The 57,671-nt window shown below is 64.5% G+C and carries 42 protein-coding genes, 1 other RNA gene and 1 pseudogene (2 of these 44 cut by a window edge); 12 read left to right on the forward strand and 32 right to left on the reverse strand.

The annotated features are described in order from the left end of the window. The 15 genes from ftsZ to mraZ all read right to left on the reverse strand — a co-directional run. Positions 1 to 672, reverse strand: the 5' portion of a protein-coding gene (gene ftsZ / locus HWE04_RS11715; protein ID WP_006713164.1) for a cell division protein FtsZ. It extends 516 nt beyond the left edge of the window; only the first 672 of its 1,188 coding nucleotides appear in the window; the start codon lies at positions 670 to 672; its stop codon lies off the left edge, out of view. Between the two features lie 353 nt (positions 673 to 1,025). Then, complete coding sequence (gene ftsA, locus HWE04_RS11720) at positions 1,026 to 2,258, reverse strand: cell division protein FtsA (RefSeq protein WP_008334543.1); 1,233 nt, start codon at positions 2,256 to 2,258, stop codon at positions 1,026 to 1,028. A 10-nt stretch (positions 2,259 to 2,268) separates the two neighbouring features. Continuing rightward, complete coding sequence (locus HWE04_RS11725; protein WP_006713162.1) at positions 2,269 to 3,039, reverse strand: cell division protein FtsQ/DivIB; 771 nt, start codon at positions 3,037 to 3,039, stop codon at positions 2,269 to 2,271. A 30-nt stretch (positions 3,040 to 3,069) separates the two neighbouring features. Next, positions 3,070 to 4,074, reverse strand: coding sequence for a D-alanine--D-alanine ligase (locus HWE04_RS11730; RefSeq protein WP_234295268.1), 1,005 nt, complete (start codon positions 4,072 to 4,074; stop codon positions 3,070 to 3,072). Next, positions 4,071 to 5,498 (reverse strand): UDP-N-acetylmuramate--L-alanine ligase, encoded by a 1,428-nt coding sequence (murC, locus tag HWE04_RS11735; RefSeq protein WP_241812509.1) that lies wholly within the window; start codon positions 5,496 to 5,498, stop codon positions 4,071 to 4,073. The genes HWE04_RS11730 and murC overlap by 4 nt, the downstream gene beginning before the upstream one ends. Beyond that, entirely contained in the window at positions 5,495 to 6,577 is a 1,083-nt protein-coding gene (gene murG / locus HWE04_RS11740; RefSeq protein WP_241812510.1) for an undecaprenyldiphospho-muramoylpentapeptide beta-N-acetylglucosaminyltransferase, read from the reverse strand. The genes murC and murG overlap by 4 nt, the downstream gene beginning before the upstream one ends. Continuing rightward, complete coding sequence (gene ftsW / locus HWE04_RS11745; protein WP_006713154.1) at positions 6,574 to 7,839, reverse strand: putative lipid II flippase FtsW; 1,266 nt, start codon at positions 7,837 to 7,839, stop codon at positions 6,574 to 6,576. The genes murG and ftsW overlap by 4 nt, the downstream gene beginning before the upstream one ends. Further along, positions 7,836 to 9,977, reverse strand: coding sequence for a UDP-N-acetylmuramoyl-L-alanine--D-glutamate ligase (murD, locus tag HWE04_RS11750; RefSeq protein WP_241812511.1), 2,142 nt, complete (start codon positions 9,975 to 9,977; stop codon positions 7,836 to 7,838). Before murD ends, ftsW begins: the two co-directional genes overlap by 4 nt. A gap of 107 nt (positions 9,978 to 10,084) precedes the next feature. Continuing rightward, the gene (gene mraY / locus HWE04_RS11755) at positions 10,085 to 11,254 is read right to left on the reverse strand and encodes a phospho-N-acetylmuramoyl-pentapeptide-transferase (protein ID WP_006465517.1); all 1,170 of its coding nucleotides are present in this window, start codon (positions 11,252 to 11,254) and stop codon (positions 10,085 to 10,087) included. A gap of 1 nt (position 11,255) precedes the next feature. After that, the gene (locus HWE04_RS11760; RefSeq protein ID WP_241812512.1) at positions 11,256 to 12,698 is read right to left on the reverse strand and encodes a UDP-N-acetylmuramoyl-tripeptide--D-alanyl-D-alanine ligase; all 1,443 of its coding nucleotides are present in this window, start codon (positions 12,696 to 12,698) and stop codon (positions 11,256 to 11,258) included. Continuing rightward, positions 12,695 to 14,221, reverse strand: coding sequence for a UDP-N-acetylmuramoyl-L-alanyl-D-glutamate--2,6-diaminopimelate ligase (locus HWE04_RS11765; protein WP_241812513.1), 1,527 nt, complete (start codon positions 14,219 to 14,221; stop codon positions 12,695 to 12,697). The genes HWE04_RS11760 and HWE04_RS11765 overlap by 4 nt, the downstream gene beginning before the upstream one ends. Next, positions 14,221 to 15,999 (reverse strand): peptidoglycan D,D-transpeptidase FtsI family protein, encoded by a 1,779-nt coding sequence (locus HWE04_RS11770; protein ID WP_006465514.1) that lies wholly within the window; start codon positions 15,997 to 15,999, stop codon positions 14,221 to 14,223. Before HWE04_RS11770 ends, HWE04_RS11765 begins: the two co-directional genes overlap by 1 nt. Further along, entirely contained in the window at positions 15,996 to 16,268 is a 273-nt protein-coding gene (ftsL, locus tag HWE04_RS11775) for a cell division protein FtsL (protein ID WP_077235811.1), read from the reverse strand. The genes HWE04_RS11770 and ftsL overlap by 4 nt, the downstream gene beginning before the upstream one ends. After that, a complete protein-coding gene (gene rsmH, locus HWE04_RS11780) occupies positions 16,265 to 17,236 on the reverse strand; it encodes a 16S rRNA (cytosine(1402)-N(4))-methyltransferase RsmH (protein WP_006465512.1) in 972 nt (323 codons plus the stop codon). Before rsmH ends, ftsL begins: the two co-directional genes overlap by 4 nt. A 12-nt stretch (positions 17,237 to 17,248) precedes the next feature. Beyond that, the gene (gene mraZ / locus HWE04_RS11785; RefSeq protein WP_006465511.1) at positions 17,249 to 17,677 is read right to left on the reverse strand and encodes a division/cell wall cluster transcriptional repressor MraZ; all 429 of its coding nucleotides are present in this window, start codon (positions 17,675 to 17,677) and stop codon (positions 17,249 to 17,251) included. Positions 17,678 to 17,758: 81 nt separating this feature from the next. Here mraZ and HWE04_RS11790 point away from each other — a divergent pair, with 81 nt between their 5' ends. The 3 genes from HWE04_RS11790 to HWE04_RS11800 all read left to right on the forward strand — a co-directional run bounded on the left by HWE04_RS11790 (position 17,759) and on the right by HWE04_RS11800 (position 19,672). Beyond that, the gene (locus HWE04_RS11790; protein ID WP_168189756.1) at positions 17,759 to 17,923 is read left to right on the forward strand and encodes a hypothetical protein; all 165 of its coding nucleotides are present in this window, start codon (positions 17,759 to 17,761) and stop codon (positions 17,921 to 17,923) included. A gap of 641 nt (positions 17,924 to 18,564) precedes the next feature. Continuing rightward, complete coding sequence (locus tag HWE04_RS11795) at positions 18,565 to 18,849, forward strand: HU family DNA-binding protein (RefSeq protein WP_006465510.1); 285 nt, start codon at positions 18,565 to 18,567, stop codon at positions 18,847 to 18,849. A 343-nt stretch (positions 18,850 to 19,192) separates the two neighbouring features. After that, a complete protein-coding gene (locus HWE04_RS11800; protein WP_182993560.1) occupies positions 19,193 to 19,672 on the forward strand; it encodes a nuclear transport factor 2 family protein in 480 nt (159 codons plus the stop codon). Positions 19,673 to 19,705: 33 nt separating this feature from the next. Here the strand turns inward: HWE04_RS11800 and HWE04_RS11805 are convergent, their stop codons facing one another. Further along, entirely contained in the window at positions 19,706 to 20,866 is a 1,161-nt protein-coding gene (locus HWE04_RS11805) for an enoyl-CoA hydratase/isomerase family protein (RefSeq protein WP_241812514.1), read from the reverse strand. 69 nt (positions 20,867 to 20,935) lie between these two features. After that, positions 20,936 to 21,270: RNase P RNA component class A (gene rnpB, locus HWE04_RS11810), an RNA gene on the reverse strand. Between the two features lie 179 nt (positions 21,271 to 21,449). On the opposite strand from rnpB, the gene HWE04_RS11815 reads away from it, so the two are divergent. Both HWE04_RS11815 and HWE04_RS11820 read left to right on the forward strand, forming a co-directional pair. Continuing rightward, positions 21,450 to 22,724, forward strand: coding sequence for a D-amino acid dehydrogenase (locus tag HWE04_RS11815; protein WP_241812515.1), 1,275 nt, complete (start codon positions 21,450 to 21,452; stop codon positions 22,722 to 22,724). An 86-nt stretch (positions 22,725 to 22,810) separates the two neighbouring features. Then, entirely contained in the window at positions 22,811 to 23,563 is a 753-nt protein-coding gene (locus HWE04_RS11820; RefSeq protein WP_241812516.1) for an HpcH/HpaI aldolase family protein, read from the forward strand. Here the strand turns inward: HWE04_RS11820 and HWE04_RS11825 are convergent. From HWE04_RS11825 to HWE04_RS11835, 3 genes are all read right to left on the reverse strand, one after another. Next, positions 23,547 to 24,596: an aldo/keto reductase gene (locus tag HWE04_RS11825; protein WP_241812517.1), complete on the reverse strand. Its 1,050-nt coding sequence runs from the start codon at positions 24,594 to 24,596 to the stop codon at positions 23,547 to 23,549. The genes HWE04_RS11820 and HWE04_RS11825 overlap by 17 nt on opposite strands. 351 nt (positions 24,597 to 24,947) lie before the next feature. Next, the gene (locus tag HWE04_RS11830) at positions 24,948 to 25,976 is read right to left on the reverse strand and encodes an AraC family transcriptional regulator (RefSeq protein WP_077235816.1); all 1,029 of its coding nucleotides are present in this window, start codon (positions 25,974 to 25,976) and stop codon (positions 24,948 to 24,950) included. Between the two features lie 305 nt (positions 25,977 to 26,281). Beyond that, on the reverse strand, positions 26,282 to 27,295 hold the full coding sequence (locus tag HWE04_RS11835) for a LysR family transcriptional regulator (protein WP_006465501.1): 1,014 nt from the start codon (positions 27,293 to 27,295) through the stop codon (positions 26,282 to 26,284). Between the two features lie 429 nt (positions 27,296 to 27,724). On the opposite strand from HWE04_RS11835, the gene HWE04_RS11840 reads away from it, so the two are divergent. The 5 genes from HWE04_RS11840 (at position 27,725) to HWE04_RS11860 (ending at position 35,245) form a co-directional block, all read left to right on the forward strand. Continuing rightward, the gene (locus HWE04_RS11840) at positions 27,725 to 28,588 is read left to right on the forward strand and encodes an alpha/beta hydrolase (RefSeq protein ID WP_413628619.1); all 864 of its coding nucleotides are present in this window, start codon (positions 27,725 to 27,727) and stop codon (positions 28,586 to 28,588) included. A gap of 10 nt (positions 28,589 to 28,598) precedes the next feature. After that, positions 28,599 to 29,798 carry an efflux RND transporter periplasmic adaptor subunit gene (locus HWE04_RS11845; RefSeq protein WP_077235818.1) on the forward strand — a complete coding sequence of 400 codons (1,200 nt, stop codon included), beginning with the start codon at positions 28,599 to 28,601 and terminating at the stop codon, positions 29,796 to 29,798. Between the two features lie 101 nt (positions 29,799 to 29,899). Continuing rightward, complete coding sequence (locus HWE04_RS11850; RefSeq protein WP_006464058.1) at positions 29,900 to 33,124, forward strand: efflux RND transporter permease subunit; 3,225 nt, start codon at positions 29,900 to 29,902, stop codon at positions 33,122 to 33,124. A 33-nt stretch (positions 33,125 to 33,157) separates the two neighbouring features. Further along, positions 33,158 to 34,672, forward strand: a complete 1,515-nt coding sequence (locus HWE04_RS11855) for an efflux transporter outer membrane subunit (RefSeq protein ID WP_241812519.1) — start codon at positions 33,158 to 33,160, stop codon at positions 34,670 to 34,672. 69 nt (positions 34,673 to 34,741) lie between these two features. Beyond that, a complete protein-coding gene (locus HWE04_RS11860; RefSeq protein ID WP_102663268.1) occupies positions 34,742 to 35,245 on the forward strand; it encodes a DUF1993 domain-containing protein in 504 nt (167 codons plus the stop codon). A gap of 118 nt (positions 35,246 to 35,363) precedes the next feature. Here the strand turns inward: HWE04_RS11860 and HWE04_RS11865 are convergent, their stop codons facing one another. From HWE04_RS11865 to HWE04_RS11885, 5 genes are all read right to left on the reverse strand, one after another. Further along, positions 35,364 to 36,848, reverse strand: coding sequence for a SulP family inorganic anion transporter (locus HWE04_RS11865; RefSeq protein WP_241812520.1), 1,485 nt, complete (start codon positions 36,846 to 36,848; stop codon positions 35,364 to 35,366). Between the two features lie 90 nt (positions 36,849 to 36,938). Continuing rightward, a complete protein-coding gene (locus HWE04_RS11870) occupies positions 36,939 to 37,679 on the reverse strand; it encodes a response regulator transcription factor (RefSeq protein WP_006464062.1) in 741 nt (246 codons plus the stop codon). Continuing rightward, positions 37,676 to 39,745 (reverse strand): ATP-binding protein, encoded by a 2,070-nt coding sequence (locus tag HWE04_RS11875; RefSeq protein WP_241812521.1) that lies wholly within the window; start codon positions 39,743 to 39,745, stop codon positions 37,676 to 37,678. Before HWE04_RS11875 ends, HWE04_RS11870 begins: the two co-directional genes overlap by 4 nt. A gap of 8 nt (positions 39,746 to 39,753) precedes the next feature. After that, a complete protein-coding gene (locus HWE04_RS11880; RefSeq protein ID WP_274620111.1) occupies positions 39,754 to 41,358 on the reverse strand; it encodes a COG3904 family protein in 1,605 nt (534 codons plus the stop codon). A 76-nt stretch (positions 41,359 to 41,434) separates the two neighbouring features. Continuing rightward, positions 41,435 to 43,090 carry an HD family phosphohydrolase gene (locus tag HWE04_RS11885; RefSeq protein ID WP_006464065.1) on the reverse strand — a complete coding sequence of 552 codons (1,656 nt, stop codon included), beginning with the start codon at positions 43,088 to 43,090 and terminating at the stop codon, positions 41,435 to 41,437. A 479-nt stretch (positions 43,091 to 43,569) separates the two neighbouring features. On the opposite strand from HWE04_RS11885, the gene HWE04_RS11890 reads away from it, so the two are divergent. Beyond that, positions 43,570 to 44,343, forward strand: coding sequence for a 3',5'-cyclic-nucleotide phosphodiesterase (locus tag HWE04_RS11890; protein ID WP_241812523.1), 774 nt, complete (start codon positions 43,570 to 43,572; stop codon positions 44,341 to 44,343). A gap of 77 nt (positions 44,344 to 44,420) precedes the next feature. Here the strand turns inward: HWE04_RS11890 and HWE04_RS11895 are convergent, their stop codons facing one another. The 4 genes from HWE04_RS11895 to HWE04_RS11910 form a co-directional block, all read right to left on the reverse strand. After that, positions 44,421 to 45,200 carry a FecR family protein gene (locus tag HWE04_RS11895; protein WP_241812524.1) on the reverse strand — a complete coding sequence of 260 codons (780 nt, stop codon included), beginning with the start codon at positions 45,198 to 45,200 and terminating at the stop codon, positions 44,421 to 44,423. Between the two features lie 22 nt (positions 45,201 to 45,222). Then, positions 45,223 to 49,425 carry a beta strand repeat-containing protein gene (locus HWE04_RS11900; RefSeq protein WP_241812525.1) on the reverse strand — a complete coding sequence of 1,401 codons (4,203 nt, stop codon included), beginning with the start codon at positions 49,423 to 49,425 and terminating at the stop codon, positions 45,223 to 45,225. Position 49,426: 1 nt separating this feature from the next. After that, positions 49,427 to 51,076: a ShlB/FhaC/HecB family hemolysin secretion/activation protein gene (locus tag HWE04_RS11905; protein ID WP_446719228.1), complete on the reverse strand. Its 1,650-nt coding sequence runs from the start codon at positions 51,074 to 51,076 to the stop codon at positions 49,427 to 49,429. Positions 51,077 to 51,688: 612 nt separating this feature from the next. After that, a complete protein-coding gene (locus HWE04_RS11910) occupies positions 51,689 to 53,962 on the reverse strand; it encodes a CHASE2 domain-containing protein (RefSeq protein ID WP_241812527.1) in 2,274 nt (757 codons plus the stop codon). Positions 53,963 to 54,168: 206 nt separating this feature from the next. Between HWE04_RS11910 and HWE04_RS11915 the strand changes: the two genes are divergently transcribed. Then, on the forward strand, positions 54,169 to 55,011 hold the full coding sequence (locus tag HWE04_RS11915; RefSeq protein ID WP_241812528.1) for an aldo/keto reductase: 843 nt from the start codon (positions 54,169 to 54,171) through the stop codon (positions 55,009 to 55,011). An 18-nt stretch (positions 55,012 to 55,029) separates the two neighbouring features. Here HWE04_RS11915 and HWE04_RS11920 read toward each other — a convergent pair whose 3' ends face one another. The 3 genes and pseudogenes from HWE04_RS11920 to HWE04_RS11930 all read right to left on the reverse strand — a co-directional run. Next, positions 55,030 to 55,695: an aspartate/glutamate racemase family protein gene (locus tag HWE04_RS11920; RefSeq protein WP_241812529.1), complete on the reverse strand. Its 666-nt coding sequence runs from the start codon at positions 55,693 to 55,695 to the stop codon at positions 55,030 to 55,032. 22 nt (positions 55,696 to 55,717) lie between these two features. Further along, positions 55,718 to 57,166, reverse strand: coding sequence for an MFS transporter (locus tag HWE04_RS11925; protein ID WP_077235829.1), 1,449 nt, complete (start codon positions 57,164 to 57,166; stop codon positions 55,718 to 55,720). A 467-nt stretch (positions 57,167 to 57,633) separates the two neighbouring features. Further along, positions 57,634 to 57,671, reverse strand: a pseudogene (locus HWE04_RS11930) (MurR/RpiR family transcriptional regulator); its annotated part runs 178 nt beyond the window's last position; the annotation flags it as partial.

The raw sequence follows: 57,671 nt of genomic DNA on the forward strand, positions 1-57,671 counted from the left end.
ACCCATCATGGCCTTGCCCTGCTCGCCCATGATGGTCTTGACGTCGTTGAAGTCGACGTTGATGTGACCCGGGACATTGATGATCTCGGCGATACCGGCCACGGCGTTGTTGAGCACGTCGTCAGCATGGGACAGCCATTCGATCATGCTGTCGTCTTCGTAGATCTCTTCCAGCTTTTCATTGAGGATGATGATCAGCGAATCGACGTGCTGGGTCAGCTCTTCCAGACCGGCGTCGGCGATGTCCATGCACTTCTGGCCTTCGTAGGAGAACGGCTTGGAGACCACTGCCACGGTCAGCGCGCCCAGCGACTTGGCCACCTGCGCCACCACCGGTGCGGCACCCGTGCCGGTGCCGCCACCCATGCCGGCGGCGATGAAGACCATGTGCGCGCCGCGCAGGGAATCTTCGATGCGGGCACGGGTTTCCTCGGCCAGACGGCGACCGACGTCAGGCTGCATGCCGGCGCCCAGACCGGTATCACCGATCTGGATGACGTTATGCGCCTTGGATTGCTTGAGCGCCTGGGCATCCGTGTTGGCGGCGATGAACTCGACGCCAGAGACACCCTTGTTAATCATGTGCTGCACGGCATTGCCGCCAGCACCGCCAACGCCAACGACCTTGATGATCGTCCCCAGCGTCGCATTGTCGACCATATCGATTTCCATGATGACTCCTTTAAATATATGTGTCCTGCAGCTGGCAGTTGATAGGCATCACGCGGTGTGACGACTAGCAACTGATCACTGCTGTCTATATGTTCAATTCCCTGTTGTTGCTGCTGTAACTTTTGAAACCAATACTGCCGATGCCACGAATGCCACGAATGCTACGAATGCCACGAATGAATGTTGCGAGTCATGCCTGCTACCGCTATCCCAACAAAACCGTCCTGCCCATCTGCTGGCGTACCGTCCATGTCGACTGCCTGAACCCTACAGCCGTTACGCCAGCGCCCACCAATGTTTTTACATCCTGATGCATTCCACAGCCCGCCAATGTTGCTTGCGGGACGCGGTCCTCAGAAGTTGCCGAGGAACCATTCCTTCATGCGCTGCCAGACCGCCTTCACCGAGCCTTCCTGGCGGGTCACGATGTAGCCGCGCAGGTATTGCTTCTTGGCTTCCTGCAGCAGGCCCAGCACGGTCGAGTAGCGCGGGCTGCGCACCACGTCGGCCAGCTGGCCGCTGTATTCGGGCGTTCCCAGGCGGGCCGGCTTCAAGAAGATGTCTTCGGCCAGTTCGGTCATGCCCGGCATCATCGCCGAGCCACCGGTAAGGACGATGCCGGAGGACAGCACCTCTTCGTAACCCGATTCGCGCACCACCTGGTGCACCAGCGCGAACAGCTCTTCCACACGCGGCTCGATGACCGCCGCCAGCGCCTGACGCGACAGCGTGCGCGGATTGCGGTCGCCCAGGCCCGGCACTTCCAGGGTCTCGGTCGGATCCGCCAGGATCTGCTTGGCCACGCCATAACGCAGCTTGATCTCTTCGGCCTCCAGCGTCGGCGTGCGCAGGGCCATGGCGATGTCGTTGGTGATCTGGTCGCCGGCAATCGGAATCACCGCGGTGTGCCGGATCGCGCCTTCGGTGAACACCGCCACGTCGGTGGTGCCGCCGCCGATATCGACCAGCACCACACCCAGCTCGCGCTCGTCGGTGGTCAGCACCGAATCGGCCGAGGCCATCGGTTGCAGGATCAGGTCCGATACTTCCAGGCCGCAGCGGCGCACGCACTTGACGATGTTCTGGACGGCCGAGACGGCGCCGGTGACGATGTGAACCTTCACTTCCAGGCGGATGCCGCTCATGCCGATGGGCTCGCGCACATCTTCCTGGTTGTCGACGATGAATTCCTGCGGCACCGTGTGCAGCAATTGCTGGTCGGTCGGGATGTTGACCGCCTTGGCAGTCTCGATCACGCGGGAGACGTCGGCCGCCGTGACTTCCTTGTCCTTAATGGCCACCATACCGCTGGAGTTGAAGCTGCGGATGTGGCTGCCGGCAATGCCGGTATAGACATTGCGGATCTTGCAGTCGGCCATCAGCTCGGCCTCTTCCAGGGCGCGCTGGATGGATTCGACGGTGGCTTCGATATTGACCACCACCCCCTTCTTGAGCCCCTTGGATTCGGACTGGCCCAGCCCGATCACTTCGTGGCGGCCGTCGGGCAGCACCTCGGCCACCACCGCCACCACTTTCGAGGTGCCGATGTCCAGGCCGACGATCAGATTTTTTGCGTCTTTTGTCATAGCGTTCCGCTTATTTCTTTTTCCCGTTCATTGCCGCCAGCACCATGCCATCCGCCTTCAACGCCATCCCGTTGGGATAGCGCAAGTCGACACTTTCTATCTTGCCCTGCAATCTTTCCAGCAGTTGCGGATACACCGCCACCAGCCTTGCCACACGTTCCTTCAGGACCGCATCGCCCTGATCACGCCCCAGTTCGACCGTCATGCCGTTGTCCAGGCGCACCGTCCAGGCATAGCGATTGGACAGCACCAGCGACTCCGGCTCCAGCTTGATCGGTGCGAACCACTGGCGGAACAGCGCCAGCCGCGCCACTACCTGCTGCTCGCTGCCGGGCGGGCCATCGAATTCCAGCAGGTCACCGTCGTCCTCGGCCTCGGCCAGGTTGGCGGTAAACACATCGCCCTTCTGCGACAACAACTTGCCATCTTCACCCCAGGTGCCCAGGGCCTTGTGTTCCTCGATCTTCACCACCAGCCGGTCCGGCCATTCGCGCCGCACCATGGCCTTGCGCACCCAGGGCACGGCCTCGAAGGCCGCCCGCACCGCCGTCAGATCGGCGGTGAAGAAATTGCCATGGATGCGCGGCACCGCCGTCGCCCGCACCGTCAACGCATTGACCTTTTCCAGCGGCAACTCGCCGGCGGACTCGATACGTATCGTGTGCAGCGTGAACATCGGCCGCTGCGCCACCCACCACAAACCGGATGCCACCAGGGCCAGCAGCACCAGCGCAATGAGCGCACTGCTGATGGCGTTGAGCATCTTGACGTCCTGCCACATCGACGCGCGCGCTCCCTTAGACCCGAACCATCACGACTGGCCCGCCTGCGGCGTCCAGTCCTTGGAAGGCGTCATGTCCAGCGCCGCCATCTGCAGGATTTCGCAACACAGGTCCTCATAGCTCATGCCCACCGCCTTGGCCGCCATCGGCACCAGCGAATGACCGGTCATGCCGGGCGAGGTGTTGATTTCCAGCAGATAGGGTTCGGCCTTGCCATCGGTCTCGCGCAACATGAAATCGACCCGGCTCCAGCCACGGCAACCCAGCGCATTGAAAGCCTGTACCGCCAGATCACGCAGATGGCGCGTCAGTTCCTCGTCAAGCGGGGCCGGACACAAATATTTCGTGTCATCGGTGAAATACTTGTTCTGGTAATCATAGTTACCCTCCGGCGCACGGATCTCGATGACCGGCAAGGCACGCGCCTCACGGCCCGTTCCCAGCACCGGCACGGTCAACTCGCGGCCGCGAATGAATTCTTCGGCCAGCACCACGCTGTCATAGCGGGCGCACAGGTCGAAGCCTTCCTGCATGTCCGAATAGCCGTTGACCTTGGCGATGCCGATGGTCGAGCCTTCGTGCGGGGCCTTGAGCATCAGCGGCAGGCCCAGTTCGTCCGGTACCAGGCGCAGCTGCTCGCGGCTGGTGGCCTTGGCGTCCAGCGTCAGGAAGCGCGGCGTGGGCAGGCCGTGCGAGAGCCAGATGCGCTTGGTCATGACCTTGTCCATGGCGATGCTCGAAGCCATCACACCGGGGCCGGTATAGGGCAGGCCCATCTGTTCCAGCGCACCCTGCAGGGTGCCGTCTTCGCCATAGCGGCCATGCAGGGCGATGAAGACGCGATCGAACTTCTCGGCCTGCAGTTCGCCCAGCGAGCGCACGGCGGGGTCGAAGGGATGCGCATCCACGCCCTTGCTGCGCAAGGCTTGCAGCACGCCATTGCCCGACATCATCGACACTTCGCGTTCGGCCGAACGGCCGCCGAAGAGCACGCCGACGCGGCCGAAGGCCTTGATCTGGTCCTGGCTGATCATGCGGCCCCCTGTTCGTTCTTGCCGCCGGCCTGTGCCACCAGGCGCGCCGGTACGGCGGAAATCGATCCCGCACCCATGGTCATGACCACATCGCCATCGCGCACCACGTTGCGGATGGTCTCGGGCATGTCGCCGATGTCATCGACGAATACCGGCTCCACCTTGCCGGCAGCACGCAGGGCGTGCGCCAGCGAGCGGCCGTCGGCGGCCACGATGGGCGATTCACCGGCCGCATAGACCTCACCCAGCACCAGCACGTCCGGCGAAGACAGCACCTTGACGAAGTCCTCGAAAAGATCGCGGGTGCGGGTATAGCGGTGCGGCTGGAAGGCCAGCACCAGGCGGCGGCCCGGATAGGCGCCACGGGCGGCGGCGATGGTGGCGGCGGTTTCGACCGGGTGGTGACCGTAGTCGTCCACCAGGGTGAAGTGCCCGGCCGGCTTGCCCTGGGCATCGGTGATCGGCACTTCGCCGTAGCGGGTGAAGCGGCGACCGACGCCATTGAATTCGGTCAGCGCCTTCTGGGTGGCGGCGTCATCCACGTCCAGCTCGCGGGCAATGGCGATGGCGGCGCAGGCGTTCTGCACGTTGTGCATGCCGGGCTGGTTCAGGCTCACCTGCATGGGTACATAGCCGTACTGGATCACGGTGAATTCCATCTTGCCGTCCACCGCCTTGGCGTCGATGGCACGCACGTCGGCGTCTTCATGGAAGCCGTAGGTGAGGATGGGCTTGGAGACCATCGGCATGATCTCGCGCACGTGCGGATCATCCAGGCACAGCACGGCCACGCCGTAGAACGGCAGGCGCTGGGTGAACTCGACGAAGGCCTGCTTCAGACGCGCGAAGTCATGGTTGTAGGTCTCCATGTGATCAGCGTCGATGTTGGTGATCACCTCGATGACCGGCATCAGGTTCAGGAACGAGGCATCGGACTCGTCGGCCTCGGCCACGATGAATTCTCCGGTACCCAGCTTGGCATTGGCGCCGGCGCTGGTGAGACGGCCACCGATGACGAAGGTGGGGTCCAGCCCGCCCTGCGCCAGCACGCTGGCCACCAGGCTGGTGGTGGTGGTCTTGCCGTGGGTGCCGGCGATGGCAATGCCCTTCTTCAGGCGCATCAGCTCGCCCAGCATCACCGCACGCGGCACGATGGGGATGTGCTTCTTGCGCGCTGCCAGCACTTCCGGATTGTCGCCCTTGACGGCGGTGGAGGTGACGATGGCGTCGGCGCCTTCGATGTTCTCGGCCGCGTGGCCATAGCGGATGCAGGCACCCAGTTGCGCCAGGCGCTGGGTGGCGGCGTTGCTGCCCAGATCGGAGCCAGAGACGCCATAGCCCAGGTTCAGCAGAACCTCGGCGATGCCGCTCATCCCCGAGCCGCCGATACCGACGAAGTGGATGTTCTTGACGCGATGCTTCATGGTGTTACCAGTCCTTCCAGCACGCGCGCGATTGCCTCGTTGGCATCGCGCCGGCCTTGTTCGTATGCCGCCTGCGCCATTTCATGGCATGCAGCGCGGTCCAGTTTCTGCAGCAAACCGGCCAGATGTTCCGGCGTCAGTTCGCGTTGTGGCAGGTGGATCGCCGCCTTGTTGGCAGCCATCCACCTGGCGTTGTCGATCTGGTGCGAGGTCGTCGAGACCGCCAGCGGTACCAGCACGCTGGCCACGCCAGCGGCGGTCAGCTCGGAGACCGTGATCGCGCCGGCGCGGCAGATCACCAGATCGGCCTCGGCGTAGCGACGCGGCATGTCGTCGATGAAATCGAGCACCTCGGCCTGTACGCCGGCAGCGTCATAGGCCGCGCGCAGCGCGACGATATGCTGCTTGCCTGACTGATGCGTGACTTGCGGGCGCAACTCGGCAGGCAGCCGGGCCAGTGCGGCAGGCACGTTGTCGTTCAGTACCTTGGCACCCAGGCTGCCGCCCACCACCAGGATCTTCAGCGGGCCGGTGCGCGCGGCATAACGCTCGCCCGGTTGCGGCAGGGCGATGATTTCCTTGCGCACCGGATTGCCGGTGACCTCCGCCTTGCCGGCCGCCCGGCCGAAATCGGCGGGGAAACCGAACAGCACCTTGTCGGCCAGCGGCGTCAGGGTCTTGTTGGACAGCAGCAGCGCCGCGTCGGCATTGACCAGCACCAGCGGCTTGCCGCGCAGGCGTGCCATCGCACCACCCGGCACGGTGACGTAGCCCCCCATGCCGAGCACCACGTCCGGGCGACGCTGACCGAGGATGCTGAAGCAATGGAAGAAGCTGGCCGCCAGGCGCCACACGCCCTTGACCGTATGCATCAGGCCCTTGCCGCGCAGACCGGCGAAGACGATGCTGTCCATCTCCACGCCGTGGCGCGGCACCAGATCGCGCTCCATGCCGTGGGTGGTACCCAGCCAGGATACCTGCCAGCCACGCGCGCGCATGGTCTCGGCAATGGCCAGGCCGGGGAAGATATGACCACCGGTCCCGGCCGCCATGATCAGCAACGTGCGCGGCGCGCTCATAGGCGACCTCCGCGCATCAGAACCCGGTTTTCGTAATCGATGCGCAACAGGATGGCCAGGCCGACGCAGTTCAACAGCACGCCCGATCCCCCGTAGCTCATCAGCGGCAAGGTCAGGCCCTTGGTGGGCAAGAGACCCAGGTTCACACCCATGTTGATGAAAGCCTGCACACCCAGCCAGATGCCGATGCCCTTGGCCACCAGGCCGGCAAAGGTCAGGTCCAGCGCGATGGCCTGGCGGCCGATCTCGAAGGCGTGCTTGACCAGCCAGTAGAACAGCAGCACCACCACCAGCACGCCGACGAAACCGAGTTCCTCGCCGATCACCGCCAGCAGGAAGTCGGTGTGCGCCTCCGGCAGGTAATGCAATTTTTCCACGCTGCTGCCCAGGCCCACGCCGAACAGCTCGCCCCGCCCGAAGGCGATCAGCGAGTGCGACAACTGGTAGGCCTTGCCCAGCGCATTTTCTTCTTCCCAGGGATTGAGGTAGGCGAAGATGCGCTCGCGCCGCCAGGGCGAGGTCACGATGACCAGCGAGAACACGCCCACCAGCGTGGCGCCGATGCCGCCGAACCAGACACCATTGATACCGCCCAGGAACAGGATGCCCATGGCGATGCAGACGATCACGCCGAATGCACCCAGGTCGGGTTCCAGCAGCAGCAACAGACCCACCAGGCCGACCGCTGCGGCCATCGGGAAGAAACCCTTGACCAGCTTGTGCATCACCGCCTGCTTGCGCACCGTGTAGTCGGCCGCATAGAGGACGATGAACAGCTTCATCAGTTCGGAAGGCTGCAGGTTGATGATCTTCAGCGAGAGCCAGCGCTTGGCGCCGTTGACGCCCTTGCCCACGCCCGGCACCAGCACCATCAGCAGCAGGATCAGGGTGATGCCGAACAGGTAGGGTGCCCACTTCTGCCAGGTCTCGATACGCACGCGGAAGGCCAGCGCGCCAGCGATGATGGAGACCACGATGAAGATCGCCTGGCGGATCAGGAAATGGTAATTCGAATAGGACGCGTACTTGGGCGAATCCGGCAAGGCCACCGAGGCCGAATACACCATCACCATGCCGAACAGCATCAGTAGCAGGACCACCCAGATCAGCGGCTGGTCGTATTCCATCATGCGCGAACGCTGCTCCAGACCGATGCTGCCCGATGCGCTGCCACGACCGGCACGGACCCGGCCGGCGGCCACCGGCGCAGCCTCCTTGAGGCCACCCAGCAAGCTGCGCATCGAGGACAGGTTCAGTTTCATGCCAGTACCTCGCCACGCGAGAGCGCCAGCTCACGCACCGCGTCCACGAAGACCTCGGCACGATGGGCGTAGTTGCGGAACATGTCCAGGCTGGCGCAGGCCGGGGACAGCAGCACGATGTCGCCGGCGCGCGCGATCTCGCCAGCTTTTTCGACTGCGGCTTCCAGGCTGGCGCAATCGATCAGCTCGACACCGCTGTCGGCCAGCGCTGCCCGGATGGCGGGGGCGTCACGGCCGATCAGCAGTACGGCGCGTGCATATTTCTGCACCGGCAGGTCCAGCGGCGAAAAGTCCTGGCCCTTGCCGTCGCCACCGGCGATCAGCACGATGCGGTTCGGACGACCACCCAGGCCCAGTCCGTTCAGGGCCGCCACGGTGGCGCCGACATTGGTGCCCTTGCTGTCGTCGTAGTAATCCACTTCCTGGATCACGCCGACCAGTTCCACCCGGTGCGGCTCGCCGGTGTAGTCGCGCAGGCCATGCAGCAGCGGCGCCATCGGCAGGTCGATGGCGCGGCACAGGGCCAGCGCGGCCAGTGCATTCATGGCGTTGTGGGCGCCGCGGATCTTGAGGGCATCAGCCGGCATCAGGCGCTTCAGGGTGACCGGCGGCGGCAGCATGTCCTTTTGCTTGCGGCGCCGCTTGCCTTCCGGCACCTCGTCGTCTTCATGCACGAAGGCATTGGCCAGCCACTGCATGCCGTTGTCGTTGACCAGGCCGAAGCTGTTGGGCGCGGTCGGTTCGTCCAGGCCGAAGGTCGACAGCGGCGCGGCGCCGGAGGCCATCTCCATCACCAGCGCATCGTCACGATTGAGTACGCGCACGGTGCCCTGGCCGAAGATACGGGCCTTGTCGGCGGCATAGTTTTCCATGCTGCCGTGCCAGTCAAGATGGTCCTGGGTCAGGTTCAGCACGGTGGCCGCATGCGGCTGCAGGCTGTGCGTGGTGTGCAACTGGAAGCTGGACAGCTCCAGCACCCAGGCCTGCGGCATGCTGCCACGGTAGGTCGGCTCGGGCGGCGGCGGTGGCGGGACTTCCACCAGCGCGTCTTCTTCAGCCTTTCGCGAGACTTCCATGAAGTCGCCCAGGTTCATGGCTTCGCCAGTCGTGGCGGGCATATCGGGTTCGGCCTGCGGCACGACGTCGGAAGCCACTTCCAGGGTGGCGGCGACGGCGGGATCGACTGTTTCTGCAGCGACTGGCGCTTCGGCCAGCTCAGCGTTTTCAGGGGCTTCTGTCGCCCCGGTGGTCTCAGTGGCCTCGGTAATCTCAGCGGCAGGCAGGTCTGTTTCGACAGACTCGTGCGGCTGTTGCACCGGCCCGGTCGCTTCGCCGTCGTCAGCCGTTGCCAGCAGATCCAGCTGCGGGGCAGCGGGTGCATCAGTCGACAGATCAGCAGACGAATCTGCGGACGAATCAGCCGGCAGATCGGCCTGCAGCACCGGCACGGCAATCGCTGCCGCTTCTTCGATACGGGCGGCGGCGCGACGATGCTTTTCGGCCTCGGCCGCCTGCTGGGCATCCAGCACGGCTTGCTGGGCGGCTTGCGCCTCGGCTTCGGCCTGCGCCTGGGCTGCGGCGATCGCATCCTGCTCGGCCAGTTCGGCCAGGAAGACCTTGTCCCGGATCACCGCTTCGCGCAGCACATCCAGCGCGGCCGGGCTGATATTGCCGGCCACTTGCACCGACAGGCCTGCACGCTGGCACAGCAGGCCGGTCAGGCGCGTCACCGTGGTCTTGCCGTTGGTGCCGGTGATGGCCAGGACCTTGGGCTGGTACAGCGTTTCTTCGCGCAAGGCGGCCAGCGCCTGGGCGAACAGTTCGATCTCACCCCACAGCGGCAGGCCACGCTCGGCGATGGCCGGCATCAAGGGGGCCAGTTCGCCATCGGGCGCCAGGCCCGGGCTGACGGCGACGAAGTCCACGCCCTCCAGCAGGGAGGGCGACAAGGCCTGGCCCAACACGGCCTGGGCCTCGGGTGCGTCACCGCGCAGGGCGGCCAGGCGCTCGGCCAGGGCCGCTTCGCCACGGGTATCGGCCACGCGCACGCTGGCGCCGCAGTAGACCAGCCACCGCGCCATTGCCAGGCCGGACTCACCGAGTCCGAGCACCAGAACGTGTTTGCCCGAGTAATTCATCGTTGTTTCCAAACTCACTTCTCTAGAACCTGCTTGCTACAAAGGCAGCCCTGACATGGTCGGCAAGGGCGCCGTGATTTCTTTCCTGCTACGGGGTGAAGCAGACTTCAGCGCAGCTTCAGCGTCGACAAGCCCACCAGCACCAACATCATGGTGATGATCCAGAAACGGACCACCACCTGGGTTTCCTTCCAGCCCTTCTGCTCGTAGTGATGGTGCAGCGGCGCCATCAGCAGCACGCGGCGGCCGGTGCCGAAACGCTTCTTCGTATATTTGAAATAGGCCACCTGGATCATCACCGAGAGGGTCTCCACCACGAAGATGCCACCCATGATGAAGAGCACGATTTCCTGGCGCACGATCACGGCGATGGTGCCCAGGGCGCCGCCCAGCGCCAGCGCACCGACGTCACCCATGAACACCTGCGCCGGGTAGGCGTTGTACCAGAGGAAGGCCAGGCCCGCGCCGCCCATGGCGCCGCAGAAGATCAGCAGTTCGCCCGCTCCCGGGATGTGCGGGATGAACAGGTATTTGGCGTAGCTGGCATTGCCGGTCAGGTAGGCAAACAGGCCCAGCGCGGCGCCCACCAGCACGGTGGGCATGATGGCCAGGCCATCCAGGCCGTCGGTCAGGTTGACGGCATTGCTGGTGCCGACGATGACGAAATAGGTCAGCGCGATGAAACCCCACACACCCAGCGGATAGGTGACCGTCTTGAAGAACGGCACGATCAGGTCGGCCTTGGGCGGCAGGTCCAGGCTGAAGCCGGAACGTACCCACGCCACGAACAGGTCGAAGACCTTCATGTTGCTCACTTCCGAGACCGAGAAGGCCAGGTAGAACGCTGCCACCAGGCCGATCAGCGACTGCCAGAAATACTTTTCGCGCGAGCGCATGCCCTGCGGGTCGCGATAGACCACCTTGCGATAGTCATCGACCCAGCCGACGGCGCCGAAACCGAGCGTGACGATCAGCACGATCCAGACGAAACGGTTGGACAGGTCGGCCCACAGCAACGTGGAAATGCCAATGCCGATCAGGATCAGCACGCCGCCCATGGTGGGGGTGCCGGACTTGATCAGGTGGGTCTGGGGACCATCGGTGCGCACCGCCTGGCCGACCTTCATGCGGGTCAGCATGCGGATCACGGCCGGGCCTGCAATCATGCCGATCAACAACGCCGTCAGCGTGGCGAACACCGCGCGGAAGGTGATGAAGTTGAACAGGCGCAGAAAGCCGAAATCCTGTTGAAAATTCTGTGCGAGCCAGACCAGCATGCTAATGGGTCTCCTGTTGATGTTGCGTGTTGGATTCAACGTTGACCAGATGCTGTACAACTCGCTCCATCTTCATGAAGCGTGAACCTTTTACCAAAACGGTCGCACCTTGCGGTGCGGCCTGCTCCACCGCTGCATTGAGGGCAGCGATATCGTCGAAATGCCGAGCCTGTGCGCCGAAGGCCGCGACGGCGTGCCTGCTCAGCTCGCCCAACGCGAAGAACAGCGGGATGCCGCGGCTGTGCGCATAGGCGCCGATCTCGGCGTGGAATTGCGGCCCCTGGTCGCCGACCTCGCCCATGTCGCCCAGCACCAGCACGCGTGGACCGCTGATGGCGGCCAGCACGTCGATGGCGGCGCGCACCGAATCGGGGTTGGCGTTGTAGGTGTCGTCGATCACCAGGGCGCCGCTGACGGCCTGCTTGCGTTGCAGGCGGCCATTGACCGGGGCAAAGCTTTCCAGGCCGCGCACCACGGCCTCGACCGCGATGCCGGCACCCAGTGCGCAGGCAACTGCCGCCAGCGCATTGCGAACATTGTGTTCACCCACGGCGGCCAGCTCGAGCTTGAACTGTGCCGAGGGAACGGCCAGCCCCTTGACGGTGACCTGCAGGCTGCTGCCGAACGTGCCGGCCTGATAGGTAGCGCTGACATCGGCTTGCGGCGTGAGGCCGAAGCTCAGTACGCGCCGCGCGCCGGCCTCTTCGCGCCAGAGGGCGGTGAAGTCGTCGTCGGCCGGGAATACGGCCACGCCATCGGCCGGCAAGTGGCGGATCACGGCGCCGTTTTCACGCGCTACTGCTTCCACGCTGGCCATGAATTCCTGGTGCTCGCGCTGGGCGTTGTTGACCAGGCCCAGCGTCGGCGCGGCGATGCGCGAGAGAACCGCGATCTCGCCCGGATGGTTCATGCCCATCTCTATGACGGCAGCCTGATGCTGGTCGAGCAGGCGGAACAGGGTCAGCGGCACGCCGATCTCGTTATTGAAGTTGCCACGCGTGCCCAGGTAGCCGTCTTCACCGAAGGCGGCTGCCAGGATCGCGGCAATCATTTCCTTGACCGTGGTCTTGCCGTTGCTGCCGGTCACGCCGATGACCGGGATCGCGCGGCGGTGACGCCAGCCATGGGCGATCTGGCCCAGCGCGGCGCGGCTGTCCGGCACCACGATGGCCGGCAATGCCAGACCCGGTGGTACGCGTTCGACCACCACGGCGGAGGCGCCCTGGGCGGCCACGGCATCGAGGAATTCATGCGCATCGAAACGCTCGCCACGCAGCGCCACGAACACATTGCCGGGCTTGACCGCCCGGCTGTCGGTGACGACGTCGTTGAGGATCAGCTCACCGGCCGGCGCATTGATGACGCCAGGCACCGTATGGGCCGAGGCCGCCGCCTCGGCGGTGCGGATCCATTCCAGCATCTGGCTGAAGTCGAACCGCATCATGCGCCCCCCATCATGGTCGAGCGCGCAGCCAGCGCCAGGGCGACATGGTCGGCGTCGAGGAAGGGCAACTTCTTGCCGGCGATTTCCTGGTAGGCCTCATGGCCCTTGCCGGCCAGCAGCACCACATCCGCCTTGGTGGCGTGGCGGATGGCCCACAGGATGGCGCCGGCGCGGTCGGCCAGCAGCACCGGTTCCACGCGGCTCATGCCGGCACGGATCTGTTCGATGATGGCTTGCGGGTCTTCGCTGCGCGGATTGTCGCTGGTCAGCACCACATGGTCGGCCTGCTCGGCGATCTGGCCCATCTGCGGGCGCTTGCCCGGATCACGATCGCCCCCGCAGCCGAACACGCACCACAGCTGGCCGCCGCGCTGGGTAGCGACCTGACGCAGCGCGGACAGGGTCTTGTCCAGCGCATCGGGGGTATGCGCGTAATCGATCACGATCAGTGGCACGTCCGGCCCGCCGAACTGTTGCATGCGGCCGGGCGCGGGCGTCAGGGCGGCAGCGGCCGCCACGACGGCGTCCCAGGCCAGTCCTTGCGTCAGCAGCACGCCCATGATGCCCAGCACATTGCTGACATTGAAGCGGCCCACCAACTGGGTCTTGACCTGGCCGCTGCCGAAGGGCGAATCGACATGGAACACGGTACCGGCATGGCTGCTGCGCAACTGGCTGGCGCGCAGCGTGGGGATGCCGGCCGCCTGGGCGTCAGCCTCTTCGGCCAGCGCGTAGCCGATCACCGGCACCTGGCGACCCGCCAGCAAGGGCAGCAGGCGCAGGCCCATGGGATCGTCCAGATTGAGCACGGCGTGCTTCAGGCCGGGCCACTGGAACAACTTGCGCTTGGCGTCTTCATAGGTCTGCATGTCACCGTGGAAATCCAGGTGATCACGCGTGAAATTGGTGAACAGGGCGACATCCACATGCATGCCGTTCATGCGCCCTTGTGCCAGCCCGATCGAGGAAGCCTCGATGGCCAGCGCCGTGACGCGCCCCTGGGCCAGCCGGGACAGGCTGCGCTGCAGCAGCACGGCGTCCGGGGTGGTGTAGCCGGTCACATCAAAGCCCTGCTGCTTGCCACCGACGAAGCTGCCCACGCCCAGGGTGCCGATCACGCCGGCATTGCTGATGGCCGGCAGGCGCGACAGGGCGCTACCCAGCCACCAGGCGCAGGAGGTCTTGCCGTTGGTGCCGGTGACGGCCACGGTCAGCATGCCCTGGTCGGGCTGCCCATACCAGGCGGCGGCGATCTCGCCGGCCTGCGCCTTGAGATCGGGCACAGCCAGGTGCGGTTCGTCGATCTCTTGTGGCCAGGTGTAGCCCTCGGCTTCATAGACGACCGCAGCCGCACCGCGCTCGACGGCATCGGCGATATAGGAGCGTCCATCGGCATCGCCCACGTAGGCGAAGAAGACGTCGCCCGGCGCCACGCGGCGCGAATCGGACGTCAGTTGCGCAGACGGCGCCGCCTGGCGCAGCCAGGCGAGTATCTCTTGCAGGCTCAGAACGCGCTTGGACATTACATGCTCTCCTCAAGCGGTTCTTTGGGAATGATGATGTTGGTCACGCTGGAGTCCGGCGGCACGTTCAATGCACGCAGGGCATTGGCGGCCACGTTGGCGAACACCGGGCCGGCCACCGGGCCGCCATAGTGCTGCCCTTGCGGCTCGTCGATCATGACCGAGATGATCAGGCGCGGGTCCGACATGGGGGCGATGCCCGAGAAGGACGCCACATACTTGCGCACATACTTGCCGCCCTCGATCTTGTAGGCGGTACCGGTCTTGCCACCCACGCGATAACCCGGCACCTGGGCCTGGGGCGCGGTACCACCGGGGGCAACCACGGTTTCCAGCATGCGGCGCATCTGCAGGGCGGTATCGGCCGAGATCACGCGCTGGCCGATGGGCGAGTCGGTGACCTTGGTGAAGGACAGCGGAATGATGTCGCCATTGCGGGCGAAGATCAGGTAGGCATGCGCCAGCTGGATCAGCGATACCGAGATACCGTGACCATAGCTCATGGTGGCCTGTTCGATCGGACGCCAGGACTTGTACGGACGCACGCGGCCGGCCACGGCACCCGGGAAGCCGAACTTGGGCTGCTGGCCGAACCCGACCGTGGTGAACATTTCCCACATCTCTTCGGGCGGCATGCCCAGGGCGATCTTGGCGGTACCGATGTTGGACGATTTCTCGATGATCTGGGCCACCGTCAGCGGGCCATGGGCATGCGAGTCGCCGATGGTGGCGGTGCCGATGGTCATCTTGCCGGGCGCGGTCTGGAACACGGTGGAGGGTGTGACGCGATGGGTGTCCAGCGCCAGCGCCACCGTGAACGGCTTGAGCGTCGAGCCCGGTTCGAAGGTATCGGTCACGACCCGGTTGCGCAGCTGCGCGCCGGTCAGCACCGAGCGGTCGTTGGGGTTGTAGGTGGGCAGGTTGGCCAGTGCCAGCACTTCGCCGGTCTTGGCGTCGACCACGATGATGCCGCCGGCCTTGGCCTTGAACTTCTCCACCGCTTCCTTCAGTTGGGTGAAGGCGATGTACTGGATCTTGCTGTCGATGGACAGGGTCAGGTCGCGGCCGTCATGCGGTTCGCGGATGGATTCGATGTCTTCCACCACACGGCCCAGGCGGTCCTTGATGACGCGCCGGCTGCCGGTCATGCCGGCCAGTGTCTTCTGGGCGGCCAGCTCCATGCCGTCCTGCCCGGCATCTTCGATGTTGGTGAAGCCGACCACGTGCGCCATCACCTCGCCCTCGGGGTAGAAGCGCTTGTATTCCTTGCGGGTTTCCACGCCGGGGATACCCAGCTTGACGATCTTGTCGGCGGTATCCTGCTCGACCTGGCGCTTCAGGTAGACGAAGCTGCGATCCGAATCCAGCTTCTTGCGCAGCTCGGCATCGCTCATTTCCAGCAGCTTGGCCAGTTGCACCAGCTTGTCCTTGGGCGCGGCCTGGACGTCGTCGGGAATGGCCCAGATCGCCTTGACCGGCACCGACGAGGCCAGCACCTGACCATTGCGGTCGGTGATCTTGCCGCGCGTGGCGGGCAATTCCAGGGTGCGGGCGTAGCGCGAGGCGCCCTGCTTCTGCAGGAAGTCGGTGGACACGCCCTGCAGCCACAAGGCCCGTACGATCAGGGCGACAAAGGCCACGAACAGCACGAACAGCACGAAGCGCGAGCGCCATGCCGGCAACTTGACCTGCAGGATGGGATTGGAGGAGAAGGCCACGCCCTTGGAAGCCGCCACGCGGCTGCCTGCCAGGTTGGGACGCGGAGGCATCTTGGTCATTGCGCCCCCACGGTGAGGTATTGGGTGCGGGCGGCGGTGACCGGCATCATGTTCAGGTCACGCCGGGCCAGTTCCTCGATGCGGGCGTTCTTGCCCAGGGTGGACTGGTCCAGTTGCAATTGCGCCCAGTCGACATCAAGCTGGCGAGCCGCGCTCTGGGCGCGCTCAAGCTCGATGAACAGGCTGCGTGCCTTGTACTGGGCGCTCACCACCGATAGCGCGCACGCCACCAGCAGGGCCGTCAGCAGCAGGCACAGGCGGCCGGTCACGCAGCCACTCCAGCGGCAGGTGCCACGATCAGCTCCAGGCCGCGCATCACCGCCGAGCGCGCACGCGGGTTGGACTCGACTTCAGCCGCGCTGGGCATGACCCGCGGCAGCAGGCGCGCAGGGGCCTGCGGCAGGTCGATCGCACGAATCGGCAGGCGGCGGTCGGGCTGCGGTGCATGGGCCTTGGATGCCATGAACTGCTTGACGATGCGATCTTCCAGCGAGTGAAAGCTGATCACAACCAATCTCCCGTGCTGCGCCATCTGACGGAACGCTTTTTCCAGTCCTACCTCGAGTTCTTCAAGCTCTTGATTGACGAAAATCCGTACAGCCTGAAATGTGCGAGTGGCCGGATCTTTGCCTTTCTCGCGGGTTTTGACGGCCTGTGCCACGAGCGCGGCAAGCTGTCGTGTGCTTGAAATTGGCTGGATTGCCCGGCCAGCAACAATCTTCTTTGCAATCTGAAGAGCAAACCGTTCTTCCCCATAATCACGTATCACCTTTGCAATCTGCTGTTCGTCTGCCGTTGCCAGCCAATCCGCTGCCGACATACCACGCGTGGTATCCATGCGCATGTCCAGCGGGCCATCCAAGCGAAAACTGAAGCCGCGCGCGGCGTCATCCACCTGCGGCGACGAAATACCCAAATCCATCAACACCCCGTCGACCTGCGCGATGCCGCGTTCGGCAAGCGCCTGGTCCATGGTCGCGAAGCTGTCGTGCACGATCTCGAAGCGTGCATCGTCGATCTTCTGCGCCGTGGCAATGGCCAACGGGTCCTTATCAAATGCGATCAGACGGCCCTGCGGGCCCAACCTGGAGAGGATGGCGCGGCTATGACCGCCGCGACCGAAGGTACCGTCCAGATAAACGCCATTGGCGCGCTCGCCCTCGATGGCCAGCGCGTCCACGGCTTCTTCCAACAGCACGGTGCGGTGCTGCAGCTCGGGCACCGGTTGCAGATTCATCTTGTCCGGCCGTCAGAAGGAAAAATTACTCAACACATCCGGCATACCGCCCGCCACAGCCTCGGCTTCACTTTCAGCCAGCTTGACGGCATCCCAGATTTCGAAATGGCTACCCATGCCCAGCAACATCACGTCGCGCTGCAAACCAACGGCGGCGCGCAACTCCGGCGCGATCAGGATGCGGCCGGCGCTGTCGAGCTCCACATCCTGGGCATTGCCCAGGAAGATGCGCTGCCAGGCACGGGCCGACATCGGCCAGTTGGCGATCTGCTCACGATGCGTCTCCCAGGTCGGGCGCGGGAAGAACAGCAGGCAACCATGCGGATGGCGCGTCACGGTGGCGCGCCCTTCGCACTGCACAATCAGGGCGTCACGATGCTTGGCCGGAATGGTCATCCGTCCTTTGGCATCGAGATTGAGTGCTGACGCGCCCTGGAACACTGTTTTTTCCTTCGCCTCTGGCGAGTGAGATTGCTGATCGGGTGTGGTGTCACGTTAGGCAAATGCAAATGAATCCACAAAATGCCCCACAAAAAAACACTTTTTGACACTGCCGCCCACTTTAGAGGATGCACTATTGCAGGTCAAGCGGTATACACAGGGAAAAACGGCGATTTTGCTAATAAAGTCAAAGACTTAGCGCACTTCCTTAAAACAGCGTTTTCAGAAGTTTTTCGAAGAAAATGAAGGACTTAGCATTTACATTGAAGGTGCAACCTGAGCTTTACACATGTGTTTATCGTCAGAATTGCGTAACTACGCGGATTTGCGCGGCATGGAAGAGCTGGCGTGCGCGATTTCGGGGCGGTGACCGGGGCGCTCGAAAAGAGCTCTCGCCACCCTCCGATTTTGCGAGTGCAAAGAGAAGCGAATTGGATTTTGCACGGCAACTTTAGTTCCCCGGAAGCTTGCCGATCGCGCACTGAAACGATAAAAAAACCAATCCGGGACGTCGGCCGCGATCAGACACGAACAGCCGATGAAGAAAACAGAGTCGCCAATGCCTGACGAAATGGACGACGAAATGGCGGATGTGCCGGCGCGTGAGCACAGTTCTTGATCAAATTCTTCATCAAATGAATGCCCTGACGCGTTTTTGTTTTGACTTCGGCGGCGACCACCTTTTACTATCCGTGTCTTTGGGGAGATCGATACACCAAAACGGGGCCTCCACGGTCCGTTCAACGGTGCTGAAAAGCAGGTCGATTTTTTTCAATCAAGGTCGGTCAAGACCAGGTCAAATCGGCTGAAAACGCAGATAGGGCTTGCGAATCCGCCTCATTCCAGTGCTAAAATCTGGGCACCTTAACAGTGAAAGGAATTTAAAAGTGAACAAATCTGAATTGGTTGACGTTATCGCCGCCGACACCGAAATCTCCAAGGCAGCAGCTCAGCGCGCGCTGGACTCCGTCATCGAGAACATCATCAAGGCCGTGACCAAGGGCGATACCGTGCAATTGGTCGGCTTCGGTTCCTTCTCCACCGGCAAGCGCGCTGCCCGTACCGGCCGCAACCCGCAAACCGGCGAAGAAATCAAGATCGCCGCTGCAACCACCGTGAAGTTCTCGGCTGGCAAGGCTTTCAAGGAAGCCGTGAACAAGAAGAAGAAATAATTTCACGCATTTGAATGCCATGAAACAGATTCATGGCATTCAAATCGAGGCCGATCCACTCGGATCGGCCGTCCTCCCCCTCCACCGCCTCCACTCCGCAGTACAGCCCTGCAGTAACCTCCCCGCAGTAGCACGCATCGTCAGCACAGTTCTCCGCACGCGCTGCACATACCGCCTCGCAAGTCCGATCCATCCCTCATCTCCGTTTGCCAAGGCAGAACGTAGCGCCTAGAATTTTTTCGGTTTCATATGAACTGAATGCCGTTGCACCCGCGTTTTGTTCCCGTCTTCCGCCACATTCCATGACCTGCCGGCTGGTCCGGCGCACCCGAGGAGACCGTCGATGAATAGCCCCGCCCAACGCCCGCCGCTACCACCCTTCACTCGTGAGACCGCAGCCATGAAGGCTCGCGCCGCAGAGGACGCCTGGAATTCCTGCGACCCGCAACGCGTTTCGCTGGCGTACACCGAAGACAGCCGCTGGCGCAACCGTGCCGATTTCATCACCGGCCGCGCCGAGATCGTCACTTTCCTCACCCGCAAGTGGACCCGCGAACAGGATTACCGTCTGATCAAGGAAGTCTGGGCGCACGAAGGCAACCGCATCGCCGTGCGCTTCGCCTACGAATGGCACGACGATTCGGGACACTGGTACCGTTCCTACGGCAATGAGAACTGGGAATTCGACGAGCATGGCCTGATGCGGACCCGCCATGCTTCCATCAATGACCTGCCCATCAAGGAGTCCGAGCGCAAGTTCCACTGGGACCGCTCGGCCCCGCGCCCGGCCGACCACCCCGGCCTGAGCGCACTGGGCCTCTAATCCGCAGAGGTGCGGCCAGGGCTGCTTGCTGGCTCAGGCGGCCAGGTCGGCCAGCGGATGCTGGTCTGGCGACCAGGGATCGGCAAAGAAGCCCTCCACCCATTCCGGCGTGGCAGCACCCAGGGAAGCCGGATTCCATTGCGGTTTCTGGTCCTTCTCGATGATCAGCGCACGGATACCCTCGACGAAATCCGGCCGCGCCGCGCAATGCAGCGACACCACGAATTCCAGCCGGAATACCTCGGCCAGCGACAAAGGACGCACCCGCTTCTGCAAGGCGTAACCTAGCCACGCCGAACCAGGCGACCCGGCGCGCAGGGTCGCCATGGCCTTGGTCAGCCAGGGATCATCGGTCTGCAGCGCGAGGATGCCGTCCACAATCTCCGGCAGGCTGGGCTGGCGGCACAGGGCCTCGATCTGGTCGTAATGCGTCCGCAGGTTGGACGGCGCAAACACCGCCGCCCCCTCCTGCACCGATGCGCCCTGCGCAGCCGCCAATACACGATCGAGCAACTCCGCATCACGCCCCTGGCCCCACGGCTGCTGCAGCAGGGCATCGATCACCGACTGCTTGGCCGACTGCGCCACCCGGTAGTCCGCCAGACCGGCGAAGAGCGCATCGTTGGCGTTCAGGTTGGCCCCGGTCAGCGCCAGGAACACCCCCGTCTTGCCCGGCATGCGCGCCAGGAACCAGCTGCCACCCACGTCCGGGTACAGGCCGATGGTGATCTCCGGCATCGCCAGGCGCGACTTTTCAGTGACCACCCGATGGCTGCAACCGGCCATCAGACCGATGCCACCGCCCATAACGATGCCATGCCCCCAACACAGGATGGGCTTGGCGAAGCTGTGGATAAGATAATCCAGGCGATATTCCTGCTCGAAGAATTCGGCCGCGTAGTGATTGGCGCGGATGTCCTCGCGCTCGGGCGAGGCGTGATGTTCGCGCATGGAACGATAGAGTTGCTGCAGGTCGCCACCGGCGCAGAAGGCTTTTTCACCCTGCGCCTGCAGCAGCACCATCGCTACATCAGGATCGGCCTGCCACCGCTGCAGTTGCGGCGTCAGCAGGCTCACCATCTCCAGCGAGATGGCATGCAGGGTCTTTTCGGAAGCGAGGGTGGCGATGCCGATGCGGCGGCCGTTGGCGGCTGTCAGTTCTTCGAACAGCACGGGTGCGGCAACTTGGTTCATGGGTCTCCTGGGGTCTCTTGCGCGAGCCCGCAGTGCCCGCGGGCCGCAGTGTTTTAATGGAAGGAAATTCAGTGAAGCAGGCCGGTAGGCCGGATTCTGTTACGGCGGGAAACCCGCTATGACAGCCATTCCTCTAGGCGACGGATCACTCCGCCGCTCAAGCTTTCTACCCGCACGCTCCGCGAGCCACATCAACGCGTGCCTATTTGAAATTGCTCCGGGTGGAGGTTACCGCGTTTCACCGTAACTTAATACGCTCGTCTCTGTGGCCCTGTTCCTCGCCTTATACCGGCTTGCGCCGGCTTTCAGCGGACGGCCGTTAACCGTCACCCTGCTCTGTGGAGTCCGGACCTTCCTCCCGCCGCCTCCTTGCGAAGGCGGCCAGCGGCTGTCTGGCCTGCATCGGGCGCTATTGTAGCGCAGCATCGCCCGGCGCCGGAGATTGCTGGTGCAAAACCCTTGTGCGCGAGCGCACAAGTTCATGCCGATTCGGCATGTGACACCCGGGCGCCTCTTAGGTAGTCTCCTGCTGATCCGCTGCAGCTAGTGCTGCGCGGTTCTTGACTGACTTCCACGAAACACCATGCATATCTGCGTATTGGGCGCCGGCGTAATCGGCGTGACCACTGCCTACCGCCTGCTCCAGGATGGCCACCAGGTCAGCCTGATCGATGCACACGACCAGCCCGGCGCCGGCACCAGCCAGGGCAATGGCGCCCAGCTCAGCTACTCCTACGTGGCGCCGCTGGCCGACCCCTCGGTCTGGACCAAATGGGCGTACTACATGTTCAGCAAGGAATCGCCGCTGACCATCAAACCCACCCTGGACGGCGCGCAATATCGCTGGCTGGCCCAGTTCCTGCGCTGCTGCAACGCCGAGCGCGTGCGCCACACCACCCTCGACCTGCTGCAACTGGCCTTCTATAGCCGCGACCAGCTGACCCAGTGGAATGCCGGCCTGAACTTGTCCTTCGACTACCAGCGCTCCGGCAAGCTGGTGATGTTCACCGATGCCCAGGGACTGGAGTCGGCCGCTGCACAGGTACGCTTCCAGGCGCAATACGGTTGCCAGCAGGAAGTGCTGGGCGCGGCCGAATGCATCCGCATCGAGCCCGCGTTGGGTCACTCGCAACGCGACTGGGCCGGCGGTGTCTACACCCCCAGCGAGGAGGCCGGCGACTGCCCGCAGTTCTGCCGCGCACTGGTGGACGTCATGCAGGCCGACCCGAATTTCCGTTTCATCGGCGGCGCACGCGTGGACGCCGTACGACGTGACGACCGTCAAGGCCGGGCCCTGCGCGCCGTCCAGGCCGGCGGCCAATGGCTAGAGGCCGACCGCTTCGTCCTGGCCCTGGGGGCCGACAGCACCGACTTCGCCCGCCTGCTCGACCTGCGCCTGCCGCTCTACCCCCTCAAGGGCTACAGCATCACCGTGCCGCTGGAGGATGACACCAGCCGCACAGCCGCGCCGCAGGTCTCCATCACCGACATCGCCCGCAAGATCGTCTACGCCCGCCTCGGCCAACGCCTGAGAGTGGCCGGCCGCATCGAACTGGTCGGCCAGGACCGCAGCATCCCGCGCCGTGCCATCGAAGAACTCAAGAACGGCATGCGCGAGCTTTTCCCCGCCTGCCGGCTCGGCGACGACGCCACGCTCTCGCCGTGGATGGGCTTCCGCCCGGCCACCCCGAGCGGGGTCCCCATCGTCGGCCGCTCACCGGTGAACAACCTCTATCTCAACATCGGCCAGGGTGCGCTGGGCTGGACCCTGGCCTGCGGCAGCGCAGCGCTGCTGGCCGACCAGATCGCCGGCCGCACCCGCGCCATCGACGACACGCCATTCCAGTACCGGGCCTGAAGAAGTTTCATGCGACGCCCCCCGCAATCGGAATTAACATGGAGCCTCGCCAGCGCCTTGCTGGCCTGATCCATGGGAGATGAACGATGCGGGAAAACCGGCTGCGCACCCTCTTCGCGCAACAGCAACTGGCCCTCTCGGGCTGGATTTCGATGGGCAATTCATTGCTGACCGAAGTGGTCGCGCACAGCGGCTACGATGCGGTCACGGTGGACCTGCAACACGGCCCCTTCTCCATCGAATCGGCCCTGCCGATGCTGCAGGCCATCTCCAGCACCGCGGCCGTGCCGCTGGTGCGCTGTTCCGAAAACAGCCTGGGCGAAATCAACAAGCTGCTCGATGCCGGCGCCTATGGCGTCATCTGCCCGCTGATCAACACCGCCGATGATGCCGAACGCTTCGTGCGCGCCTGCCACTACTCCCCCCGCGGCGGCCGCAGCTATGGCCCGGCGCGCGGCTTCCTGTATGGCGGGGCCGATTATTTCGCCCACGCCAACCAGACCATCCTCACGCTGGCCATGATCGAGACCCGAGAAGGCTACGCCAATGCCGAAGCGATCCTGCAGGTACCCGACCTGGACGGCATCTTCATCGGCCCCAGCGACCTGGCCATCGAACTCGGCCTGCCCCCGGATGCCTATGGCGACCAGCGTCTCAACGACGCCATCGATCATCTGCTGGCGCTGGCGCGCAAGCTGGGCAAGTACGTGGGAATCTTCGCCGGCACCATGGACATGGCACAGCGCATGAAGGCGATCGGCATGGACCTGGTGGTGCCGGGCACCGACATCCAGCAGATCAAGGCCGAAGGGGCGAGACGTATCAGCGCCTTGCGCTGATACGTCGCTCAGGGCTGAGCCCGGCCCAGCCCCGCACCACCCGACCGAAGAACGGATAGTTGGGATCGTTGTAGCCATGCGTGGACGCATGCCCCGGCGTGACCAGGCTGTCCACCAGCGCCGCTTCCTCGGCCGTGATCTTCAGCTCGGCCGCATCGTAGTAATCCTCCATCTGCGCCAGCGTACGCGGGCCGGCGATGACGCTGCTGATGGCCGAATTGGCCAGTACCCAGGCGGTGGCGAACTGGCCCAGCTTGATGCCGCGCTGCTCGCAGTGCTGCTGCAGGCGCTGCGCGATCAGCAGCGATTCTTCGCGGAATTCGGTTTCCATCATGCGCTTGTCGCCGCGTCCGGCACGGGTATCCTCGGCCGGCTTCTGGCCCGGCTGGTACTTGCCTGTCAGCACGCCACGCGCGATCGGGCTGTACGGCACCACGCCCAGGCCATAGTGTGCACAGGCCGGCAGGATTTCCACTTCCGGCTGGCGGTTCAGCAGGTTGTAGTAAGGCTGGCAGACCAGCGGCAGCGGCACATTGTTCTTCTCACACAGGCGCGCAATCTCGGCGATGCGCCAGCCACGGAAGTTGGACACGCCAAAGCCGCGGATCTTGCCGGCGCGGATCAGGTCGCCCAGGGCCTGCACCGCCTCTTCCAGGTTCTCGTCCTGGTAGTCGCGGTGCATGTAGAGGATGTCCAGGTAATCGGTATCGAGACGCTTAAGGATGTTCTCGGTCTCGCGCACGATCCAGTTGCGCGAATAGTTGGACTCATTGGGCCGGTTGCTCATCGGATTGCCCAGCTTGCTGGCCAGCACCCACTCATGGCGCTGTCCGGCCAGCAGCTTGCCGACGATCTCCTCCGACTTGCCCTTGGTATAGACGTCGGCCGTGTCGATGAAATTGACGCCGTGTTCGCGGGCCGAGGCCACGATGCGGCCGGATTCCTGCAAGTCGGTCTGGTCACCGAACATCATGGAACCCAGGCACAGGGCCGATACCTTGAGGTTGCTCTTGCCGAGGCGACGATAGTGCATGCTGTCTCCGAATCGAAAAATGGGTGTGGATAAGTTAGGGCCTGTTCACACTAAATCTGCGAGTGCGAGAGGTCGTCAAGCGTTGACTGCCTAGGCGCAGCGACGCGCCGTAGTGGTGCTACGGCAAGGAGCTGCAACAACGGCAGGCGACGCTTGCCGGCCTCTCCCGGAGGGTTGCGCCCAGAAGGCGCGCTGGCGGCGTTGCACGGCAAGGCTGGTGGCACCACCACCAGCCTTGCCGCGCGCCTTGCCACCACGCCTTCTGGGCGCAACGCATCTCGCAGATTTAGTGTGAACAGGCCCTAGGTGCGGCCATCATTCTAGCGCCGTGCCGCCGCACCCGCCGGGGACTCACAGCATCGGCGCTTCTTCTTCCTGCCAGCGCCGCTTGTCGCGCAAGGGCGGCGCACCGAACAGACGGCTGTATTCGCGACTGAACTGCGACGAGCTCTCGTAACCGACCCGATGCGCCGCCGTCGCCACGCTGGCGTCAGCAGTCAGGATCAGCTTGCGCGCTTCCTGCAGGCGCAGGTTCTTCTGGTATTGCAAGGGACTCATGGCCGTCACCATCTTGAAGTGATGATGCAGCGACGACACGCTCATGTGCACCTCGCGCGCCACGTCCTCGATGCGCAAGGCCTGGTCGTAACCGTCCTTGATCAGGCGGATGGCCTTGGCCACGCGGTTCATCTGGCTGTCCTGCAGCACGGTCTGGCGCAGCAGCGCCCCCTGGCCGTTCATCAGCAGCCGGTACAGGATTTCACGCCGTATCATCGGTGCCAGGATGGCCACGTCACGTGGCGACTCGTGCAGGCGCAAGAGTCGCAAGACGGCATCCAGCAGTTCGACGTCGAGCCGGTTCACGTACAGCCCGCGGGCTGCGCCCTCTGTGAGATGGGCCGCCGCCGGCAGGTTCTCGTCACCGATCAGTTCACCGATCTCCTGGGTATCCAGTTCCAGCCGCAGGCCGAGATAGGGCTCATCGGGACTGGTCACCATCACCTTGCCCACCACCGGCAGATCCACCGAAGCCACCAGGTAGTGCATGGGATCGTATTCGTAGATTTCATCCCCCACGAAGATGCGCTTGGAACCCTGCGCGATCACCGCGAAGACCGGCTTCTGCACCGCGTGCTTGGGACCGGTGGGGCAGGTGATGCGATAGATTTCCAGGTCGGGGATGGCGGTGGCCAGCATGCCTTCGCTGCCGGCGGTATAGCGCTCCAGCAGTTGCAGCAACTCCTGCTGCATGGCGTGGAAACGGGCATCGGCGGCCAGGTCGGCCTCGGACCGGGTGGGCGCCACCGAGGTGGGCGAGCTGTCATGCTCCAGCAAGAGCAGAGGAGCGGAATCCTGGACAGCGTGCAGATCGAGATCCATGGTGTTCTCTCAACAAGGGACAAGCGGCAGCTTAACGCTTGCGCAGCACTGCCTGATTCTCCGGCAATCACACACGGAGGATCAGGCAAGAAGTTTGCAGAATCAGGTATGCCCGGCAGCGATTGGGCGCGATCATGATGAGGCCGTCACGGCGACATCGGCCCACATGCCGCACACACAGGCGACCCGGTACGACGACCCAGAAAAAAGGAACAGAGAATCAGGCAGAAAATCGGCAGCTTTCGGCACGCGAAAACCTGCCACCCGCCTGCATAATCCTCGCCGAACCGATCATCAGGCAAACGTCAGAACACGCTCTCGGCGATGTTGTACTGCTCGACCACGGTCCGTACGGTGCTGACTTCAGGCTTCTTGACGAAGCTGCATTCGCTCTCTTCCATACCCATGGTGCAGGCCTTGTGCAGCGGGCAGGTGGCAAACAGCTCGGCCACCCAATCGACGAAGGCACGCACCTTGGGCGAGAGGTGACGGTTGTGCAGGTACACCACCGAGATCGGCATGGGCGCCGGCTTCCACTGCGAGAGCAACTCGACCAGGCGGCCTTCCTCGATGTGGCGCGTCACCATGTACAGCGGCGCCTGCACCATGCCGAAGCCCTGCAGGGCGCATTCGACGTAGGCATCGGCCTCGTTGACCGAGAGCTTGCCATCCATCTTCACCTCGCGCGTGACACCGTCGACCACGAAATCCCAGTCGATGGTGCGGCCGGTGCGGCTGGAGAAGTAATGCACCGCCTTGTGCTGCTGCAGGTCCTCGATGGTATGCGGCACGCCGTGGCGCTCGAGGTAGGACGGTGCGGCACAGGTGACGGTCTGGAAGGTGCCGATGCGGCGCGCCACCATCGATGAATCCTGTAGCTCGCCGATGCGGATCACGCAGTCCACCGCCTCCTGAACCATATCCACCGGGCGGTCGCCCATGCCCATGACCAGTTCGATGTCGGGGTACTTGGTATAGAAGTCGCACAGGTTGGGCAACAGCATGAGACGCCCGACCGAGCCCGGCACATCGATGCGCAAGCGCCCCTGGGGCCCGCGCGTGACATTGCGGAATGACTGCTCGGTCTCGTCGACGTCAGCCAGGATGCGCACGCAGCGCTCGTAGTAGGCCGCGCCATCGGGCGTGAGGCTGATGCGGCGCGTGGTGCGATTCAGCAGACGCACCCGCAGCATGCTCTCCAGGCCCTGGATCAGGGTGGTGACGGTAGTGCGCGGCAGGTTCAGGTTGTCCGCAGCGCGCGTGAAGCTGTTGGCATCAACCACAGCGGTAAAGACTTGCATGGCCTGGAAACGGTCCATCGCTCTCTCCTAAGTGCCTGTGTCCGAGAACATCGGAGCGGCAAGCGGGGGCAGGACAAGCACAGGCAAGAGCAGGCAAGACCAAGCACCGCCCCCGGCGCGCCGATTGCCCTGGTCCGGGCGGTCCCGACGGTACGGCCAGGCCCGCTCGAATTGAATCAATTTACAACAAATAACCACCAATTACGCGGCAACTACGCGCTTCCCCGCGCTATTGCACCAGAAAAACACTGGTGCAATCAGTCAGGAAATCCGTACTTGGCAGCCTCAGACATCCCAGAAAGGAGCCCCGCCATGACCGAACTTGTCATCGCGATTGTTCAGACCTACCGAACAGTGTTGTTGGATTATATGTGTTTATTCGCGACCCTGCTGTGCCGCACAATTCGCCACATTCTTGGACAAGTGGCTTCGGCCCGGGCGCACATCATGCAAGCCTCGCATTCGCTGGATATCCGCAATTTCTTCGTTCCCGGCCCGCTGGGACGCATCCCCGTGCGCCTCTACCAGCCGGCGCAGGCCGCCGCCAAAGGTGAGCAACGGGCGCTGGTGATGTACTTCCACGGCGGCGGTTTCACCAGTGGTTCGCTGGATGACGCCGACGCCCCGGCCAGCTTCATCGCCCATCACGGCCAGGCCGTGGTGCTGTCGGTAGGCTACGCGCTGGCGCCGGCCAAACCCTTCCCGGCCGCCCCGGAAGACGCCTTCGCCGCCGCCAGCTGGGCCTGCAAGCACGCCGACGAACTCAATGTCGACCTCGACCGCATGGTGGTGGCCGGTGACGATGCCGGTGGCAGCCTGGCCGCCAGCCTCACCCTGATGACCCGCGACCGCTGCGGCAAGCCACTGGCCGCGCAGGTCCTGATCAGCCCCATGCTGGACCCGAGCATGCGCCTGCTGGGCGATGCCGGCCGCCTGCAATCGGACCTCACCGCCGAAACCTGCGCCGCCAGCTATCGCCAGTACCTGCCCCAGACCATGCAGCGCCTGCACCCCTATGCCGCACCGCTGGAGGTGAGCCGCCTGGCCGGCCTGCCACCGGCCTTCATTGCCACGGCAGAACGCGACGTGCTCTGCCCGGAGGCCGAGAAGTACGCCTCCAGCCTGATCCGCGCCGGCGTGCCCACGCAGGTCTCGCGCTTTGCCGGCATCACGCACGGCGCCCTGCGTACACACCTGCCGCTACTCAAGGAAATCGTCAATTTCCTGCGCTGTCGCTTCGCCAGCCTGCAACGCGACGAATCCGGTCACGACTTCATGCCCTTCAAGCTCCACCCCTCCACTCCATTCTGAGGATAAGAACATGCAAACTCCTGCTCCCCTGCGCAAGCGCTTCGCCCTTACTGCCACCGTCCTGGCCGTCATCGCCCTGTCGGTCGGCGGCGCCATCTCGGTGGTCGGCCTGTCGGCCAATGCCTCCACCGCCCCCACTGCAGCTGCTGCCGGCGCGCCGGTCGATGTGGCCGAAGTGGTCCAGCGCCAGATCATCGACTGGCAGTCCTACTCCGGCCGCATCGAAGCGGTCGACCGCGTCGAAGTGCGCCCCCTGGTCGGCGGCACGCTGACCGCCGTGCATTTCAAGGATGGCGCGCTGGTCAAGAAGGGCGATGTGCTCTTCACCATCGACCCGCGTCCCTATGAAGCCGAAGTGGCCCGCGCCGAAGCCCAACTGGCCGGCGCCGAAGCCCGTGCCGGTTATACCGCCACCGACCTGGCACGCGGCCAGCGCCTGCTGGGCGACAACGCCATCGCCAAGCGCGACTTCGAGGAAAAGCAGAACGCCGCCCGCGAAGCCTCGGCCAATGTCGCCGCCGCCCGCGCCGCCCTGCGCGCCGCCCGCCTGAACCTGGAATACACCCGCATCACCGCCCCAGTCTCGGGCCGCATCTCGCGCGCCGAAGTCACCCTGGGCAACGTGGTCACCCCGGGTGCGGCCAATGCCCCGCTGACCACCCTGGTTTCGGTGGCCAAGGTGTACGCGTCCTTCGACGTCGATGAACAGAGCTTCCTGAAATACGTCAACCCGGCCCGCGCCGCCGGCACCACCGTCCCGGTGGAACTGGGCCTGGCCAATGAGGACGCCTACTCCCGCAAGGGCCGCGTGGGCTCGGTGGACAACCGGCTCGATACCGCCTCCGGCACCATCCGCGTGCGCGCCGTGTTCGACAACGCCGACGGCCAGCTGGTCCCCGGCCTGTACGCCCGCGTACGCCTGGGGGGCGGCGAGCCGCATGCGGCCGTGCTGATTGATGAAAAGGCCGTCGGCACCGATCAGGACAAGCGCTTCGTGATGGTGGCCGACAAGGACAACCACGCCAACTACCGCCAGGTGGTGGTGGGTGCCGGCCATGACGGTCTGGTGGTCATCGAGAAGGGTCTGCAGCCGGGCGAACGCATCGTGGTCAACGGACTGCAACGCATCCGTCCGGGTGACGCCATCACCCCGACCGTGGTGCCGATGCAGGCCCAGGCTGCCAAGGCTGCCGACGCCGGCAAGGCCTGATCCCGCACGGACCTCTCTCGCATTCAAGGAAGAACAAGCCGCGGGGGCGCATCGCCCTCCTGCAAGGGCGGTTGCATCCCGACGGCTGACAAGGAACCTACATGAATATCTCTAAATTCTTCATCGACCGCCCGATCTTCGCGGGTGTGCTGTCGGTACTGCTCTTGCTGGGCGGCGTGCTGGCCATGCTGCAGCTGCCCATCTCGGAATATCCCGAAGTGGTGCCGCCCTCGGTGGTGGTGCGCGCGCAGTATCCCGGCGCCAACCCCAAGGTGATCGCCGAAACCGTGGCCTCGCCGCTGGAAGAGCAGATCAACGGCGTGGAAAACATGCTCTACATGCAGTCGCAGGCCAACAGCGACGGCAACCTCACCATCACCGTCAACTTCCGCCTGGGCGTGGACCCCGACAAGGCGCAGCAGCTGGTGCAGAACCGCGTCTCGCAAGCCCTGCCGCGCCTGCCGGAAGACGTGCAGCGCCTGGGTGTGACCACACTCAAGTCCTCGCCCACCCTGACCATGGTGGTGCACCTGACCTCGCCCGACAACCGCTACGACACCACCTACCTGCGCAACTACGCGGTCCTGAACGTCAAGGACCGCCTGGCACGCATCCAGGGCGTGGGTGAAGTGGGCCTGTTCGGCTCGGGCAACTACGCCATGCGCGTCTGGCTCGATCCCAACAAGGTGGCCCAGCGCGGCCTGACCGCCAGCGACGTGGTGCGCTCCATCCGCGAACAGAACGTGCAGGTGGCCGCCGGTGTGATCGGCGCCTCCCCCAGCGCGCCGGATACCCCGCTGCAGCTGTCGGTGAACGCGCAAGGCCGCCTGAAGACCGAAGGCGAATTCCGCGACATTATCCTGAAGGCCTCGCCGGACGGCGCCACCACCCGCCTGGGCGATGTCGCCCGGGTGGAACTGGCCGCCTCCGAATACGGCCTGCGCTCGCTGCTGGACAACAAGCCGGCCGTCGCCATCCCCATCTTCCAGGCCCCCGGCGCCAACGCGCTGGATGTCTCGACCCAGGTGCGCGCAGCGATGAAGGAACTGTCGGCCGACTTCCCCAGCTCGGTCAGCTACAGCATCGTCTATGACCCGACCCAGTTCGTGCGCGCCTCCATCGAAGCGGTGGTCCACACCCTGCTGGAAGCGATCGCCCTGGTGGTGATCGTGGTGATCATCTTCCTGCAGACCTGGCGTGCTTCCATCATTCCGCTGTTGGCGGTGCCGGTGTCCATCATCGGTACCTTCTCGCTGATGCTGGGCTTCGGCTACACCATCAATGCGCTGTCGCTGTTCGGCATGGTGCTGGCCATCGGTATCGTGGTCGATGACGCCATCGTGGTGGTCGAAAACGTCGAACGCAACATCGGCGCCGGCCTCTCGCCGCGTGACGCCACCTATCGCGCCATGCAGGAAGTGTCCGGCCCCATCATCGCGATTGCCTTGACGCTGGTGGCGGTGTTCGTGCCGCTGGCCTTCATGACCGGCCTGACCGGCCAGTTCTACAAGCAGTTCGCGATGACCATTGCGATCTCCACCGTCATCTCGGCCTTCAACTCGCTGACCCTGTCCCCGGCCCTGGCCGCCCTGCTGCTCAAGGGTCATGGCGACAAGCCGGACTGGCTGACGCGCCAGATGGACCGCTTCCTGGGTGGCTTCTTCATCCGCTTCAACCGCTTCTTCAACCGCGCCTCCGACAACTACGGCACCGGCGTGACCGGCGTGATCAAGCGCAAGGGCGCCACCATGGGTGTCTACGTGGTGCTGCTGGCCGCAACCCTGGGCGTTTCCTACATCGTCCCCGGCGGCTTCGTGCCGGGCCAGGACAAGCAATACCTGGTGGCCTTCGCACAACTGCCCAACGGTGCTTCGATTGACCGCAGCGAAGAAGTGATGCGCAAGATGAGCGACATCATGTTGAAGGAACCGGGTGTGGCCAGCGCCATTGCCTTCCCCGGCCTGTCCATCAATGGCTTCACCAACAGTTCCTCGGCCGGTATCGTCTTCGTGGGCTTGAAGCCCTTCGAAGAGCGCAAGAGCAAGGAGCTCTCGGGCAATGCCATCGCCGCGTCGCTGAACAAGAAGTTCGGCGGCATCAAGGAAGCCTTCACCGCCGTCTTCCCGCCACCGCCGGTGATGGGCCTGGGTACCCTGGGTGGCTTCAAGATGCAGATCGAAGACCGTGACGCACTGGGCTACGCCGAACTGGACAAGGCCGCACAGGCCTTCATGAAGGCCGCCGCCAAGGAACCGGCGCTGGGTCCGATGTTCTCCAGCTACCAGATCAACGTGCCGCAACTGGATGTGGAACTGGATCGCGTCAAGGCCAAGCAGCTCGGCATCCCGGTGACCGACGTCTTCAACACCATGCAGATCTACCTCGGTTCGCTGTATGTGAACGACTTCAACCGCTTCGGCCGTGTCTATCAGGTCCGTGCCCAGGCTGACGCACCCTTCCGCGCCAAGGCCGAGGACATCGCCCAGCTGAAGACCCGCAACACTGCCGGCGAGATGGTGCCGCTGTCCTCGGTGGTGAAGGTCAAGCAGACCTTCGGCCCGGAAATGGTGGTGCGCTACAACGGCTATACCGCCGCCGACATCAACGGCGGCCCGGCCCCGGGTTACTCCTCGGACCAGGCCCAGGCCGCCGCCGAACGCGTGGCTGCTGCAACCCTGCCACGTGGCATCAAGTTCGAATGGACCGACCTGACCTACCAGAAGATCCTCGCAGGCAATGCCGGCGTGTGGGTGTTCCCGATCAGCGTGCTGCTGGTGTTCCTGGTGCTGGCTGCCCTGTATGAAAGCCTGACCCTGCCGCTGGCCGTGATCCTGATCGTCCCCATGAGCATCCTGGCCGCCCTGACCGGCGTCTGGCTGACCCGTGGCGACAACAACATCTTTACCCAGATCGGCCTGATGGTCCTGGTGGGCCTGTCGGCCAAGAACGCCATCCTGATCGTGGAATTCGCCCGCGAACTGGAGATGCAAGGCCGTACCGCCGTACAAGCCGCCATCGAAGCCAGCCGCCTGCGTCTGCGCCCGATCCTGATGACCTCGATCGCCTTCATCATGGGTGTGGTGCCGCTGGTGACTTCCTCTGGCGCCGGTTCGGAAATGCGCCATGCGATGGGCATCGCGGTGTTCTTCGGCATGCTGGGCGTGACCCTGTTCGGTCTGTTCCTGACCCCGGTGTTCTACGTCCTGCTGCGCACCATCGACCGCCGCCAGCTGCACTCGGCCTCTCATCATGAAGCCCCGATGACCGCCGGTTCGCATGTGCCGCAAGTCAGCCACGCCGCCCCCGGCCCGCAGGATGATCGCTGATCCCCGGATCAGCCCATGAATGGAGCAAGAAAAATGATGACTCAATCGATGACCCGCCTGCTGCGCCCCGTGCGCATCGGCTCGGCCCTGCTGGCCACCTTGCTGGTGCTGGCCGGCTGCTCGGTGGCGCCCACCTACGAGCGTCCCTCGGTGGATACCCCGGCCGCCTTCAAGGAAGCCGCCCCCACCACCCAGACCGGTGAAAACGGCAGCCAATGGAAGGCCGCCCAGCCCGCCGAAGACATCGCCCGTGGCGAATGGTGGAAGATCTTCGGCGACGACCAGTTGAACGCCCTGGAAGACCGCGCTCAGCAGGCCAACCAGGACCTCAAGGCGGCCGCCGCGCGGCTGGGCCAGGCACGCGCACTGACCCGCGATGCACGCTCTGGTTACTTCCCGCAGATCGACGCCGGCCTGGGTGCCACGCGTCAACGGCCCTCGCCGGCCTCGCAGGGCTTGCCGGCCGATGCCAACACCCAGCCCAACACCCTGTACCGGGCGCAACTGGGTGTGTCCTATGAAGTGGACCTGTTCGGCCGCGTCGCCTCCACGGTCGATGCCGCCACCGCCGATGCCCAGCGCAGCGAAGCGCTGTTCCATTCGGTGCTGCTGGCCTTGCAGGCCGACGTCGCGCAACAGTATTTCCAGGTGCGTGAACTGGATGCCGCCGCCGAGCTCTATCGTGGCACCGTCGATCTGCGCCAGGAATCGCTGCGCCTGGTGCAGCGCCGTTTCGATGAGGGCGACATCAGCGAAGTCGACGTAGCCCGCGCCCGCGCCGAACTGGCCTCGGCCCAATCGGAAGCGCTGGGCATTGCCCGCCAGCGCGCCACCGCCGAACACGCCTTGGCCATCCTCTTGGGCCGTACCCCGGCCGAGTTCGCGCTGCCGCCGCAACCGCTGAAGCGACTGGCGATCTCGGTCCCGGCCGGTCTGCCCTCGACCTTGTTGGAGCGCCGTCCCGACATCGCTGCCGCCGAACGTGCCATGGCCGCCGCCAATGCCCGCGTGGGCGTGGCCAAGTCGGCCTTCTTCCCGGCCCTTAACCTGACCGGTGGTCTGGGCTACGAGTCGGCCCAACTGGGTGATCTCTTCAACTGGTCCAGCCGCACCTTCCTGCTCGGCCCGCTGGTGGGCACCGCCCTGACCATGCCGATCTTCGATGGCGGCCGTCGCCAGGCCGGCGTCGATCGCGCCCGCGCCAGCTATGAAGAACAGGTCGCCACCTATCGCGGCACGGTCCTGAATGCCTTCCGCGAAGTGGAAGACAACCTGGCCAACCTGCGCATCCTGGACGACCAGAACCGCGCCCAGGACGAAGCGGTCGCCTCGTCCTCGCGTGCGGCCCGGCTCTCCCACACCCAGTATCGCGAAGGCGCGGTCAGCTACTTCAACGTCATCGATGCCGACCGCACCGTGCTGCAACTGCAGCGCGCCTCGGTCACCCTCGATGGCGAGCGCGCCCGCTCCACGGTCAACCTGATCCGCGCCCTGGGCGGCGGCTGGAGTACGCCGCAGCCAGCTGCGACGCAGGTATCTTCACGGTAGTAATGTTCCAGTCTCCCGATGCGCTAGCGCATCCGGAGACTGTCATCCACCTTCATCCCAGAAAAAAAAATGTCCATCACCCTGCACGAAGTCGGCATCACCCCGCTGATCCGCGCCCTGCACAATCTGTCCTCCCTGCTCGACAAGGCAGAGCAACATGCCGACCAGCACAAGCTTGAACCGCAGCAGCTGCTCTCGGCACGCCTGTACGAAGACATGTTCCCGCTGACGGCGCAAGTACAGCGCGCCAGCGACACCGCCAAGGCCACCGCCAGCCGCCTCTCGGGCGTGGCCGCGCCGGCCTTCAGCGATGACGAGACCAGCTTCGACGAACTGCAGGCCCGCATCAACAAGACCATCGTCTTCCTCGAATCCATTCCCGCCGATGCGGTCAACGGCCAGGAAGACCGTGTCATCACCATGAAGCTGCGCGGCGAAGAGCGCAGCATGAGCGCACGCGAATACCTGCTGGTGTTCGGCCTGCCCAACTTCTTCTTCCACATCACCACCGCCTACGACATCCTGCGTCACCAGGGCGTCAAGCTGGGCAAGATGGATTTCCTGGGCCTGTAAACCCGACACACCCAGACAAAAACGGCTCGCATCCTGCGATGCGAGCCGCTTTTCAGACAAGTTTCCCGTGGTACTTTGGCCCGCCTCCTTATCGAGGGCGGGCGTTTTTTTTCATGGCTCAGTCCACATGCGGCACACCCGCCCGCTGCAGCAACTGGCGGCATCGCCGGGACAGTGCCACCACGCGCAAGTCCTTGCCCAGCCGCACATAGCGCTCGGCCAGCGTCTGCACGGCGGCAATGGCCGAATGGTCGGCCAGGCGCAGGTGGCGGCAATCCAGCGTGATCTGTTGCGGGTCGTCCTGGGTCGCGAACAGTTCCAGGAAGCGCGTGGTCGAGGCAAAGAACAGGGTGCCATGCGGCAGGTAGGTACGGCTGCCATCGTCTTCGTCGACTACCTCGGCACGCACTTCGCGTGCGTGCTCCCAGGCGAAGTTGAGCGCGGCGATCACGATGCCGCACAACACCGCCACCGCCAGGTCGGTCAAGACGGTAATGACGGTGACGGCGATGATGACCAGCGCATCGTTCCGCGGCACCTTGCCCAGCACCCGCAGCGAGCCCCAGGCAAAGGTCTCCTGCGCCACCACGAACATGACGCCGGCCAGTGCCGCCAGCGGAATACGCTCGATGGCCGGAGACAGGAACAGGATGAACAACAGGATCATCACCCCCGCCACCACGCCCGAGAGTCGCGAACGGCCGCCTGAGCCGAGGTTGATCATGGTCTGACCGATCATGGCGCAACCACCCATGCCGCCGAACAGGCCCGAGACCACATTGGCCGCGCCCAGCGCCAGGCATTCCCGGTTGGGCTGGCCACGGCTGGCGGTGATTTCGTCGGTCAGGTTGAAGGTCAGCAGCGTTTCCAGCAGGCCGACAATGGCCATGAGCACCGCATACGGTCCGACGATGCGCAGCGTCTCCAGGGTCAACGGCACGCTGGGCAGATGCAGCGGCGGCAAGCCACCGGCGATCTGCGCCATGTCGCCCAGGGTACGCGTGTGCAGGCCACTGACATAGGTCAGCAGACCCACTCCGAGAATGGCTGCCAGTGCGGGCGGAATGGCCTTGGTCACGCGTGGCAGGAGCCACACCACCAGCATGGTCGCCAGGGTCAGGCCGATCATGATCCACAGCGACGTCCCCTGCAGCCACTGTGGCCCGGACGGCGTACTGGTACGGAAATGTTCCAGCTGCGACAGCGCGATCACGATCGCCAGGCCATTGACGAAGCCCAGCATCACCGGATGCGGCACCATGCGCACCAGCTTGCCCAGCCTGAGCGCACCGAAGGCCAGCATGATCAGGCCTGACAACACCACCGTGGCCAGGAAATACTGCGCCCCGTGTTGCACCACCAGCGCCACGATGACCACCGCCATCGAACCGGCGGCCCCCGAGATCATCCCCGGCCGGCCACCGAACAGCGCGGTGATGGTGCAGATGAAGAAGGCGCCATACAGCCCCATGAGCGGATTCAACTGCGCCACCAGGGCGAAGGCGATGCATTCCGGCACCAGGGCGAAGGAAGTGGTGAGGCCGGCCAGCACGTTCTGGCGGAGTTCGCGCAGGCGCGATGACGGAGGGGTGACGGTGGTCATGGAAGAAACATGGAACAGGAATTGGACAGGCGCGCAGCTGCGCCGCAGGAACCGCAATGCGTCAGGGAGGGACGCGCCGACAGTCCCGCGCTAGCCCCACAGGGTCTCGATCTCGGCATCCAGGAAATAACCGGCGCCGCGCTCGGTGCGCAGCAGGGTCGGGTTCTTGGGATCGGCTTCCAGCTTGCGGCGCAGTCGCAGGATCTGGACATCGATGGCACGGTCGTAGACTTCGTCGAAGGCGCGCGTGCTCTCCAGCAGGTGCTCGCGCGAGACGATGCGCCCCGGCGCGCCCAGGAAGGCCACCAGCAGGCTGAACTCGGCATTGGTCAGGCTCACCTGGCGCTGGTCCGGCGCGGTCAGGCGACGGGTGTTCAGGTTCAGGTCCCAGCCGGCGAAGCGATAGGCACGCGGGTGCTTGCTACGGGTCACCGGCGCCGCGGGGGCGGCTGGCGTGGCGGTGCGGCGCAGTACGGCACGCATGCGGGCCAGCACTTCGCGGGGCGAAAACGGCTTGGTGATGTAATCGTCGGCCCCCAGCTCCAGGCCCATCACCATGTCGGCCTCTTCATTGCGCCCGGTCACGCAGATGATGGACATGCTGCTCTCGGCCCGCCAGCGACGCGCCAGTTCGGCGCCATCGATGTCGGGCAGGCCGAGGTCCAGCAGCACCATGTCATAGACCGATTCCTGCACGGCGCTTTGGGCCTGGGCACCGGTGGCGGCGCTGTCGACCGAGAGGCCGTGGCCGCTCAGGTAGTCGACCAGCAATTGGCGCATGGCCTGGTCGTCATCGACGACCAGCACCCGGATGGGAGGGGTAGTGCTCATGGAGTTCCTTGTTCGGTATCGGGCAGCGCGGTCATGATAGCGCGTCGCAATGCAGCTCGCTCAAGCGGCTTGGTCAGGCCGGCAACGCCCAGCGTCCTTGCCAGGTCCACCACGTGGGCCTGACCGGAGCACAACACCACCGGCAGATCGGCGCGCAGTTCGCGCAGGGCCGCAATGAGGGCATCACCCTGCATCTGCGGCATGTCCAGGTCGGTGATCACCAGATCCACCGCCAGCGGCTCCAGGGCGAATTCCTCCAGCGCCAGCAGCGGGTCGTCGAAGACGATGGGCGCATAGCCCAGCGCATCCAGCCATTGCGCACACAGTGTGCGCTGAGCCGCATCGTCGTCGACCACAAAGATGCATTGGCCCTGCCCGCTGGCGACCTGCTCATCGTGCAACTGGTCGGCGTCGGACGTCGGTTCCGGTGTTGCCGCAGGCGACGGTAGATCAGTGGCGGCCGCAGCCGGCAGCAGCAGCCGGAAGCGCGTGCCCCTGGCATCACTGGCAACGGCCACGCCGCCTTCGTGTTCGATGGCGATGCCGGCCACGATGGCCAGGCCCAGTCCGGTCCCCTTGCCGCCCGGACCGTCGCGCGTGGTGAAGAAGGGTTCGAACAGCCGCGACAGGTGCTGCGGGGCGATGCCGCTGCCGTCATCCACCACCTCCAGCCACACCGCCTGCTGTTGCGGCAAGTCGCCGGCCAGGGGCGCTTCGGCTGGCGCCTCTCCGGCATGCAGGCTGACCACCACTCGGCTGCGCGCAGCCTGGCTGGCATTGCGGATCAGGTTCAGGGCCACGCGCGAGAGCTGCCCGGCATGGCCTTGCACTGCCAGCGGCTGGGCCGGTGGCTGGAACTCGATCACCACGCCGGCCCGGCACAAGGGACGGGCCAGCCGCACCGCCTCGGCCACCGGCTCGCGCAGGTCCAGCAGGCTGCGCTGGCGATCTCCGCGACGTCCCGCCAGCAGGATCTGCTCCGTCAGTTCGCGCCCCCGACGCACTGCCGATACCACCTCCGACAGCGGGCGCTGGGCCGGGGCGGCCGGGTCCAGTTGTTCCTGGGCCAGTTCGGCATAGCCACCCGCAGCGCCCAATACGTTGTTGAAGTCATGGGCGATGCCACCGGCCATCAATCCCAGCGATTCGAAGCGGCGCATCTGTTCCATCCGTGCCGCCAGCGCCTGCCGCTCGCGCATGGCCACGGCGATGAAGAAGGTCAGCATGGCCAGGCCGGCCAGGTCGACCTGCAGGCTCCAGGTGCTGTCCAGCCCTTCCTGGCGATAGGGGCCCATATCGTAGAGCGTGAGCAAAACCGCCATCACCGCGGCCAGGCTGGTCACCAGGGTGGCACTGCGCATGCCGCCGTACAGGGCGGCCCCGGCCAGCACCAGCGACAGCAGCACACGCTGCACCTCGCCCGACCAATCGCAGGCGGCACATGCCAGCAATACCGCCACCACGGCCGCGGCACCGAGCAAGGAGGGCCGGTCGCCGCGCAGGCTGCGCCAGTGCAGCTGCGACCAGACCAGCCAGGTCGGCGTCAGTACCAGGATCGCCAGACCATTGCCCACCAGCAACGTGCGCCATTCGGCCCACCAGCCGGCCGGCATCACATCGGCCGCCAGGCTTGCCCCCAGGGCAGCCACCACCGCCACCACCAGCAAGGGCAGGAGCGCCACGAAGCGGCCCAGCTTGTAGAGACCATCGAACTGCCCGTCGCGACTGACGAAGCGTCGTCCCAGCCAGATGCAGGCAACGATCTGCACCACGTTCAACAGCGCGAAACCGGCGTCGACCTGCACTGGCAGGCTATCCCGGTCACCCACCACCAGCATGGCCACGAACACCGCCAGCAGATACGGGAACCAGTCGCGCGCCGGCTTGCGCCACAGCAGCGCGATCATCAGCGCGGGGGCCGGGGCGGCAATCGGCGCCAGGGTGGTGCTGTCCTGCAGGTTGGCGGCAGGACTGGCCAGCAGCGTATAGACCACGCCACACAGCAGTGCCGACAGCAGGCTGCGGAACATGGCGGCCAGCGGGCGGTGAGGGATAGGTGGGGTCATGGCCAGCCTCAGTTGCGCGAATACAGGACCCGCAGCGCCACCCTGCGCTCTTCCGGTGGCAGCTGGTTGACTGCACGCAGGTAGGCGATGGAGGCATCACAGGTGGCATCCGGATCGGCTTGGCGACGCAGCGCCGAGGACAGCAGCTTCAACTGTTCCTGCGTCAGCGGCGCCAGCGCCTTGCGGAAGACGCGGGTGCGCTCGGCCAGGGTGTAGCGACCGGCATTGGCCGGATCGGCATCGCGCAACAGGCGCTGGGTCATCTGCTGCTCGCGGTTGGCGAATTCCTGCGGCAGCACGGCCTGCGGTGCCTCGCGGCCGGCGGCGGCGTCCGCGCGCGAGCGTGGATAGATCAGTTCGGTGCAGGCCGCCGTGCTGATGCCACGCAGGGCGACCGCTTCATCCAGCAGCAGCTGCTGGAACTCGGCCAGGGATTCGTCGGAAGCGATCGGCAGCAGGCGGCGGCTCAACAGGCCGACCTGCTCGCGGCCGACCGCCAGGATGTCGGCGTCCGACGCATGCGCCTGGACCTTGGCCCAGGCCAGGTCGATGGTGTGGGCAAAGTCGGCAGGATGGTAGCGCGCCATGATGTCGAACAGCGCGCCCTTCTTGAACTCGGCTTCCAGGATGTCGCGTGAGCTGGCGATGGTGGCGATCTGGGCGGTCTCGCCCCCTGGCGCCAGCCGTGTCAGGACACCGGCCTGCAGCAACTGGCCCAGCTCCGGATACCAGCTGCGGGCGGCCGGGGTATCGGCAATGTGTTCGATGAAATCGTGCGGCAGACCCAGCTTGCCGTAGGTGTCGAAGGTCAGCTTGCGGTCGAAGCTCTTGTTGATGCGGTCGTCACCACCCACCGTGTAGAGCGTATGAAAACCGATATGCGCACGCGGGTCCATGGCGCGGTCGCGGCCGGCCAGGAAGGCCAGCGTGCAGGAAGAGGAACACTCCTGCTCCACATAGGTGTTGAGCCGGTGGCGACGGATCACCTCGCCCACCAGCTTGCCCTCGCGCACCCAGCCGCCGGCCGAATACAGCACCACGGTCTGCACCGAAGGATGCTGTTGCAGCAGGCGTTCCAGGCCATCGGCCGCGCCATCGTTCATGCCGCCCTGAAGCAGCAGCGACTTGCCGTCCACTCTCAACTGATAGACCACCGGCGGCCCCAACTGCTTGCCCAGGGCGATCTCGAACTGCTCGCGCAAGGAGGGCGCGGCGCGCCAGGTACTGGTGGCCATGCTGATGGCACCACAGATGATGAGGAACTTGACCACCACCTCGGCCCAGCGGCGTCCGCCCCGCGCCACGTGCTTGCTGGCCGAACGCCAGCAGCCGCAGACGCCCCAGGTCCAGGCCAGGTAGCTGAAGGCGGCGATCCCCAGCACGCCGGCCATGCCATAGCGTGCCGGCATGTCATTGGTCAGGCGCGCCAGGACCGAGATGGCCAGCGCCGGCACCAGCGAGGTCAGCAGGACGGTATGCAGCCAGTAGGAACGGCCGAGCGAATAATCGCCGCGCCAATGACGGCGCAGGAAACTGGCGGGCGGGCTGACGGGAGCGGAAGATCGGGTTACTGCCTGGGACACGTGGTGCTTTTCCTCGATGCGAGCCCGCATGCGGCGGGCTCGTCTTCAATGACGGGTGACTTTATGCAGCCGTGAGCATAACCCAGCTTGACCCGGATGTCGGCTCTCAGCCGCCGTGACCGGGAATGCGCGACAGGTCGACTTCGTCGATCTGGCTGGGATGCATGAACTGCTCGGCATACTTTTCATAGATGCGTTCCCGCACGAAGAGGTCGAACAGGTCCGGGTCGATATGGTCGCGCGCCTTGAAGCCGGCCAGGATTTCCACCGCCTCGTTGAGGGTATTGCCGCGCTTGTAGGGACGGTCAGCGGCGGTGACGGCCTCGAAGATGTCGGCCACCGCCATGATGCGCGCCTGTACCGACATCTGGTCCCGCGTCAGTCCCTTGGGGTAGCCCTTGCCATCCATGCGCTCGTGGTGGCCGCCGGCAAATTCGGTGACCCGCGAGAGCTGCTTGGGCCAGGGCAGCGACTCCAGCATGCGGATGGTGATGACGATGTGGTTGTTGATGATGGCGCGCTCGGCATCGTTGAGCGTCCCGGCGCGGATGCGCAGATTGCCGGCCTCTTCGTCGTCGAGCAGCTTGCGCAGCTGGCCATCCGGGCCGCGCCAGGTCCGCTCGGCGATATCCAGCACGCGCTGCTGGTCTTCGGCGCGCATGCCTTCGTTGCCATAGTTGATCTTGCGCAGGAAGGCCCGCTCCTCATCCATCTGCATCACGTCGGCCTGCAGGGCGGCTTCCAGCGCAGCCGACTTGTCCGCGCTCAGGTCCGCGCCCAGCGCCAGCTTTTCCTGCAACATGCGGATTTCGGCATCGCGCTTCAGGACCTCGAAACGGGTATCGATCAGGTGGATACGGTCGAAGATGGTCTCCAGCTTGGTGGCCTTCTCGACGATATGGCTGGGCGAGCCGATCTTGCCGCAATCGTGCAACAGTGCCGCCAGCCACAGCTCGCGACGGTCGGCATCGGTCATGCGGAAATCAGCCAGCGGGCCTTCGGTGGCATTGTGGGCCGCCTCGGCCAGCATCATCGCCAGCTGTGGCACCTGCTCGCAATGGCGGCCGGTATGCGGGGATTTTTCGCCGATGCCGATGTTGATCAGCTTGATCAGGCTTTCGAACAGGTTTTCCAGGCGACCGATCAATTGCTGGTTGGTCATCGCCATGGCCGCCTGCGACGCCAGCGCCTCGATGAAACGCTGGTCGGTCTCGGAGAAGGGGATCGGCTCACCACTGTCGGCATCGATGGCATTGATGAGCTGCAACACGCCCACCAGTTCGCCCTCGTGGTCCTGCATCGGCACCGTCAGGATGGACTTGGACTGATAGCCATACTTCTCGTCGAACAGGCGCATGCCGTTGAAGTTGAAGCCACTGGCCTGGTAGACGTCCGGGATGTTGACCGAATTGCGGGTATTGGCGGAATAGGCCGCCACCGCCGCCAGGTTGGGCTGGCCGTCCGGCAGCGTCAGGGCGATATCGGGAATCGAGATCGGCTGACCGCTGCTGCCACCCTGGTGCATCTTGAGGGTCTGGTTGACCGAGATGTAGAAGCTCAGCGCGTCGCCATTTTCTGTCGTGCGGTAGAGGGTGCCGCCGTCGGCGCGGGTGATATCGCGCGCGGTCAGCAGGATGCGTTCAAGCAACAGTGGGATATCGCGATTGCTGCCCAGCTCGCGGCACAATTCGGTGAGCCGCTCCAGCCGGTGCGCGATGTCGCGATGCTGGCCGGCACTGGGACTGAGGTCGTGGATATTCATGCTGCCATCTCCCCAGCGCGGCAGTGGTGGCACGGGCCGTGGTGGCAGGCTCGGGCTGCTGGATGGACTGCTGGCGACATGCTGCTCCCTGATGCGTTGGCGTATGGACATGACCCGGTGATTGCCGGCCGGCAAACCCGCGTTTTCTTCAGATGCTTTTCGGGCATCATGGCGATTCTAGAACGACGGCGCACGCCGTCTTGCAGCGAACTTGGGGGGATTTGGGCGCCAATTCTACGCTTGTCAACGCCGCGCCGGGGGCGTGCGGCGCATTTCCCACTGCCGCGCCGCAACTGCTGAGCTCAGGGATATCCTGATTGCACTACAGCGCCGAATCCCTTACCATCACAATCTGTTGCATAACTTGCCACACTTTCCGCAAAGCCAGTCCCGGCGGGGGTTTCCGGACTGCAACGCGCATCCCTGAGGAGCTTCCATGATCTTGCAGGGACCTTAACACCCTGAAAGCGGCAACGACGATGCGTGTAGAAATTCTCGGCTGCAGTGGAGGCATCGGTGGCAATGGCATGCGCACCACCTCCCTGCTCATTGATGACGATATCCTGATCGACGCCGGCACCGGCGTGGGCGACCTGTCGCTGCAGCGACTGGCCGCCATCGACCACGTCTTCATCACCCACGCCCATCTGGATCACATTGCCTGCCTGCCGCTAATGATCGACAGCGTCGGCGACATGCGCAGCGCCCCGCTGACCATGCACGCCACGGCGCAGACCCTGGAGATCATCCGCAAGCACATCTTCAACTGGCACATCTGGCCCGACTTCAGCGTCATCCCGAATGCCGAGCAACCCTTCCTGCGCTTTGCCACCGTCGAGCAAGGCCAGGCCGTCCGCATCGGACAGCGCAGTATCACCCCGTTGCCCGCCACGCACACCGTGCCGGCGGTGGGCTACCACCTGCGCAACGAACACAGCGGCGCCTCGCTCGCCTTCAGTGGCGATACCTCCATCTGCCCGGCGCTGTGGGAAGCGCTCAACCGCATCGACGCCCTGCGCTACCTGATCATCGAAGCCGCCTTCGCCAACCGCGATCGCGAACTGGCGCTGCTCTCCAAACACCTTTGCCCCAGCCTGCTGCTGCAGGAGCTGCAACATCTGCAGAGCACGCCCGAGGTACTGGTCACCCACGCCAAACCCGGCCAACTGCAGGAAATTGCCAGCGAGATTGCCGCCGGCACCGGCATGCACCGTCCGCGCATGCTGGCCACCGGGACCGTGCTCGACTTCTGAAGCCGGCCGGCTTCAACAAAAAGGGCGCCGCACACAAGTGTCGGCGCCCTTTTTTCAGGCTTGCTGCAGCGAATGCATCACTGCACTACACAGGCATCCAGCTTGGCCGCACCAATCTTCTGCGTACCATTGTTGCCGTTGCTGCTGATGGCCGGTGGCATGGTCACCTGCACGCCCTGCGACTGCGGCACGATCACCGGCGGCACGATCCTCGACTGCACGAAACCGAACTGGCCGGCACTGAAGACCTGCGAACCGCCGGGGTTGCTGACCACGATGGCACCGCTCACCACATCCACGTGCAGACCGTTGTCTGGCGGCTGGCCGCTGGGCGTCGGCACGCCACCGCAATCGTTCTGGCAGTACAGCGCGCCGAAGTGGGTGCCGCGAATGCCGATGGTGGCCGTGGGCGTATCGAAGTTGACGGCTTCGTGATTACGCTTGCCGACCAGTCCGGTCACGGCACGCAGGCCACCCTTGACCAGGCCGATGGCCACCGAGTCGTTCTTCGGTTCTTTCTCGTCGTAGATGTATTTGTTGACCGCCACTTCGGTCCCCGGACGCAGGACGATCTCGGCATTGTCCAGGAACTTGACGCGGGTATAGGTCTCCCGCTCGGTGATCAGGGTATCGCCCTGCAGGATGGCCGATTTCACGGCCAGTACCACGCGCGAACCATCGGCATGACGCGCCGTGAGCACGCCCGACAGGTGGGTCACCTGGCCGACCACCGGCTGCGCCTGCGCATGAGCCGGGGCGGCCACGACCAGCAGCCACAGCGCCAGGCCCAACGCCAGCAGTTGCGCGGCCACTTGTTGCCGGACCAGTCCCGGCAGGTTTTTCTTGAAGGAGTTCATAGGCGTGATTTGATCCGGTTCATCAGGTGCACATCGGCAGCGGTTTCTTGACCTGCTTGCGATCGCCACCCTCATCGCCGAAATTGTCGGCGGTGCCGCCCACGGTCTGGCCGCTGGCATTGTTCTGCTGCAGGACATCGCCGGTATGGTAGGCCGCCGAATCCGACAGCTGCGCATTGTTCAGCGTAGCCTGCAGGTTCTGGCTCTGCTGGTTCTGCTGCTGCTGCACTGCCTGCGCGGTCTGGCTGTTGGCCGAGCTGCTACTGGTGCTGCTACTGCTGGCCGCCACCGGCGTACGGGTACCGTTGGCGTCGGTGATGGTCACCCCTTGCGCGTAGCCGATCACCGCGCCGGAATCCACTGACAGCAGCGCCACGCCCGGCGGCGAGGTGGAGATGTTGGCATTGATGGTCATCGAATCGCCGGCCGAGAGCGTGATGTTGCCGCCGGTGGAGACCAGCACGCCATTGACGGTCAGCGTGTCGTTGCTGCCCGACGAGGCCCCGGCAGTCAGCGTGATACTGCCGGTGGCGCTCACCCCGCCCGAACCGATGGTCAGCGGGCTATGCGTGACCAGGCTCACGGATCCGTTGGAACTCTTGACCTGGCCGGTGGTGTTGATGCCCAGCAGCGACAGCTTGCTGGCCGCGCTGGTGACCGTGCCATTGGCGCTGGTGGGCAGACTGCCGAGGAAATCGGCACTGCTGCCGATGGCCGTGGTCTGCGCACCGCCCGTATTGTCGATGCTGATATTGCCGCGCGTGGTGTTCACGCCATTGATGCTGACCACGCTGGCGTCGCTGGTATTGAGCGAATTGGTGAGGCTGATGTCACCCGTGCCGTTGTTGTTGGCCGCGAAGCCCGCCACCTGGTTACCCGAATTGCTGAGTTTGATGCCGGTGGTGGCCGCCGCGATCAACTGCCGCGTCACCCGCAGCGAAGTACCGCTGTTCTGGCTGACGTTGCCGCTCTGCGCTTCCAGTACCAGATTGTTGGCGGTGATATTGCCCACGGCCAGAGCGCCGCTGGCCTGCGACAGCGCTGCGTCGGCCAGGGTCAGATTGCCACCGGTCTGGGTAAAGCCTTCGGCCACCACCAGGCGCGAGCCGGTATTGCCGGTCACGGTGCCGTTGGAGACGGTCAGGTTGGACAGGCGGACATCGCCACCCAGTGTCAGGTTACCGGCGGTCAGATTGACCGTCATGCCGGACTGCGAGGCATTGGCGATGGTCACGCTGCCCTTCAGGAGCGTGGTCTCCCCCTCGATCATGTCAGTACCGCCGATGTTGAGGGTGCCATTGCCGCTGGTGGTGCCATTGAGAATCAGGGCCGTCGTGGCATTGGCAGCCGCCGAACTGCCGACACTGACGTTGGCCGTCCCCTGGATGCTGGCACTGTTGCGGACCGTCAGGTTGCCGCTCTGCTGATACAGCTGGCCGCCCTGGGCGATCTGCAGGCTGCCGATCACGTCATCCCCGCTGTCATGCCGCAGGCTGGTGCTGGCCGCGATGATCACGGTATCGATCTGGGTCGGAAGATAGGTGTCGCTGGTGCTCTCCCCCTGGCTGTCGGCCCAGCTGTAGCGGCTACCCCAACCACCCTCGCTGTTAGCCGCGTAGAAGGTCTCGGCGCCCCTGAACTGCAGGCTGAGCGAGCCGCCGTCACCATAGACCGCCTTGATCATCTTCTCGTCGCTACCGACTTTGACCACATCGCCAGTCACGTAGCGGAAATAGCTGTCCCCGACGCCGGATTCGCTGAAACCGAAATCGAAGACATCAAAGCTGGCGTTGCTCGTCGGAACATAGTTGCCGAGCAGTCGTGTCTTGAGGGTACCGTCCAGGTTGACCGAGCTGGTGTTGAGGGTGATGCGGTCATAGCTGCTTGGGCCGGCGATGTCGACCAGCATTCTGCCGGCCGCATTCTGCGTGAAACTGTTGGCACTGATGGTGAGGCTGCCCACCGTGCCATCGCCACCCGGCGCCAGGGTACCGTTGTTGATGACCGAACCACTGGCGGTGAGCGTGCCGTTTCCGGAAATGGTGCCGTTGGCCGCATTGGTGATCTGCTTGACGCTGATCGTGGCGCCGGCCATGGTCAGCGTGCCGTTGTTGGTCACGCTATTGCTGGCGCTGACGATGGAGGTCTGGTTGCCCAGGTTCATCTGGCCATTGTTGACCAGTCCGTTGGAACCATCCAGGCTCAGGTTCTGGTTCACGCCGCTGATGTTGAGCGTGCCATTGTTGGTCCAGGTGGCATTGCCCGAGGTATTGAGGGTGGTACCGGATGCATTGAGCAGTATCTTGCCGTTGGCATTGTTGACCACATCGCCGCTGGAGGTGATCGAACCGCTGGAATTGACGTTGATGGTGCCATTGTTGCTGATGCCGCCGCTGCCCACGACCAGGTTGTTGCTCCCCCCGCTGAGCAGGTTCACGGTACCGTTGTTGTTCACCGAATCGACGTTGAGCTGGCTGCCTCTCATCGTCAACACGCCGGCACTCCCCAGCTCCAGGGCAGCGGCAGTCAACAACCCTCCCGTACCGAGATCGACCGTGCCATTGCTGATGAGCAGATTCCCTTTGCTGGAGCCATCCTTGACGTCCATCGTGCCACCGTTGAGCACGACGCGCGCGTTATTGCCGATGGTCGTCTGGTGACTGGAACTGACCACCGCCACCCTGAAACTGTCCGTCTGCACTTCCTGGTAGCCGCTTTCGAGGTTCAGGTCCAGCTTGCCCGCCGTGCTGGTGATGTTGGCGTTGATGGTGATGTTGTTGGCCGCCTGCAGCGTCAACGTCGCATCGTAATCACTGGTCTTTTCGATGGCGGCGCTGACGGTGATGTTGCCGGCCTGGTCGCCGCCATCCGTGCCTGTCCTCAGGCGCACGCTGGTGCCGTTGTTGAGCTGGTTGCTGATGGTACTGGCACTGATCTGCGAGCCGTCTTCACCGGAATACACGGCATAGGAGGTGCCACAGCTGCCACCACTGCCGGTCAGGGTGCCATTGGCCACCACCTCCAGGTCATATGGATCGATCAGCCAGGTGCCGCCCGAACCGACCGTGGGCACCTTCACCACGTCCAGTTGCTTCAGGCCCGATGTGTCGACGAAACCGCCCTGCCCCGGCGCGCCGGTGGCCGAGACATCGCCATCGATGAAGGCCTTGTTGCTGGCGAACAGCGTGACGTTACCGCCCTTGGTGCCATCGGCGGTGATGCTGGAACTGGCGGTGGTGGTGAGATCCTGCGAGGCGCGCAGGAAGATGCGACCACCTTCGCGCACCACGCTGGAGGCGCTGATGACGCCGCTGTTGGTGATCAGGCCCGCAGCCACGCCGATGCGCCCGGCTTCGGCGGTGATACTGCCCAGGTTGGTGACGTTGCCGGCGCTACCGGTGACGTTGACCGTCACGCCCGGCGTAGCGGTATCGGCCAGGGTCACGGTCTGGCCGGCGGCCAGGATCACCTCGCCCTGCGGGCTCTTGATGATGCCGCTGTTGGAGACGCTGCTGCCGATCAGGTAGACGCTGCCACCGGTGGCCGATTCGATCTTGCCCTGGTTGTCCACCAGACCGGCCGTACCCTCTTTGGCGAAGTTGAGCTTGCCGGCCAGGAAATCACTGTCGCTGATGGCCAGCGAGGTGGCGATGAAACGCGCCGCATCGATGGTACCGCTGGGGCCGATCACCACGCCGTTGGGGTTGTATAACACCACGGTGCCGGTGGCGGACAGCTTGCCGTAGATCTGCGAGATATCCGCGCCGGTCACCTTGGCCAGCAGTGCTGCCGCTGCATTGGGCTGGTTCACGTTGACCGCTGCATCGGCGCCGATGCTGAAGGAGGCGAACTTGGCGATGGCCTGCGGCGAGAGCTGGTTGATGTTGAGCGTGTTGCCGTTCTGGGTGAAGGTGACATTGCCATTGACCACGCTCCAGCCGTTGGGCAAGGTCCCCGGCGCGGGCGCCGCCGCCAGTACCGGTGCCTGCCACGCACCGCAGACGGCGGCCGCCGCCAGCGAGATGCGCAACCCTGGCGCCAGCAGACGCTGCCAGGAGCGGCGCAGCAGGCGCGACAGCAATTGCGGCAGCGGCTTGCTGGGGCGCCAGGACAGCGTCAGCTTGCGCCTGCCCACCCGCACCGTGATCGACGGCGGCAGCAATTCGATGGCCGGCTGGACCGGGCGTTGCGTGGAAGCAGAAGCGGAGGTGGATGTCGAAGTCATGTCAGAACCCCAGGATTGCGCTCAGATGGGCGTTGAGATCGCCGCGTTGTTCGGTCACCGAATTGCCATTGAGCAGTACGCGCGCCACGTCCAGGCGCAGGCTGAAATCACGGCCCAGGGTGTAACGGACGCCGGCACCGAAGCTGGCCAGCGTCACGGTGGAAGGCAGCGTGGAAGCGGACGTCACGTTGTTATTGGCACCCCGGCCGGCATCGAAGAAGGCCAGCAGGCGCATGTTCCCGCGCACCTCCTGCTTGGCCAGCAGGTCGGGCGTATAGACTTCGCTGTTGAGGACCACGCCACTGTCGGCGGCCACCGCACGTTCGGTAAAGCCGCGCACGGTATTGGCACCCGCCATGCCGAACTGCTCCACTGGCGGCAGGGCGTGCGGTGAAATCTGCAGGGCGCTGGCCAGGCGCACCTGCCAGTCGTTCTCGAAGCCCTTGAACCAGGACGCGCCGCCACGGATGGCGATGAAATTGTCCATCGACCGGCGCGAGCCGGTGAAGAGCGAATAGCGGTCCGTCACATTCAGGCTATCGTTGCGCCGTGCCTGGCCGGTAGCCAGGTTGCGGGCGATGCCCAGGTTGTAGTCGATGATCTGGCCCACGCTCTGGCGCTGCGCGCTGTAGCTGACCGACAGCGGCAGGGTGGAGTAAGGCACGCAGGTGTTGATGTTGGCGCCATTGAGCAGGCCGCCGGCGATGGCGCAGGACGACTCGACCTTCTTGTAGTCCGCCCCGAAGACCAGCTTGCTGCTCCACTCCCCGCTGCGGGCAAAGAAGTGGTTCCAGCGCAGTGCATAGACTTCGCCACGGCCGGTGATGTTGAGGGTGGAATTGAGCGCCAGCGTCTGACCCGAGCTGACATTGGATTTACCGTAGATGAAATCCAGGCTGTCACCCAGCGCATACAGCGGCACCCGATAACCCAGCGAATACAGGTCCACCTTGGCGCCCGAGGGCGAGTCCGGCGAGGTGGTGTAGGCCACCGTGGCCACATGATCGCGATTGAACAGGTTGGAGTGCTGCAGGGCCACGCCGGTACGCCAGCGGCCGGTATCGCCGCTGCCGGTGTTATCGACGTTGAGCAACAGGCGCAGCGGGTTCTCATCCTTGACGCCGACGGCGGCATCGATCTGGTTGCTGGTCTCGGAAGCCGTCAGGTTGACGTTGATCTGCTTGCCCGGATTGTCGTTGGCCAGTTGCACCGATTCCGAAATGCGGCGCAGGTTGGGGGCGCTGCCCTCGCGCAGGTCGGGAATGCTGGCGCGGATGTTCTGTTCGCTGAAATAACGGTTGTCACTCACCACCACCTTGCCGATGACCGCCTCGACCACCTGCAGGCGTACCACGCCGCCGGTCAGTTCCTGTTCCGGCACGCTGACCTGGACGGCGCTGTAACCGGCACTGCGGTAGGCGTTTTCCAGTGCCTCCAGGGCTTGCTGGATATCGCCGTAGACCCGGCCCGGGCCGGTGAAAGGCGCCACGACGGCATCGATGCGGGACTGCGACAAGAGGCTGTTGCCTTGCACGTCATAGCGGCGGATATCGAAGCGTTCATCCCTGGGCGCCGACATGGCAGCACCCGGCGCGGGTGTGGCCGTTTGCGCCATGGTACCCGCGGCTACGCCCAGCAGCGCCATCCCCATTACATAATGCGGCAAGCATCGTTTCATCGTCTCAACAGCCATGCCTGCGGCAAGGCTCTCCCTGTTTTCTTGTTTGCGATGTGCGTCGCCCGCGCGACGCACCCCCTGCTCCCTCCCGCCATGTCCTTACACCACCGATCACCCCGATCAATGGTGCAGGCGCGCAGGCACTCGCTAGTGGACGACACGACGATGCCCCGTCCACGGCGATGACGCCCCACAGCGAAATACGAATACGAGAAGGAACCCCTGAAGCAGAATCATCCGGACACCGATGTTCCCCTTCTTGCGGGAGGGATGGATCGCTGCCGGATACGCTGCCGCCTTTCCAGGCGGCACCGCTTATTGATGCTTGTAAAGTATACTGACTAGTCCTGACCGAGTCGACAATAATCGTCGTTTAACCGCCTCCAGTGGGCGTTTGCGCCACTTTTAGCCGAAACAAATTTCCACAAGGAAATGAATTTCCCCGGCCAGATGTAAAGAATTTCAAGCCGCCTCAGGGGGTGAGAGCAACTGTCCATTGCACCGTCAAATCGGGTTCGCACCCCACCCGACAACGACCGCCAGGATGCGATGGTCGACCCGGATGTCGTCGTCCTTCAGGCGCGTCTATTTGGTCTCGAAGGTGGTCACGCCATCCCAGTCTGCTGCCGGCGGCGTGACACGATAGTGGGCGATGCGCTCCAGGTAGAGCGTGTACAGACCACGCGGCTGCTCCTGCTGCAGGGCCAGCAAGGCGGCCTCGGCCTCGTCCCAGCGTTGGGCGCGCACCAGCGCCAGTGCCGCATGCCAGCGTTCGACCTCGGCGCGCAGGACGGCGTCGAGTTCGTTTTCGAGTGCCAGCGGTTCATAGATCGGTACCGGCTCGTTCTTGCCCTTGACCCGCACCCGGTCCAGCTCGCGATAGGCGAACTGCGGCGCCGCCTGGCGCGTGGCCTGGCCCACCAGCACGCCCACGCCATAGACCTTGGTGATCGATTCCAGCCGCGAGGACAGGTTTACCGCGTCCCCCATGACCGTATACGCCTTGCGGATCTTCGAGCCCATGTCGCCCACGCGCATCTGCCCGCTGTTGAGACCGATACCGATCTTCAGCGGCGGCCAGTTGCGACGGATGAATTCCTCGTTGAGCAGCAGCGTGGTCTGCTGCATCTTCAGCGCCGTGGCGACCGCCCGGGCGGCGTGGTCGGGCAGTTCCAGCGGCGCGCCCCAGAAGGCCATGACGGCGTCGCCGATGTACTTGTCCAGGGTGCCGCGATTGCCGCGGATGTCTTCCGACATCGCCGTGAGATAGACGTTGATGTATTCGCGCAGCTCATTGGGCTGCAGGCTCTCGGAGATGGTGGTGAAACCGCGCACGTCGGAAAACATCACGGTCAGCTCGCGGATCTCGCCCTCCATGTTGTAGCTTTCCGGATTGGCAGCCATTTCGGCCACCAGCTCCGGCGCCACATATTCACCGAACAGGTTGACGATGGCCTTGCGGTTGCGATACTCGAACAGGTAGCCCCAGGCCAGGTTGGAGATAAACAGCATGGCCACCAGCAGCAGCGCGGTGGCCAGTGGCAACACCATGCCGGCACTGTCGTAGAGCCAGAAGTTGAGCCCGCCCAGGGCAGCCGCTGCCCCCACGGTGAGCAGCATCGATGCCAGCGGACCCAGCATCGGCAACAGCAGACCCAGCAGCAAGCCCACCAGCAGCACCTGCAGGGCATCGTAACCCTGCGCGAAATCGGGCCGGGCCTTGAAATCATCATCGATGATGGAGGCGATCAGGTTGGCATGGATTTCCACCCCCGGATAGACCGGGTTGACCGGCGTGGCCCGCAGGTCGTTCAAGCCCGGCACGGTGGTGCCGACCAGCATGATGCGGCCATCCAGCTGGTCATGCGGATAGGTGCCACGGATCACGTCCACCGCCGGCACGTAGCGGAAGGCGCCGCCCTTGGGCCCACCGGCGCCGCGATAGGTGACCAGTGTGGTCAGGTGCCGCTCCACGGGGATGAACAGGGGCTGCGGCCTGGCTTCCACAGCTATGCCGGCCAGCGCGCCATAGTCGCGCAACTGCCCCTCGAACAGCACATCCTGGCGCTGCAGGAAGACCGGCTTGATGCGCCTGCCACCCAGCGCCACGCGCGAGGTCGCCAGTGCCAGCGATTCGTAGAAATGATCACCCACCTGCGCAATGAGCGGCACGGCGCGGATCAGGCCGTCGTCATCCGGGATGGGATTGAAGAAGCCGCCCGCCCGGGCCGCTGCCTGCAGCTGCGGCAGGTTTGCGCCGTACGCCTGCCAGTGGGTCACATCCAGTGCACGACCGCCCAGGTCGGCCACGCTGAAGGCCGGCGGTGGCAACTGCCCCTTGGCGATAGCACCCGACTCATTGGAGAGGTTGTAGCCCATCACCACCGGTTGTCCCTGCAGGGCCTCGGCCAGGCGGGCGTCGTAGTCCATCTGCGGCTTGAGCACCTGCAGCTGTCGCGCCAGCTGCGGCACATCCTTCAGCGGTCCCTGCGCCAGCTGTTCCAGGCGACCATAACCGGAGCTGGTATCGGGTTCGGCGAACACCACGTCAAAGCCCACCGATTGCGCCTGGTAAGTCTGCGTCATCTGCCGCACCAGTTGCGCCACCACGTCCCGGCTCCAGGGCCAGCGGCCGATCTCGGCGATGCTTTTCTCGTCGATGTCGATGATGACGATGCGCGGGTCCAGATCGGGCTTGGCCACCCGCATGCGCAAGTCATAGAAGAACAGGTCCAGTCGCTCCACCAGGCGGTTGGGCAGCATGCCCATGACCTGCGCACCCGCCACGCCGGTCAGTACCAGCGCCAGCAACCAGCGCGCCCAGTATTTGCCAAAGGCGGTACGCAAACGACGCAGCATGGACTTTCCCCCGGATTCCCTTTTTGATTGGCTGCGATCATGCCAGTAGTTGGACGCCGCCACAATCGGCGCAATGCGGCCATATTGCCTGGCGGCATCAGCAGCTATCGGCCGGGCATGGATGAGCCCCATTGGCACGGCGCGATGAACCGATGGCGAAAATGGGTTCTAATCCACTCTTTCCCCCCCTCTTGCTGGAGCCACAGATGAAGCCCATCCCGCTGATCACGCTGCGCAATGGCGCGCAGGTCCCCGTTCTCGGACAAGGTACCTGGAACATGGGCGAATCCCGCGCCGCTGCCGCCACCGAGGTACGCGCCCTGCAGGCCGGCATCGACTTGGGCCTGACCCTGATCGATACGGCCGAGATGTACGCCGACGGCAATGCCGAGCGCATCGTGGCGCAGGCCATCGCCGGCCGGCGCGAACAGGTCTATCTGGTCAGCAAGGTCTTGCCGCACAACGCCAGCAAGCGCGGCACCATCGCCGCCTGCGAAGCCAGCCTCAAGCGCCTGGGCACCGAGCATATCGATCTCTACCTGCTGCACTGGCGCGGCTCCCATCCACTGGCCGCCACCATCGAAGGCATGCAGACCCTGGTGGCGCAAGGCAAGATCGGTGGCTGGGGGGTGAGCAACCTGGATACCGACGACATCGGGGAATTGCTGGAGGAACCGGAGGGCGAGCACACCCTGTGCAACCAGGTGCTCTACAACCTGTCCCGTCGCGGCATCGAATACGATCTGCTGCCGCAGGCGCAGGAAAGCGGGATGGCCGTCATGGCCTATTCGCCCATCGAACAGGGCCGCATCCTGAAGAACCCGGCCTTGCACGCCGTAGCGCAACGTCACGGCGCGACACCGGCACAGGTGGCGCTGGCCTGGGTAGTGCGACAACCGGGCGTGATCGCCATTCCCAAGGCGGCCGACGTCGCCCACGTCGAGGCCAACCGCGCCTGCCTGGCGTTGGCCCTGGACGAGACCGAACTCAAGGAACTGGACGCCGCTTTCCCGCCGCCCCGCCGCAAGGTACCGCTGGCAATGCTGTAAGCCGCTTGCAGGCGATGCTCAGGCTGCTGCTTCCAGCGCCTGCAAGGACTTCAGCAGATGACGCACCGCCGCCGGGATGGGTGCGATCACCGGCACCGTGAATCGCCGTGCCAGGGCAATGGCCGCCTGGCCCAGCGGGCCGCCGCCGATCACCACCGCCTGCGCGCCATCGATCTCCACGCATTCGCGCACGGCCTGGGCCAGGGCCTCTTCCAGTGCCTGCGGATCGGTCGCCAGCACACGCGGATCGCCCGCCGTCAGGCGGATACCGGTATAGAGTCCGCCTACCCCGGCCTGCACCGCCTTCTCGCCGATCACCCCGGCCAGTTCGGGCGTAACGGTGGCGATGCCGAAACGGCGACCGCCCTGGGCGGCCTCCAGCATCGAGGCTTCGCACAAGCCTGCCACCGGGCGTCCATCCAGCGCGCGCAGGCGTTCGATACCCGGATCACCGAAGGCGCTGATGATCGCGCCCACGCTATGCCACCCGGCCTCGCGCCAGTTGCGTTCCACCTCGGGCGCGGCCGCCGCCAGCTCGTCGGCATTGACGATCATCCCCGGCCCCTGCCCGGCACTGACGCCACTGATGCCATAAGCGGCCGGCAGCTCGGCGCGGGCGATGGCCACCATCATGTCGGTGGTGGCACGGGAAGCGTTGGGGTTGATCAGCAGGATATGCGGCATGCCAGTCTCGACGGAAAATGCATCAGCTACGCGCCGCCACCGCCTGCACCGGCGCTTCGGGGGCGTCGTCCTGCAGCGGCGCATCGGGCGACTTGCCATAGGTTTCGGGAACAGTGCGCACGGCCAGCGTGAAGATGCCATACATGGCCGCGATCATGCCGAACACGCCGGCCAGGCCAAAGGCGTCGAACAGGCGTCCGGCCACCAGCGGCATGAAGGCGCCGGCAGCGGTGCCGGTGGCCAGGATGAAGGCGGTGCCGAAGGCGCGCACCCGGGTGGGATAGAGTTCCGGCGCAAAGATCCAGATGGTGGTGTTGAGCAACAGCACGAAGAACTGGAATACCGCACCGGCCGCCAGGATCAGTACGATGTTCTTGGCCAGGAAACCGATGGTCAGCGCCGCCAGGCAGGCGCCGATGGCACCTGCCGTCAGCACGCGCTTGCGCGGCAGGTGGAAGCCGAAGGCCGAGGCAGCAATTGCACCCAGCAGGCTGCCGCTCTGCATCACCATGGTAAACAACAGGCTCTTGGACATGGTGTAACCCAGGCTCACCAGGATGGTCGGCATGAGCGTCAACACCGAGATCTGCGCGCCGTAGGTCATCCAGATGGCAATGCACAGTGGCAGCGTGCGGCGGGCCAGCGCCCCCTGGAAGATTTCCATCGAGCGTACCTTCACCGGTGCCGCCTGCTCGCGCTTGCCATCATCGCTGATCCAGGCCTGGCCCTGCGGCGCCGGGCCGGACAGCTTGCCGCTGGCCAGGCGCGCCAGCACCTGATTGGCTTCGGCGATCTTGTGGCGCGACAGCAGGAAGCGCGGGGTCTCCGGGATGTAGCGACGGTAGAAGGCACCCAGCAGGGCCGGCAGCATCAGGCAGAAGAACAGCCAGCGCCAGCTGTTCTCGCCCGGGAACAGGGTGAACACCAGCAAGCCGAAGGCCGGCGCCAGGAAGTTGCCCATGCCGCCGGCACCGACGTTGACCAGGCCCACCGCCGTACCACGGAACTTGCTGGAGCAGAACTCGGCCAGCATGGTGACCGCAATGGCGATCTCCCCACCCAGGCCAAAGCCGACGATGGCGCGACCGATGGCCATGACGGTGAGGTCCGGTGCCAGCGCACAGATGCCCGCACCCAGCGTGAACAGCAGCAGATCCAGGCTCAGCATGACACGACGGCCATAGCGGTCCGCCACCAGCCCGGAGACGATGCGACCGATGGCCGCGCTGGCGAAGGTAACGGTATTGAGCAGGCCGATATCGGTGGCGGACAGCCCCCACTGCTGCTTGAGCAGGGGACCGACCAGGCCGATGGCGTTCTGTTCGAAACTGTCGAACAGGCAACCAATCAGGATCAGGAAGATGATGGTGTGGTGCGAACGGGTCACGCCGATCTTGTCCAGCGCGCCGTCCAGCTCGGCTACGCGCGGCGAATTCGGGATGTCCGGCGACGAAAGTGTGGGTCCAGCCATGGTCTGCTCCTCGTGCGTAGGGATGGCAAATGAATGCTGCTCGGTCTGCGGTCGAATCAAGGCTGTGGAACCACGGCTACTGCATGTCACCGTTCGGATACTGTAGTCCAGCATGCCCGCAAATGGAAGTTTGATTTCAATAAATAGTATTTTATGAAATTCAAATTTCACTCACGCCAGGCTATTAGCAATCTGCATGCCAGCAATGCTTAATGTATGAAATCCAGCTTTCAGGAACATCGGCGTAGCCGGCAAAGCCGCCAGGAGTGGGGATGTCGGAAGAGATAGGAAGCCAGGTCGCCCGTTAGGGGCGCCCTTTCAGGTGTGCCATCGGGTGCGCCCCGCCGGGGCAGCGGCAGATACCTCGACAGTCACCGCGCACCGTACCAGTGCGCCACCTGCATGAAAACAGGGAGTCAAGCCGGTAGATTCCCTGAAATCAATATTTCAAACCGGCAAGCCGGGGATTACTCGAAATCCCCCAGCTCCTCATGCTCCTGCTCCA

The sequence above is a fragment of the Herbaspirillum sp. C7C2 genome (assembly GCF_022627865.1).
Classification (GTDB): Bacteria; Pseudomonadota; Gammaproteobacteria; order Burkholderiales; family Burkholderiaceae_D; genus Herbaspirillum; species Herbaspirillum frisingense.

Coding starts and splice junctions, on each gene's coding strand:
- ftsA (WP_008334543.1), bottom strand. CDS start 2,258: ATGACAAAAGACGCAAAAAATCTGATCGTCGGCCTGGACATCGGCACC.
- HWE04_RS11725 (WP_006713162.1), bottom strand. CDS start 3,039: ATGTGGCAGGACGTCAAGATGCTCAACGCCATCAGCAGTGCGCTCATT.
- HWE04_RS11730 (WP_234295268.1), bottom strand. CDS start 4,074: ATGATCAGCCAGGACCAGATCAAGGCCTTCGGCCGCGTCGGCGTGCTC.
- murC (WP_241812509.1), bottom strand. CDS start 5,498: ATGAAGCATCGCGTCAAGAACATCCACTTCGTCGGTATCGGCGGCTCG.
- murG (WP_241812510.1), bottom strand. CDS start 6,577: ATGAGCGCGCCGCGCACGTTGCTGATCATGGCGGCCGGGACCGGTGGT.
- ftsW (WP_006713154.1), bottom strand. CDS start 7,839: ATGAAACTGAACCTGTCCTCGATGCGCAGCTTGCTGGGTGGCCTCAAG.
- murD (WP_241812511.1), bottom strand. CDS start 9,977: ATGAATTACTCGGGCAAACACGTTCTGGTGCTCGGACTCGGTGAGTCC.
- mraY (WP_006465517.1), bottom strand. CDS start 11,254: ATGCTGGTCTGGCTCGCACAGAATTTTCAACAGGATTTCGGCTTTCTG.
- HWE04_RS11760 (WP_241812512.1), bottom strand. CDS start 12,698: ATGATGCGGTTCGACTTCAGCCAGATGCTGGAATGGATCCGCACCGCC.
- HWE04_RS11765 (WP_241812513.1), bottom strand. CDS start 14,221: ATGTCCAAGCGCGTTCTGAGCCTGCAAGAGATACTCGCCTGGCTGCGC.
- HWE04_RS11770 (WP_006465514.1), bottom strand. CDS start 15,999: ATGACCAAGATGCCTCCGCGTCCCAACCTGGCAGGCAGCCGCGTGGCG.
- rsmH (WP_006465512.1), bottom strand. CDS start 17,236: ATGAATCTGCAACCGGTGCCCGAGCTGCAGCACCGCACCGTGCTGTTG.
- HWE04_RS11790 (WP_168189756.1), top strand. CDS start 17,759: ATGCCCCACAAAAAAACACTTTTTGACACTGCCGCCCACTTTAGAGGA.
- HWE04_RS11800 (WP_182993560.1), top strand. CDS start 19,193: ATGAATAGCCCCGCCCAACGCCCGCCGCTACCACCCTTCACTCGTGAG.
- HWE04_RS11805 (WP_241812514.1), bottom strand. CDS start 20,866: ATGAACCAAGTTGCCGCACCCGTGCTGTTCGAAGAACTGACAGCCGCC.
- HWE04_RS11815 (WP_241812515.1), top strand. CDS start 21,450: ATGCATATCTGCGTATTGGGCGCCGGCGTAATCGGCGTGACCACTGCC.
- HWE04_RS11820 (WP_241812516.1), top strand. CDS start 22,811: ATGCGGGAAAACCGGCTGCGCACCCTCTTCGCGCAACAGCAACTGGCC.
- HWE04_RS11825 (WP_241812517.1), bottom strand. CDS start 24,596: ATGCACTATCGTCGCCTCGGCAAGAGCAACCTCAAGGTATCGGCCCTG.
- HWE04_RS11830 (WP_077235816.1), bottom strand. CDS start 25,976: ATGGATCTCGATCTGCACGCTGTCCAGGATTCCGCTCCTCTGCTCTTG.
- HWE04_RS11835 (WP_006465501.1), bottom strand. CDS start 27,295: ATGGACCGTTTCCAGGCCATGCAAGTCTTTACCGCTGTGGTTGATGCC.
- HWE04_RS11840 (WP_413628619.1), top strand. CDS start 27,725: ATGCAAGCCTCGCATTCGCTGGATATCCGCAATTTCTTCGTTCCCGGC.
- HWE04_RS11845 (WP_077235818.1), top strand. CDS start 28,599: ATGCAAACTCCTGCTCCCCTGCGCAAGCGCTTCGCCCTTACTGCCACC.
- HWE04_RS11850 (WP_006464058.1), top strand. CDS start 29,900: ATGAATATCTCTAAATTCTTCATCGACCGCCCGATCTTCGCGGGTGTG.
- HWE04_RS11855 (WP_241812519.1), top strand. CDS start 33,158: ATGATGACTCAATCGATGACCCGCCTGCTGCGCCCCGTGCGCATCGGC.
- HWE04_RS11860 (WP_102663268.1), top strand. CDS start 34,742: ATGTCCATCACCCTGCACGAAGTCGGCATCACCCCGCTGATCCGCGCC.
- HWE04_RS11865 (WP_241812520.1), bottom strand. CDS start 36,848: ATGACCACCGTCACCCCTCCGTCATCGCGCCTGCGCGAACTCCGCCAG.
- HWE04_RS11870 (WP_006464062.1), bottom strand. CDS start 37,679: ATGAGCACTACCCCTCCCATCCGGGTGCTGGTCGTCGATGACGACCAG.
- HWE04_RS11875 (WP_241812521.1), bottom strand. CDS start 39,745: ATGACCCCACCTATCCCTCACCGCCCGCTGGCCGCCATGTTCCGCAGC.
- HWE04_RS11880 (WP_274620111.1), bottom strand. CDS start 41,358: ATGCGGGCTCGCATCGAGGAAAAGCACCACGTGTCCCAGGCAGTAACC.
- HWE04_RS11885 (WP_006464065.1), bottom strand. CDS start 43,090: ATGAATATCCACGACCTCAGTCCCAGTGCCGGCCAGCATCGCGACATC.
- HWE04_RS11890 (WP_241812523.1), top strand. CDS start 43,570: ATGCGTGTAGAAATTCTCGGCTGCAGTGGAGGCATCGGTGGCAATGGC.
- HWE04_RS11895 (WP_241812524.1), bottom strand. CDS start 45,200: ATGAACTCCTTCAAGAAAAACCTGCCGGGACTGGTCCGGCAACAAGTG.
- HWE04_RS11900 (WP_241812525.1), bottom strand. CDS start 49,425: ATGACTTCGACATCCACCTCCGCTTCTGCTTCCACGCAACGCCCGGTC.
- HWE04_RS11905 (WP_446719228.1), bottom strand. CDS start 51,076: ATGGGGATGGCGCTGCTGGGCGTAGCCGCGGGTACCATGGCGCAAACG.
- HWE04_RS11910 (WP_241812527.1), bottom strand. CDS start 53,962: ATGCTGCGTCGTTTGCGTACCGCCTTTGGCAAATACTGGGCGCGCTGG.
- HWE04_RS11915 (WP_241812528.1), top strand. CDS start 54,169: ATGAAGCCCATCCCGCTGATCACGCTGCGCAATGGCGCGCAGGTCCCC.
- HWE04_RS11920 (WP_241812529.1), bottom strand. CDS start 55,695: ATGCCGCATATCCTGCTGATCAACCCCAACGCTTCCCGTGCCACCACC.
- HWE04_RS11925 (WP_077235829.1), bottom strand. CDS start 57,166: ATGGCTGGACCCACACTTTCGTCGCCGGACATCCCGAATTCGCCGCGC.